The organism is Streptomyces sp. NPDC013457, assembly GCF_043089925.1.
Classification (GTDB): Bacteria; Actinomycetota; Actinomycetes; order Streptomycetales; family Streptomycetaceae; genus Streptomyces.
The window spans coordinates 829399-886519 of sequence record NZ_JBICBL010000001.1 but is presented as its reverse complement, the minus strand read 5'-3'; the positions used below and the strand labels follow the sequence as shown (position 1 = coordinate 886519).

Here is a 57121-nt window from a genome sequence, read left to right as displayed (position 1 = left end):
GGCCTCTACCGGGCGGCCTTCTGCACCCCGCCCCCGGCCTGTGGCGAGGCCTGGGCGCCCCCCGGCCGTCCGGTCGAACCCGAACCCGAGATCCGCGCGTTCGCCCTGCTCACGGACGCCCTGAACGCCCTGGCGGGGGCGGGCAGCGGCCCGCGCCGTGCCCGTCCGGCCGCCGCGCCCGCGGCGTGGTCGGCCGTCCACGGACTGTCACTCCTGCTGCTCGACGGCCCGCTCGGCCGCCTCCCGGAACAGCGCCGTGCCGCGGTCGTCGAGTCCACCCTCGCCCTGGTGGTCTCCGGCGCCCGTGCCGACCGGCGGTCGTCGGAAATCTGAACTGCCGCCTGCTGTCACAGGGTTGACGCGACCTGTGGGGTCTTCCCGGAGCGTCCACCACCCCGACGAGGCACTCGGCGCTGTACAACGTAAGCTGTACCGGTGCTGATTCGTGGCAAGTGGGGCGATAACTCCTGGGCGCCCCCGCCCCTCGGGCGGCGAGCCCCGGCGTGGCCCGGTGGCGTGTCCGAAATAGGATGGATTGGATCGGCAGTGTAGAACAGGAGATATGACGGCCATGACGCGAAATCTCCAGCTCCACGAGGGTGTCGCCGTCCCCGCGTCGGGCAGCGGCCAGTGACGCCGACCCGACAGGCACGCGCCGACGCCTCCTCTCGCGCCACGCTCGACAAGGCCGCGGACGAGAACTTCCCCGTGGCGCCCTTCTTCCTCCCGCGCGCGTGGCGCGACGACCTCATGGCCGTCTACGGCTACGCGCGGCTCGTCGACGACATCGGCGACGGCGACCTCGCCCCCGGCGGAGCCGACGCCCGCCATCTCGGCGTCGCCCCCGAACGGGCCGAGGACCGCCTCGCCCTGCTCGACGCCTTCGAGGCCGACCTCCTGCGGGTCTTCGACGGCACCCCGCACCACCCGCTGCTCCGCGCCCTCCAGCCGACCGTGCGGCGCCGCGCCCTCACCCCCGAGCCCTTCCTCGGCCTGGTCGAGGCCAACCGCCAGGACCAGCTCGTACGCCGCTACGAGACGTACGACGACCTCGTGGCGTACTGCGAACTCTCCGCCAACCCCGTCGGCCGGCTCGTCCTCGGGATCACCGGAACGGCCACCCCCGAGCGCATCCGCCGCTCCGACGCCGTCTGCACCGCCCTGCAGGTCGTCGAGCACCTCCAGGACGTCGCCGAGGACCTCGGCCGGGACCGGATCTATCTGCCCGCCGAGGACATGAAGCGCTTCCACGTCACCGAGGACGATCTCGCCCGCCCGACCGCCAACGCCTCCGTACGCGCCCTGATCGCCTTCGAGGCGGCGCGCGCCCGAGCCCTGCTCGACGACGGAGTTCCCCTGGTGGGGAGCGTGCACGGCAGGCTGCGGCTGCTGCTCGCCGGCTTCACGGCCGGCGGAATCGCGGCGCTCGACGCCGTCGCCGCCGCCGGGGGCGGGTTCGACGTCCTGGCCGGGCCGCCCAGGCCCGCCAAGCGGAGTGTGATGCGGGAAGCGGGATCGATTTTGCTCAGAGCGCGGAGAGAGGGGTGAGCCGGACCGTGGAGGGACAGACGGAGACGTCCGCGCCGGTACAGGCCGCGTACAGCTACTGCGAGGCCGTCACCGGACAGCAGGCCCGCAACTTCGCCTACGGGATCCGGCTTCTGCCGACCGAGAAGCGACAGGCCATGTCCGCGTTGTACGCGTTCTCGCGGCGCGTCGACGACATCGGCGACGGCACGCTCGCCCCCGAGGCCAAGCGGGACCGGCTCGAAGGGACCCGCGCGCTCCTGGACCGGATCCGCCGGGGCGGGGTCGACGAGGACGACACCGACCCCGTCGCCGTCGCCCTGGCCGACGCCTCCCGGCGCTTCCCGATCCCGCTCGACGGGCTCGACGAGCTGATCGACGGCGTCCTGATGGACGTCCGCGGCGAGTCGTACGAGACCTGGGACGACCTCAAGGTCTACTGCCGGTGCGTCGCCGGCGCGATCGGGCGGCTCTCGCTCGGAGTGTTCGGCACCCAGCCGGGCGCGCAGGGCGTCGAACGCGCCCCCGAGTACGCCGACACCCTCGGGCTTGCCCTCCAGCTCACCAACATCCTCCGGGACGTACGCGAGGACGCCGGCAACGGGCGCACCTACCTGCCCGCCGACGACCTCGCCAAGTTCGGCTGCGGCGAGGGCTTCGGGAGTGCGAACCCGCCCGCCGGCTCCGACTTCACCGGCCTCGTCCACTTCGAAGTCCGCCGCGCCCGCGCCCTGTTCGCCGAGGGATACCGGCTCCTGCCCATGCTCGACCGGCGCAGCGGCGCCTGCGTCGCCGCGATGGCAGGGATCTACCGCCGCCTCCTCGACCGGATCGAGCGCGACCCGGAGGCGGTACTGCGCGGCCGGGTCTCGCTCCCGGGGCGCGAGAAGGCGTACGTCGCGGTGCGCGGCCTCTCCGGACTCGACACCCGGAACGTCTCCCGACGGGTTGTCAGGAGGCGTGCCTGATGCGCGCGTACGATCCCGGGCACCGGGCAACCCTCCGCCGCCGGGCGGCGTCCCTGACTGCGACCCTCCGAGGGGAGGCCTCGTGACCACCGACGGCACCACACCGCACCGCGCGGCCGGGGCCGGCGCGACCGCCGTCGTGATCGGCGGCGGACTCGCCGGGATCACCGCAGCGCTCCAACTGGCCGACGCCGGAGTGCGCGTCACGCTCCTCGAAGGCCGGCCGAGGCTCGGCGGACTCGCGTTCTCCTTCCGCCGCGGCGAGCTCACCGTCGACAACGGGCAGCACGTCTACCTGCGCTGCTGCACCGCCTACCGGTGGTTCCTCGACCGCGTCGAAGGTGCCCACCTGGCGCCCGTCCAGGACCGGCTCGACGTGCCCGTGCTCGACGTCGCCCACCCCCGGGGCCCCCGCCTCGGACGGCTGCGGCGCACCGGCCTGCCCGTACCGCTGCACCTCGCCGCGAGCCTGGCGACCTACCCCCACCTCTCCCTCGCCGAGCGCGCGAGCGTCGGCCGGGCCGCGCTCGCCCTGAAGGGGCTCGACCCCGCCGACCCCGCCCTCGACGGCATCGACTTCGCCACCTGGCTCGGCCGCCACGGTCAGTCCCCGCGCGCCGTCGAGGCTCTCTGGGACCTCGTCGGCGTCGCCACCCTCAACGCCACCGCCCCGCACGCCTCCATGGGCCTGGCCGCCATGGTCTTCAAGACCGGCCTGCTCTCCGAACCGGGCGCCGCCGACATCGGCTGGGCCCGCGTCCCCCTCGGCGAGCTCCACGACACCCTCGCCCGCAAGGCCCTCGACTCCCTCGGCGTACGGACCGAACTGCGTACCAAGGCCGAGCGGATCGCCCGTGGCGAAGACGGCCGGTGGAGCGTCGAGGTGCCGGGCGAGACCATCGCGGCCGACGCCGTCGTGCTCGCCGTACCGCAGCGCGAGACCCGCGAGCTGATCCCCGAGGGCGCCCTCGACGATCCCGACCGGCTCCTGGACATCGGCACCGCGCCGATCCTCAACGTGCACGTCGTCTACGACCGCAAGGTGCTGAGGCAGCCCTTCTTCACCGCGCTCGGCTCACCGGTGCAGTGGGTCTTCGACCGTACCGACTCCTCCGGTCTCAAGGGCGCAGGACAGTACCTGGCCGTCTCCCAGTCCGCCGCCCAGGAGGAGATCGACACGCCCGTCTCCGTACTGCGCGAGCGCTACCTCCCGGAGCTGGAGCGCCTGCTGCCCGCCGCACGCGGCGCCGGGATCCGGGACTTCTTCGTCACCCGGGAGCGGACAGCGACGTTCGCCCCCACCCCGGGCGTCGGGCGGCTCCGCCCCGCCGCCCGCACCCACGCCCCCGGCCTGTACCTGGCCGGCGCTTGGACCGCCACCGGCTGGCCCGCGACCATGGAGGGTGCCGTCCGCAGTGGTTTCAGCGCCGCGGGCGCCGCGCTCTCCGCCCTCGGCCGCCGCCATGAACATCCGCTGCAGGAGGCGGCATGAGTGTGAGTACTGGAACAAGAGGAGAGACCGTGCCGACTGTGCCCCCGGTGAACCCGGCCGTCGACACCGCGGACGTCACCGCTCTGCTGGATCGCGGGCGGACCCTGTCCACCCCCGTCCTGCGGGCGGCCGTCGACCGGCTCGCCCCGCCCATGGACACCGTGGCCGCCTACCACTTCGGCTGGATCGACGCCCACGGCAACCCCACCGAGGGGGACAGCGGCAAGGCCGTCAGGCCCGCTCTCGCGCTGCTCTCCGCCGAGGCCGCGGGCGTCGCCCCCGAGGTCGGTGTCCCCGGTGCCGTCGCCGTGGAGCTCGTCCACAACTTCTCGCTGCTGCACGACGACCTGATGGACGGCGACGAGCAGCGGCGCCACCGCGACACCGTCTGGAAGGTGCACGGCCCCGCGCAGGCGATCCTCGTCGGCGACGCGCTCTTCGCGCTCGCCAACGAGCTGCTGCTCGAACTCGGCACCGTCGAGGCCGGCCGCGCCACCCGCCGGCTGACCACCGCCACCCGCAAGCTCATCGACGGGCAGGCCCAGGACATCTCCTACGAGCACCGCGAGCGGGTCACCGTCGAGGAGTGCCTGGAGATGGAGGGCAACAAGACCGGCGCCCTGCTCGCCTGCGCCGTCTCCATCGGCGCCGTCCTCGGCGGGGCCGACGACCGCACGGCCGACAAGCTGGAGGAGTACGGCTACCACCTCGGCCTCGCCTTCCAGGCCGTCGACGACCTCCTCGGCATCTGGGGCGACCCGGAGTCCACCGGAAAGCAGACCTGGAGCGACCTGCGTCAGCGCAAGAAGTCCCTGCCCGTCGTCGCCGCCCTCGCGGCCGGCGGCCCGGCCTCCGAGCGGCTCGGCGAGCTCCTCGCCGCCGACGCCAAGAGCAGCGACTTCGACTCCTTCTCCGAGGAGGAGTTCGCCACCCGCGCGGCCCTCATCGAGGAGGCCGGCGGCCGCGAGTGGACCTCCGAGGAGGCCCGCCGTCAGCACACCGTCGCCATCCGCGCCCTGCACGAGGTGGACATGCCCGAGCGCGTCCGGGCCCAGCTCATCGCGCTCGCCGACTTCGTCGTCGTACGGAAGAGATGATCACCATCACCCTGATATGAGTGCGCAGTCGCCGGCCGGTGCCACCGGGCATCGGCCGACGGCAGACCCGAAGAAGCAGAAGCATTCGACTGCACGAAGGGGAAGCCATGACAGCGACGACCGACGGAAGCGCCGGGGCCGTGGGCCCCCGGGCAGCCGCGGCCAGCGACACCACCGCCACCGCGCCGGCGACCGGCCTCGACGAGGCCGCGAAACGGGCCGCGGAACGCTCCGTCGACCATCTGCTCGGCCTTCAGGACGCCGAAGGCTGGTGGAAGGGCGACCTGGAGACCAACGTCACCATGGACGCCGAGGACCTCCTGCTGCGCCAGTTCCTCGGCATCCTCGACGCGGAGACCACCCGGGCCGCCGCCCTGTTCATCCGCGGCGAGCAGCGTGAGGACGGCGCCTGGGCCACCTTCTACGGCGGACCCGGCGAGCTCTCCGCCACCATCGAGGCCTACGTGGCGCTGCGCCTCGCCGGGGACCTCCCCGAGGCCGCCCACATGGCCCGCGCCGCCGCCTGGGTCCGCGAGCGCGGCGGGATCGCCTCTGCCCGGGTCTTCACCCGGATCTGGCTCGCCCTCTTCGGCTGGTGGAAGTGGGACGACCTGCCCGAGCTGCCGCCCGAGCTGATCTTCCTGCCGAAGTGGTTCCCGCTCAACATCTACGACTTCGGCTGCTGGGCACGGCAGACCATCGTGCCGCTCACCGTGGTCTCCGCCAAGCGGCCGGTGCGCCCCGCGCCCTTCCCGCTGGACGAGCTGCACACCGACCCCGCCCGCCCGAACCCGGTGAAGCCCTCAGCTTCGGTGGCGAGTTGGGACGGCGCCTTCCAGCGGCTCGACAAGGCGCTGCACCTCTACCACAAGGTCGCCCCGCGCAGGCTGCGCAAAGCCGCCATGAACGTGGCCGCCCGCTGGATCGTCGAGCGCCAGGAGAACGACGGCTGCTGGGGCGGGATCCAGCCCCCCGCCGTCTACTCGGTCATCGCCCTGCACCTCCTCGGCTACGACCTGAACCACCCGGTCATGCGGGCCGGGCTGGAGTCCCTCGACCGGTTCGCCGTCTGGCGCGAGGACGGCTCGCGCATGATCGAGGCCTGTCAGTCGCCCGTCTGGGACACCTGTCTGGCCACCATCGCCCTCGCCGACGCGGGCCTAGCCGCCGACCACCCGGCCCTCGTCCGCGCGGCCGACTGGATGCTCGGCGAGGAGATCGTCCGGCCCGGCGACTGGACCGTCCGCAGGCCCGGACTGGCCCCGGGCGGCTGGGCGTTCGAGTTCCACAACGACAACTACCCGGACATCGACGACACCGCCGAGGTCATCCTCGCCCTCCGCCGCGTCCGCCACCCCGACCCCGGCCGGGTCGAGTCGGCCGTCGCCCGCGGCACCCGCTGGACCCTCGGCATGCAGTCGAAGAACGGTGCCTGGGCCGCCTTCGACGCGGACAACACCAGCCCCTTCCCCAACCGGCTGCCGTTCTGCGACTTCGGCGAGGTCGTCGACCCGCCCTCGGCCGACGTCACCGCCCATGTCGTGGAGATGCTCGCCCACGAGGGCCAGGCCCACCACCCCCGTACCCGCAGGGGAATCGAGTGGCTCCTCGCCGAACAGGACCCGAACGGCGCCTGGTTCGGACGCTGGGGCGTCAACTACGTCTACGGGACCGGCTCGGTGGTCCCGGCGCTCACCGCGGCCGGGCTGCCCCGCTCCCACCCCGCGATCCGCCGCGCCGTCGCCTGGCTGGAGTCCGTACAGAACGAGGACGGCGGCTGGGGCGAGGACATGCGCTCGTACTCGGACCGGGCCTGGATCGGGCACGGCGCCTCGACCGCCTCCCAGACCGCCTGGGCGCTCCTCGCCCTGCTCGCGGCCGGCCGGCGTGACTCCAGGGCCGTGGAGCGGGGCATCACCTGGCTCGCCGGGACACAGCGCCCCGACGGCTCCTGGGACGAGCCGTACTTCACCGGGACCGGCTTCCCCTGGGACTTCTCCATCAACTACCACCTCTACCGGCAGGTGTTCCCGCTCACGGCGCTCGGCCGCTACGTGAACGGCGAACCCGCCGTCGCCAGGGAGGGATGATGGGCGAAGAGCCGGAGCCCCCGGCCGGCTCCTCGGCGCCGCTGCTGATCGCCTGCGCGCTCGGCATCGAGCAGCTCGCCCTGCGCAGCGGCGAGCGCGCCGGGGCTCCCGGCGCGTTCACCGTAGTCCGTACGGGCATGGGCCCGGCCCACGCCCGCAGGACCGTCGCCCGTGTCCTCGGCCGGGAGCCCTGGCGGGACGCCGTCGTCGTCGCCGCGGGCTTCTGCGCCGGTCTCGCCCCCGGGATGCACCCCGGGGACCTGATCGTCGCCGACGAGACCCGCGGCGGACCGGACGGCGTCACGTCCTGCACCGGGACGGAGCTCCTGGTGAAGGCCCTGACCCGGGCGCTCCCCGGGCGGACCGTCCACACCGGCCCGCTGGCCGGCTCCGACCACGTCGTGCGCGGCCACGAGCGGGCCGAGCTGCGCGCCACCGGGGCGATCGCGGTGGACATGGAGTCCGCCGCCACGCTCCGTACCGCGCTGGCCGCCGGGCCCCGCCCGGTTGCGGCCGTACGGGTGGTCGTGGACGCTCCAGAACATGAACTGGTCCGGATCGGCACGGTACGCGGTGGAATATCGGCTTTCCGTGTTCTTCGTGCCGTCCTTCCCGCATTCTTCGAATGGCACCGTTCTTTGCTGCTCCCCAGGAGGTGAGCGAGTTATGGCCATGCCGCTCCGTCAGTCCATCCGGGTCGGGACCTATCTCATCGAACAGAAGCTCCGCAAGCGGGACAAGTTCCCGCTCATCGTCGAGCTGGAGCCGTTGTTCGCCTGCAACCTCAAGTGCGAGGGCTGCGGAAAGATCCAGCACCCGGCCGGTGTGCTCAAGCAGCGGATGCCGGTCGCCCAGGCCGTCGGCGCCGTCCTGGAGTCCGGGGCGCCGATGGTCTCCATCGCGGGCGGCGAGCCCCTGATGCATCCTCAGATCGACGAGATCGTGCGCCAGTTGGTGGCGAAGAAGAAGTACGTCTTCCTCTGCACCAACGCGATGCTGTTGCGCAAGAAGCTGGAGGACTTCACCCCCTCCCCGTACTTCGCCTTCGCCGTGCACATCGACGGGCTGCGCGAACGGCACGACGAGTCCGTCGCCAAGGAGGGCGTGTTCGACGAGGCGGTGGCGGCGATCAAGGAGGCCAAGCGGCGCGGCTTCCGCGTCACCACCAACTCGACCTTCTTCAACACCGACACCCCGCAGACCATCATCGAGGTCCTCAACTACCTCAACGACGACCTCCAGGTCGACGAGATGATGATCTCGCCCGCCTACGCCTACGAGAAGGCGCCGGACCAGGAGCACTTCCTCGGTGTCGAGCAGACCCGCGAGCTCTTCAAGAAGGCCTTCGCCGGCGGCAACCGGGGCCGGTGGCGGCTCAACCACTCCCCGCTCTTCCTGGACTTCCTCGAAGGCAAGGCCGACTTCCCCTGCACGGCGTGGGCGATCCCGAACTACTCGCTCTTCGGCTGGCAGCGCCCCTGCTACCTGATGAGCGACGGCTACGTCCCCACCTACCGGGAGCTCATCGAGGAGACGGACTGGGACAAGTACGGCCGTGGCAAGGACCCGCGCTGCGCCAACTGCATGGCCCACTGCGGCTACGAGCCGACCGCCGTCCTCGCCACCATGGGCTCGCTGAAGGAGTCCCTGAGGGCGGCCCGCGAGACCGTCTCCGGGAACCGCGGATGACGTGACGGGTACGGGAGGGCCCGCGACACCACCGGGCGCGGCCCTCCCGCACGGCCGAACGACGAAAGGGGGCCGAGCATGACGATTCTGGAGAACATCCGGGGGCCGCGCGACCTCCGGCCGCTCAGCGGCGCGGAGCTCGACGAACTGGCCGCGGAGATCCGGCAGTTCCTGATCCACGCCGTCGCCAGGACGGGCGGCCACCTGGGGCCCAACCTCGGGGTGGTGGAGCTGACGGTCGCGCTGCACCGGGTCTTCGACTCGCCCGACGACCGCATCCTGTGGGACACCGGGCACCAGAGCTACGTCCACAAACTGCTCACCGGCCGCCAGGACTTCTCCAAGCTGCGCAGCAAGGGCGGACTCTCCGGCTATCCCTCGCGGGAGGAGTCGGAGCACGACGTCATCGAGAACTCGCACGCCTCGACCGTCCTCGGCTGGGCCGACGGACTGGCCAAGGCCAACGAGGTGTCCGGCCGCCTCGACCACGTCGTCGCGGTCATCGGCGACGGCGCCCTGACCGGCGGCATGGCCTGGGAGGCGCTCAACAACATCGCCGCCGCCCGGGACCGGCCCCTGATCATCGTCGTGAACGACAACGAGCGCTCCTACGCCCCGACGATCGGCGGCCTCGCCCAGCACCTGGCCGCCCTGCGTACCACCGACGGGTACGAGCGCGTCCTCGCCTGGGGCAAGGACGTCCTCCAGCACACCCCCGTGATCGGGCAGCCGCTCTACGAGTCGCTGCACGGCGCCAAGAAGGGGTTCAAGGACACGTTCGCTCCGCAGGGACTCTTCGAGGACCTGGGGCTCAAGTACGTCGGTCCCGTCGACGGCCACGACATCGCGGCGGTCGAGTCCGCGCTGCGCCACGCCCAGCGCTTCAACGGGCCCGTCCTCGTGCACTGCCTCACCGAGAAGGGCCGCGGCTACCGGCCCGCCCTGGAGGACGAGGCGGACCGCTTCCACGCCGTCGGCGCCATGGACCCGCTGACCTGCGCACCGCTCGCCCCCTCGGCCGGGCCCTCCTGGACCTCCGTCTTCGGCGAGGCCATCGCCGAGATCGGGGAGGAGCGGCCGGACGTCGTCGCGATCACCGCGGCGATGCTCCACCCCGTCGGCCTGACGACGTTCGCCGAGCGGTTCCCCGACCGGGTCTGGGACGTCGGCATCGCCGAGCAGCACGCCGTCGTCTCGGCCGCGGGCCTGGCCGCCGGGGGACTCCACCCCGTCGTGGCGGTGTACGCGACCTTCCTCAACCGCGCCTTCGACCAGCTGCTCATGGACGTAGCCCTGCACCGGTGCGGGGTCACCTTCGTCCTGGACCGGGCCGGCGTCACCGGCACCGACGGCGCCTCGCACAACGGCATGTGGGACCTCTCCGTCCTCCAGGTCGTGCCGGGCCTCCGGATCGCCGCTCCGCGCGACGCCGAGGAGCTGCGCGCCCAGCTGCGCGAGGCCGTCGACGTCGACGACGCCCCGACCCTGCTGCGCTTCCCCAAGGAGACGGTGGGGGAGCCGGTCCCGGCCGTACGGCGGATCGGCGGGACGGACGTCCTCCTGGAGCCCCCGGAGCCGGACGCGGACGTGCTCCTCGTCTCCGTCGGCGTCATGGCCGAGGTCTGCCTCCAGGCCGCCGATCTGCTCGCCGGACGCGGCATCCGGTGCACCGTCGTCGACCCGCGCTGGGTCAAACCGGTCGACGAGGCCCTCGCCCCGCTCGCCGAGCGGCACCGGCTGGTCGCCGTCGTCGAGGACGGCATCCGCACCGGCGGCGTCGGCGCCGCCGTCGGCCAGACGCTGCGCGACGCCGGCGTCGACGTCCCGCTGCGGACCTTCGGGATCCCCGAACAGTTCCTCGGCCACGCCAAGCGGGGCGAGGTGCTCGCCGACCTCGGCCTGACCCCGGTGGAGATCGCCGGACGGATCAGCGCCGCACTGACCCGGAAGAAGGGGCGATGAGCCAGGAGTTCGACCTCGCGGCACTGCTCGCCGAACGCGGCGCGGAGCGCTACGACCTGCATACCCGGTACCTCAACCACCAGCTCCCGCGCATGCTGCACACCATCGGCTTCGACAAGGTCTACGTACGTGCCGAGGGCGCCCACTTCTGGGACGCCGAGGGCGGCGACCACCTCGACATGCTGGCCGGCTTCGGCGTCATGGGCCTGGGCCGGCACCACCCCGTCGTCCGCAAGGCCCTCCACGACGTCCTGGACGCCTCGCTCGCCGACCTCACCCGTTTCGACTGCCAGCCGCTGCCCGGGCTGCTCGCCGAGAAGCTGCTCGCCCACAGCCCGCACCTCGACCGCGTCTTCTTCGGCAACAGCGGTACGGAGGCGGTGGAGACCGCCCTGAAGTTCGCCCGGTACGCCACCGGCAAGCCCAGGATCGTCTACTGCTCCCACGCCTTCCACGGCCTGACCACCGGCTCCCTCTCGGTCAACGGCGAGAAGGGCTTCCGGGACGGCTTCGCCCCGCTGCTGCCCGACACCGCGATCGGGCTCGGCGACCTGGACGCCCTGGAGCGCGAACTGCGCAAGGGCGACGTCGCCGGGTTCGTCGTCGAGCCCATCCAGGGCAAGGGGGTGCACGAGGCCCCGCCCGGCTTCCTGCGCGCCGCGCAGGAGCTGCTCCACCGGCACGGGGCCGTACTCATCGCCGACGAGGTGCAGACCGGTCTCGGCAGGACCGGGGACTTCTACGCGTACCAGCACGAGGACGGCGTCGAACCTGATCTGCTCTGCGTCGCCAAGGCGCTCTCCGGCGGGTACGTGCCGGTCGGCGCGACGCTCGGCAAGGACTGGATCTTCAAGAAGGTCTACTCGTCCATGGACCGCGTCCTCGTCCACTCCGCCAGTTTCGGATCGAACGCGCAGGCCATGGCCGCCGGGCTCGCCGTGCTCTCGGTCATGGAGAACGAGGGGACGGTGGCGCACGCACGCAGGATCGGCGAGCTGCTCTCCACCCGCCTCAAGGAGCTCGTGCCCCGCTACGAGCTGCTGCACGAGATCCGAGGGCGTGGCCTGATGATCGGGATCGAGTTCGGGCGGCCCTCCTCGCTGGGCCTGCGCAGCCGGTGGACGATGCTGCAGGCCGCCCGGAAGGGTCTCTTCGCGCAGATGGTCGTCGTGCCGCTGCTCCAGCGCCACCGGATCCTGACCCAGGTGTCGGGGGACCATCTGGAGGTGATCAAGCTCATTCCGCCGCTGATCATCGACGAGGCGGACGTGGACCGCTTCGTGACCGCGTTCACGGCCGTGATGGACGACGCCCACGGAGCCGGCGGACTGATGTGGGACTTCGGAAGGACGCTGGTCAAGCAGGCGGTCGCGCAACGCTGACCGTCGGGCCCTCCGGGGGTTTTGCCTCTGAGGCAAGAAACTTGCCTCAGAGGAAAGTTCCTGGCGGAATGGAGGCATGGCACACCTCCACGCGGAGCAGTCCGCGGACCCCGCCGCACCGGACGCGTCCGACTCCCTGCCGGACGCGCCGCATGTCGCGCCGCAGCTCCGCGCCCTGCGCAGACGCCGCGGGCTGACCCTGGAGGTCGCCGCCCAGCGGGCCGGGCTCTCCCCGGCCCATCTCTCCCGGCTCGAGACGGGGCACCGCCAGCCTTCGCTCCCGATGCTCCTCGCCCTCGCCCGTATCTACGGTACGACGGTCTCCGAGCTCCTGGGCGAGGTTCCGCCCGAGCGTGATCCGATCGTCCGGGCGGACCGGTCCGAGCCCGTCGAGGCGGACGGCTGGACCTACCGCCAGGCCGGCGGGCCGGGCCGCGCCCTGCAGGCGCTCCGCGTCCACGTCCCGTACGCCACCAAGGCCGACATCGTGCGCGTCCACCCCGGCGAGGAGTGGCTCCACGTCCTCGACGGGCAGGTGCGTCTCGCCCTCGGTGACGCCGTGTACGTCCTGGATCCCGGGGACAGCGCCCACTTCGACTCGCTCACCCCGCACCGGATCGGCGCCGTCGGCCGCGGCGGGGCCGAGCTGCTCTTCGTCCACACGCTCATGCAGAGCCCCGCCGCCGAGCTGTGCCTCGGCGACGGAGCCCCGCATCTGCGCTGAACTCCGGAAAGGGGTCGATATGTCCGAGAAGTCCGCGCCGGTCACCGGCGAGGAGCGCGAGGCCGGCAAGTTCCCCAAGGGGCTGGTGCTCCGGCTCTTCGCCTATCTGGTGGCCGGGCACCTGTTCGCCGGCTTCCTCTATCTGCTCTTCATGCTCGGCGGGCAGAACCGGTAGCGGGCGGGCCGGGGGTCCGGGTCACACCGCGACGACGAGACGCTCGCGCAGCCGCGCCCGCGTCTCCGGGGCGAGCTTCAGGCCGTCCGTGAGGTAGCCCTCGACCGTCCCCCAGGTCTGCGTCATCGTCTCGAACGCGGCCCGCAGGTACGCGACCCGCGCGTCGAAGAGCGGGCTGAGCAGCTCCATCACTTCGGGTGCCATGGCGTCCGCGGAGGTGGAGCTGCGCTGCACCTTGTAGCGGCGGTGCGGGTCGTTCGACTTCACGTAGTCCGCCTCGATCGCCTCGCGCTCCACGCCCACCGCGAGCAGAGAGATGGCGATGGAGAGGCCGGCGCGGTCCTTGCCTGCCGCGCAGTGCATCAGCGCCGGGACGCTGTCCTCGGCCATGGCGTGCAGGATGCCGCTGTGCTCCGCGGTCCGCTCGACAATCATCTTCCGGTACGAATCGGACATTCGCGCCGCCGCCTTACCGTCGCCGAGGATGCCCCGGAGCTGCTCCAGCCCGCCGCTCCTGACCAGCCTCCAGAACTCCTTGCCGTCGGCCGGGTCGTTGAGCGGTATGTTCACGTTCCGCACGCCGGGCAGTTCGACGTCCGGACCCTCGATCTTGCGGTCGGCCGCATTGCGGAAGTCGAAGATCGTGTGCAGCCCGAGGGTGGAGAGGAACGCGGCGTCCTCCTCGGTGGCGTGCGCCAGGTGGCCGCTGCGGAAGAGGCGGCCGAACCGCACCGAACCGCCGTCCACGGTCGGCAGTCCGCCCACGTCCCTGAAGTTGCGCACCCCGGTGAGCTCGGGTTCGGTCGACGGGGCCTGGGGCAGCTGCTGCGTCACGAGTGCTCCTGAAGTTCGGCGGATCGGGATCGACTGCTGATCGACTCCTGGACCAATCATCCCGGGCGGTCGGGCCTGCGCCTACCCCCGGGGTATGGGAATGGGTGTTCTGTCCGAATTGGGCCCTTAGGTATAACGCGCCCTGGTTGCAGGGGAGATGGGATTCGGTGCGTGAGCAGCGTCATAGAGGTGACGGACCGTGCCTGATCGTCTTGCGCAATCCCCGTACCGGAAAAGGAGATCGAGGTGACGTCCTCCACGGAGGGTGACCGGAATTCGGCGCGAAATTCCCGCCCGTGATTGCGAACGAAAAGAGGCGGCTTGTTCGCCCCGACCCGCTCGTCTAGCGTCACGCTCAATCCGGTCGGACCCGCCGAATCCTGCCACCGCCCGGAATCCGCACCCACCCACGTACGGCAGGAGCGGGGGACCCAGGTAGTACGCCGTTCCGGTCGTTCCGGACGGCTCGGGGTGAAGCCGCGTGAAACGCGGCCGGACATCTCCAGTTCGAACCCGACAGCTCACCTCGCAGGCGACGGAGAGGAATTCGCCATGCCCGCAAAGGGTAAGCACCGCCGTCCCAAGGCCAACCCGCTCACGCGTGGATTCGTCGCCGCCGGTACGGGTGGCGCCGTCGTCGCCCTGCCCCTGCTCGGTGCGACCGGAGCCCACGCCGCCGACAAGGCCGCCCCGTCCGTGACGTCCCACCAGGCCGTCGCCTCCGTCGCCGCGACCCCCGCCAAGGCCCCGGCCGCCGGGAAGACCGCCAAGCCGAAGACGTACTCCGTCGTCCGTGGCGACTACCTGTCGAAGATCGCCGCCGAGCACCACCTCGCGGGCGGCTGGAAGAAGCTCTACGCGGACAACCGCCAGGTCGTCGGCGAGGACCCGTCGCTGATCCTTCCCGGCATGAAGCTCACCCTCGGTGCCAAGTCCACCGCCAAGGCCGCTCCGAAGGCGGCCCCCAAGGCCGCTCCGAAGGCGGAGAAGTCCTCCTCCGACACGCGCGCCTCCCGCTCCGCCGAGCGTGACCCGGCCGGCACCGCCGCCCCGGCGTCCGCCCCCGCGCAGGCCTCGTCCTCCGGCTGGGTCGCCCCCGTCGGCGGCGGCATCTCCACCCCGTACCGCGCCTCCGGCGCCATGTGGTCCTCCGGCTACCACACCGGTGTCGACTTCATCGCCTCGTCCGGCACCTCGGTCAAGGCCGTCGGCGCGGGCACCGTCTACTCCGCGGGCAACAGCGGCTCGTACGGCAACGAGGTCGTCATCCAGCACGCCGACGGCACGTTCTCGCAGTATGCCCACCTGTCCTCCCTGAACGTCTCCGCCGGCCAGACCGTCACCGGCGGCCAGGAGATCGGTCTCTCCGGCTCGACCGGCAACTCCACCGGTCCGCACCTGCACTTCGAGATCCGTACCGGCCCGAGCTACGGCTCGGACATCGACCCGCTGGCCTACCTGCGCTCGCACGGCGTCAGCATCTGACACACCGGCAGCACCCGCGGCGGCCCGGCACTCACCAGTGCCGGGCCCCCGCGTGTATTCCGGCTTGGTGGAATCTTGACCGGTGGCGTATCTCACCCGGCGTCAACCTCTCCTTACGGTCGCGTAGGTCACACCCACAAGGGAAAGATGTGGTCCCGTGGCAGACGATTCGAGATCAAGAGACACGCACGTATTCGGGTCGTACGCGGCGATCGGTGACAGCTTCACCGAGGGCGTGGGGGACCCCGGGCCCGACGGGAGGTACGTCGGCTGGGCGGACCGCTTCGCGGTGCTCCTCGCCGACCGGCTGCCGGTGCACGACGCGTTCCGTTACGCCAACCTGGCCGTACGCGGCCGCCTGCTGGACCAGATCGTGGAGGAGCAGGTCCCCAGGGCGAAGGAACTCGCCCCCGACCTGGTGACCTTCTGCGCGGGCGGAAACGACATCATCCGCCCCGGCAGCGACCCCGACGACGTCGCCGAGCGCTTCGAGCGCGCCGTCGCCGACCTGACGTCCGCCGTCGGCACCGTGATGGTGACGACCGGCTTCGACACTCGCGACGTCCCCGTCCTGAAGCATCTGCGCGGCAAGATCGCCACGTACACGGCCCACGTCCGGTCCATCGCGGACCGCTACGACTGCCCGGTCCTCGACCTCTGGTCGCTGCGGTCGGTGCAGGACAGGCGGGCCTGGGACGGCGACCGGCTGCACCTCTCGCCCGAGGGGCACACCCGGGTCGCGCTCCGCGCCGCCCAGGTGCTCGGCCTGGACGTACCGGCCGACCCGGACCAGCCCTGGCCGCCGCTCCCGCCGCGCGGCACGCTGGAGGTGCGCCGCGACGACATCAACTGGGCCAGGGAGTACCTCGTGCCGTGGATCGGCCGGCGGCTGCGGGGCGAGAGCTCGGGCGACCACGTGGCGGCCAAGCGCCCGGACCTCATGCCGCTCGGAGACCTCATGCCCCTCTGAGTACGGCGGGGGCCGGTATCCGCTCCAGGACACCGCCGGCGAACACGTCGTACAGCGGCAGCGTCTCCAGATGGACGTAGCCGATGTGGCAGTCGCAGACGGAGAGCGGGCAGGCGCGCGGGCGCAGCGCGGCGCGGTACGAACCGTCGTACAGATTGCCCAGCTCGGCCTTGACGAAGTGGCAGCGCCGCACCGTCCCGTCACCGTCCACCGAGATCACCGACTCACCGGTCCGGCAGGGGAGACCGGCTGAGGAGTGCGGTCGGCGGCTGTACGGGAAGAGGGGGTCGAGGGCCGTCCAGGCCCCGGCCTCCTCGTCGGTGTACGTGTGCCCCTCGGCCGCGTTCACCCAGAGATAGACCTCGGACGGGAGAGCGTCCCGCAGCCGCCCGGCGTGCTCCCGGTGCTCGGGCAGACCGACGATCCCGACGCTGAAGCGCGTCCCCCGGGCGGTCAGCTCGTGGCACTTGGCGAGGAAGCGGTCGTACGGCGTCTGCCCGGGGTGGTAAGTGCACCAGAGCGCCAGCGTGCCGGGGTCGGCCTCCGCAAGCCACTCCGTACGGCAGCTCAGGTTGGTCTGGATCGCCACCCGCTCGATGTGCGGCAGGTGTGACAGCTCGACGAGCGTCCGCCGGTACCAGGACCGGACCAGTCCCTCGCCCCACGGGGTGAAGAGGATGCGGAGCCGGTCGCCGGTCTGCGCCGCCGCCCAGGCCGAGAACCGCTCCAGCGCCGCGCGGTCGGCGCGGAGCTGCTCGCGGCTGTCACGACGCTTGGCGAAGGGGCAGTAGGGACAGTCGTAGTCGCAGGAGGAGAGCGGTCCCCGGTAAAGGATCGTCAGGTCCATGCCGTCACCCCGCTACCTCGGCTCGTAGGCGGCCATCGCCGCCCGCACGGCAGGGGAGAACAGCGCCGGTCCGAGCGCGTCCGAGTGGGCGAGCCCCTCGGGGGAGAGCCGCAGCAGACCGGCGGGGGCCGTCGCGTCCAGCCAGCCGAGCGCCTCGAACCGGCGCAGCTCGGCGGGGAAGTCGGCGAACGGCGTGGTGCCGAACCGCTCCTCGTAGCCGACCGTGGCCATGCCCCGGGCCTGGAGGAGTGACTGGAGCAGATGGCGTCGGCGCGCCTCGTCCGCGTCGACCCACCGGCCCACCCGTGCCCGTGTGAAGTCCTCCGTCTCGGTGTACGCGTCCACGATCGAGCGGATCTCCCTCATGTCGACCGCGTAGTCGAAGGAGTGGTGCAGCGACGAGGTGTACGAACGGGCCCCGCAGCCCAGACCGATCATCCCGTCCGTCTGGCAGGCGTAGTCGTCGGCACCCTGCGGCGGGGCGTCGGCGCGCCGGAACATCCGCATCGACTCCTGTGCGTAACCCCGCGCGAGCAGATGGTCCCGGCCGTGGCGGTACAACCGCAGCCGCTGCTCGTCCCACTCCCGGTCGGCGTTCGGGGAGAGCCGGCCGAGGCCGGTGAGCGGACGCACGTAGAGGGGATAGAGGTAGAGCTCCTCGGGCGCCCAGGCGAGCGCCGCGTCGAGGGAGCGCGTCCAGGACTCCATGGTCTGGCCGTCGATGCCGTAGATCAGATCGATGTTGAGGACGGGGACGCCGGTGTCCCGGATGCGGGCGAGCGCGGCCTCGACGTCGGCAGGGCGCTGGGGCCGCACGGCGGCGCGTGCCTCGGCCTCCACGAAGCTCTGCACACCGATGCTGATCCGGGTGGCGCCCCTCTCGGCCAGGACCGCGAGCCGGTCGGCGGTCGCCGTCGAGGGCGAGGTCTCGACGGAGAGCGGAACAGCGCGCAGATCGGCCCCCATCCGCTTCTCGGCGATGTCGCAGAGCCGCTCCAGCTCGCCGGCGGTCAGGAACGTCGGCGTACCCCCGCCGAAGGCGGCAGTGGCGAACCGGACCGGCGCGCTGTCGCCGAGCGCCTCGCGGACGGCGGTCGCCTGGCGGTCGAGCGCGTCGAGATAGCGGGTCGTCAGCTCGTCCGGGGCGCCGATCCGGGTGAAGAGGTTGCAGAAGCCGCAGCGGACCTCGCAGAAGGGGATGTGGGCATAGAGGGAGAGCGCGTCCTTGGGCTCGTCCCGCCAGAGCGCCGCGAGCGAGGGCCCGGGGTCGGGGAGCGGACGGTACGCCGTCTTGTGCGGGTAGGCGTAGACGTAACTCTCGTACGGGCGTGGGGTCTCGAGCGCCTCGGGGGTCGCGGTCGGCTCGGTCATGCGGACGCCTCCCGCTGCGGGCCGTCCACGACGAAGTGGGCGTACGGCACGGTCCAGACGACCTCGTGGCCGAGCCGGTGACCGGTGAAGCCGTCCTCCCCGTACGCGGTGCCATGGTCCGAGCAGACGATCGCGAAGCAGGGGCGACGGCTGCTCATGGCCGTGAGGAGCCGGCCGATGTGCCGGTCGACGTACTCCAGCGCCGCCGCGTGCGAGGCGCGGGTGTCCCCGGACTCCCGCTTCGCGCCCGGGAGGTGGAACCAGTTGGGCTGATGCAGCGCGGAGACGTTGACGAAGAGGAAGAGACGCTGCTCGGGCGGGAGCCCGGCGACGATCTCCTCGGCCCTGGTCACCTGGGACTCGAAGGAGGTCGGGGACGTGACCCCGAAGCCGGGCTCCCAGTGGCTCTCCTGGAAGAGCCCGGGCAGTACGGAGCCGAGCGGGCCCTGCCCGTTGAAGAAGCCGACGCCGCCGACGCACACCGTGCGGTAGCCCTCCTCGGCCAGGCCGGAGACCAGATCGGGGGTGTCGTGGACGAACGTGCCGCCGGCGGTGCTCTCGCTGCCCGCGAACCGCGCCGCGAAGAGGCGGGGGTGCGGGCCCTGGGAGGCGGGGGTCGGCAGGAAGCCCGCGAAGATCGCCTGGTGGGAGGCGTAGGTGAAGCTGCCCGGGGCGTGGCGGCGCTCCCAGCGTCCGCCGGGGAGGTGCCGGGCCAGGTTCGGGATGCGGCCGGCGGCGGCCAGCTCGGCCGCCACGTCGTACCGCAGGGTGTCGAGCGTGACCAGGAGGAGATCGTGGCTGCCCACGATCTCGTTCATGTCGGGTGCGTGCTGCTGGTTCACGTGCGGCTCGATCCTGGTGTGCTTGGTGTGCTTGGTGTGCTTGGTGTGCTTGCGGTGCGGGGGGTGTCTTCTGTGGCGGCGGGCGTACGGGCGGGGCCTCGTGCGGGCCTCCCGCGGAGGAGCGCCGCGACCTGGGCGGCGTAGGTGTCCAGGCCCTCCGCGCCGCTGCCCGGGAGTCCGGTGAGCCCGGGGAGGAGATCCCCGAAGGCGTTGACCTCGCCGACGGCGAACCGTCGCCAGCCGACAGCCGGCAACAGATCGACGCCGACGCACCGCATACCGGGAAACGCGTCGGCGGCGGCCTCGCACACCCCGAGCGCGTCCGACCACCGGCCGCCAGCGGCCGAGACCGCGGCGCGCACGGCGCCCAGATCGCCCCGGACGCCGCCGAGATGGAGGTTGGTCATCGGGGAGCGGCTGGTCCGGACGACCGCGTGCGTGGCCCTCCCGTCGATCACCACCACCCGCAGATCGGCCACCCGGCCGCCCTGCGCCGCCTTGGGCAGCCAGCGCTCGATGTGCAGCCCGTCGGGTGCGAGCGCGTCGACGATCGCGGCGACCTCGCGCTCCGTGGTGTAGCGGCGCACCCGGAGCGAGTTGAAGAGGTGTCCCTCAGGACCGTGCTCCACGGAGGTGGTGGCCTGGACCCGGCCGGCCCCGTTCGTCTCCACGGCCAGGACCCCGGAGGCGGACGAGCCGTGGGCGAGCTTCACGAACGCCCGGCGCAGCCCGGCCGCCGCCATCAGGGAGCGGACGTCCGCCCAGCCCCGCACGGGAGGAGCGGCCGCCCCGGACGTCGGTGAGTCCGGCACCGGTACCGCCGCCCCGAGCAGCCGGGCATGGGCGAGCCGCTTGTCGAACAGCACCGCCGGCTCCGCGGGATCGTCGACGAGGACCGCCCCGGCGTCGCCCACGCTCCGCGCGAGCCGTGCCGTCGCCGCCGTGAACGCCTCGTACCAGCGGCCCGTGCCCTCGACCCGGGTCGGATCCTCCGTACCGCGCAACAGCCGGTCGACGTCAGGGTCCTCGCCGGGCGACTCCAGCCGGACCGTCTCGCCCGGGTGGAACCGTGCCCCGCCCCGCAGCACGTCGAGCCAGGGCTCGACCCGCGCTTCGGGCAGCCCGGCTGCCCGCACCGCGTCGCGGAAGAAGGCGACCCGGCGGTTGGCCGGGTTGCCGACGACGACGAGGCGCGGGTGTGCGAGGGCCGCTTCCCCGGCGGGCGGCTGCCCGAGGGGCGGGGAGTACGTCATTCCGCGACCGCGACGTACCGGAAGACCTCGCCGTCGCCGTCGTCCTCGGGCTCCTGCGCGTCGTCGACGTCGACCGTCACCCCGTACGGCGTGAGGGTGTCGACGATTCGCTCGCTCATCTTCTCCGACAGGTAGTGGTGCGAGAGGTCGAGGTGGGTGAGGTGGGTCAGCGGCTGGCCGACGAGCAGCGCCTCGCCCCCCTCGTCGGTGAGCGTGCCCATCGACAGGTCGAGGCTGTCGAGGCGGGCGACGACGGGGGCGCCGGCGACCGCGGCGGCGATCTCGTCCTGGATCACGCTGTTGCGGAGCCCGAGACGGCGCAGGGCGGGGAACCCGGTGCCCGCGAGCAGCGGTTCGAGGTCGGAGACCGAGGAGTCGCCGCCGTACTCGTCGGTGCCGAGCCACAGCTCCAGCTTCTCCAGGTTGGGCAGGTCGCTGCCCGCGATGCCGCGGACGACCTCGGCGCCGAGCCCGCCCGACTCCACCACGAGCGTGGTCAGCGCGGTGTGCCGGACCGTCGGGAAGACGAGCTCCGTGCCGCCGCGCACACCGAACTCCCGCAGGCGGGGGTAGGCGGCGAGCAGGGGCGAGACGTCGGACTGCTGGATCCACGAGATCTCGCAGTCCTCGAAGGTCATGTCCCCCAGGAACAGCGCCTCCAGGCCGGCGAGCCGGTCGCCCGCCGCCTCGACGAGCCGTGCGACGATCGCGGCCGACGACGTGTCGTAGGCCTCGTCCCAGCCGCCGACGATCAGCGCGCGGACCCGGTTCGTGTCGACGTCCGCGAGGAAGCGGTCGAAGACCCGCTCCCACTGCTCCTCGTCCGAGTCGCAGTACGTCGATCCGGAGACGCGCCAGGCCACGGAGGCCGCGTCGGGCAGCTCGGCGGCGGTGTCACGATCCGGGAAATGGAACACGGGCAGGCCGTGAAACTCCTGAATGTATCCCGAAATGGTCATGAGTGCTCCAGACACCGCGCGGCGTTGATCAGCTGACGCGAGCAGTTGTACCAAGCCGCACCGACAACTCCGCGCAGGGGGCGCCGGAAGGCCGTTGTCAGTGGCTGCCTCTAGCGTCGAGTGCGTGGTCGACACGTGGCGTGCCGACCACGGAGGGGAGAGCCATGTACCGGCAGGGAGACGTACTGATCGTGCCCGTCGCAGAGAGCGCGGTGCCCGACCATGTGAAGGACGCCGAGGGGGAGCCGCGAGACGCGCGGGGCCGGCTGGTCCTGGCGCTCGGCGAGGTCACCGGGCACGCCCATGCGGTCCCGGGGCCCGGCCGACTGGTCGCCGAGCCGGGCCCCTTCGGCCCCCTGGTGCTCGAACTGCCTTCGGGAGGCCGGGTGGTGCACGAGGAGCACGCCCCGATCCCGCTGCCGAAGGGCTGGTACAGGGTGGTGCGCCAGCGGGAGTACACCCCGGGCGCGTACCGGATCGTCGCTGACTGACACGGCAACAACCACAACCACAGCGACAGCAACTGCCACAGCGACAGCCGCGGACCGAGAAGACGTCGCGAGGAAAAGGTCGCGCGGGAACGAGGGGGAGAGATGAACGGGACAACGACGGCGGTGGACAGGTGGCGGGCCGTCGCGGCGGCCACCGGGGCGGCCGACCGAGCGGCGGCCGAGGCCGGGGTACAGCTCGCGTACCGCACGGCCGGCCTGGCCGCCCCGGAACGGATCGTCTGGGCGGACTCGCCCAGGGAGGCCGTCGCGCTGGTGCGCGAACTGGCCGACGCGGGGCGCTCGGTGCGCGACGAGGTCCGGACGCGGCCCTGGGCGGAGGAGCGCCGCCGGATCCATGACGAACTCGGCCCTCGTGGCTGGACCGCGCTGTGGACCAGTACCGGCGCCCGGCTCTGGGACGCGTCGCGGACGCTCGCCGACCGCATACGGTCCGCCGTCGTGGACGATGTCGCCGGTACGCCCGACGAGGCCGCGGCCGTACGCCTGGTCCTGCTCGACGCCGTCCTCGGCCAGCACGATGCGGCCTGGCTCGCCGCCTTCGACGGCCGGGGCGAGCGGCTCGCCGGGCTTGCCGCGGTGGCCGCGCACGCGGGCTGGTGGTGGCCGTACGAGAGGGTTGCCGTGGTGTGCGAGCGGCCCGTGGAGCTGCACCGTGACGAGGCCGGACGCCTGGACCGAGGAGACGGTCCCGCGCTCGCCTTCCGCGACGGTTTCGCGCTCCACGCATGGCGGGGCATGTCGGTGCCCGAGGAGTTCCTGGCCGGACTGGGCGGGCTCACCCCCGAGCGGATACGCGCCGAGGAGAACGCCGAACTGCGGCGCGTCATGCTGGAGTACTACGGCTACGAGCGCTACCTCGAGGAGTCGGGGGCCCGCCCCGTCGGCCGGGACGAGGCGGGTGTCCTCTGGCGCATCGAGCTCGAGGACGACGAGGACGTGGTCATGGTCGAGGTGGTCAACGCGACCCCGGAGCCGGACGGCACGTTCCGTACCTACTGGCTGCGCGTGCCGCCCGGGACGACGTCCGCGCGGGAGGGCGTCGCGTGGACCTTCGGGCTCGACGCGACGGTGTACGAACCGGTGGTGCAGACCTGACGGACGCGACAGACCTGAGCGGGTGACCGGACAGGAGTGGCGCGCGGGCGGGGGCGGGGGAGGGTGCTGGGATGGGCGGCGCCGGGGCTGTCCGGCAACCACCGCCGAAGGGACCGCCCGTGACGACCGGTCATCACCACCGCTTCCGTACTCCTGTCCTCACCCCTGTCCGTGCCCGTCTCCTCCGCCGCGCGACGGCCGCCGGTGTCGTGCTCGGCGCGCTCGCGCTCGCCGGCGTCGCGCCCGCGCTCGCGGCGCCCCCCGTGGCCGGACCGACCGCGGCGGCCGTCGGAGCCCCGGCGTCGGCTCCGGATCGGGCGTCGGCTTCCGCTCCGGCTCCGGCGACCCTCACCGTGACCGGGACCGGGCGGGCCGGTGCGGCGCCCGACATCGCGGTGATCTCGGTGGCGGTCGAGGCGCGGGCCAAGACCGGTGAGGAGGCGATGGCGGCCCAGAGCCGTGCGGCGGAGGCGCTGTTCGCCGCACTGCGCAAGCAGTCCGTCGCGGACCGGGACATCCGCACCGAGAGCATCTCCCTGTTCCCGGTCTACTCCCAGGCCACGAACGGGGAGAGCAAGGTCTCCGGCTACCAGGCCTCGCAGAGTGTCTCCGCGACGGTCCGGGACGTCGACAGGACGGGTCAGGTCGTCGGGGCCGTCACCAAGGCGACCGGTGACGCGGGGCGGGTGGACGGAGTGACCTTCGACGTCGCGGACCCTGCCGCGCTGCGGTCCAGGGCCCGCGAGCTCGCCCACAAGGACGCCCACGACAAGGCCGCCCAGCACGCCCGGCTGAGCGGCCACCGGCTCGGCCGGCTGGTGTCCCTCACCGAGACGGACAGCGGCCGCCCCGGCACCGGATCGGCCCCCGAGGCGTCCGCCGACGCCTCGGGAGTCCCGCTGGCCCCCGGCGAGATCGAGGAGCAGGTGACGGTCACGGCCGTGTACGAGCTGCTCTGACGGGCCGCGGCGCGCCGCCGGTCGGCGACGCCGGAGCTACGCCGACGGCCTGTCGCCCGGACGGCCGAGTGCGGGGGCGCGGTCGCCCGTCTCGTCGAGGGAGGAGAGACCGAGTTCTCTGGCGAGTGCGGCGTCGGCCCACTCCAGCATCGCGGCGCGGGAGAGCGATCCGGCGTACGACGTCATCTGAACGGCGAGCCCGTCCAGGAAGGCGGTCAGTCGCCACGCCGCGGCGGCCGGGTCGGGGCACGGGAACTCTCCGGCCGCCGCGCCCTCGCCGATCACCCGCGTCAGGGCCGCCTTCCACTGCTGGTCGAGCGCCCCGGCGACCTCGCGCAGCGCCGGTTCGCGCAGGCACGCCGCCCAGCCCTCGATCCAGAGCCGCCAGCCTTTGGCCTGCCCGGTCGGGGCGTACCACCGTACGGCCGCCCGAAGCCGGCGCAGGGCGCTGGTCCTCCGCTCAAGGAGCCGGCGCAGATGGGCGAGGTCGCCCTCGGCGGCGTACGCGAACGCCTCGGCGACGAGCTTCTCCTTCGTCGAGAAGTGGTAGAGCACGAGTGCGTTGCTGACCCCGAGAGCCGACGCGACATCGGCGATCCGGACGGCGGCCACGCCGCGCGCCTCGATCTGCTCGACGGCAGCGCGGAGCAGCTCTTCACGCCTCTCCGCCACGCTCAACCGCACTCTCGTCACGCCGGTCAGCCTACACACGCGTGCCCCTCGATCATGATCATCTTCTGGCGCGTCGGGCGGCCGTACGAGGGCTCGCGAGTCGGTAGCGGTCAGTAGCAGCCGTACCGCTCCGCGATCTCCGTCAGCCGCTCCTCGACCAGCGCGTGCGCCGCGGCGCGCGGGGTGGTGCCCTCCGCCTCCGCGCGGTCGAGCATCCGGCCGACCAGGGCGCGCATCGCCGTGCGGATGTGCGCGAACGCTCCGTCCGCGTCGGCGCCGATGTCGCCGAAGAGGGTCCACCACCACCAGGCGTTGGTGGCGGAATTGACGACCACGTCGGGCAGGACGGCGACTCCGCGCCCCGTGAGCAGCACCTCCGCCTCCGGGAGGACGGGCATGTTGGCCGCCTCGACGATCCAGCGGGCCCGGATCCGCTCCACCGCCTCGCTGCCGATCGCGTAGGAGACCGCGGCCGGGACCAGGACCTCTGTGTCGACCGCGAGCCAGGCGTCGCCGGGCAGCTCCGTGTCGCCCGCCCGCAGGACGCTCCGGTCCACGGTGCCGTACGGGTCGCGTGCCGCGAGCAGGGCTTCGACGTCCAGGCCGTCGGGGTTGGCGATCGTGCCCTGCACATCGGCGACCGCCACGACGGCGAGCCCCGATCGGGACAGGAAGCGTGCCGTGGCCCCGCCCATGGTCCCGAAGCCCTGCAAGGCGACCCGCGTGCCCGCGTACGGTCGGCCTGCCCGGTCCAGCGCCACGAGGACGGATTCCGCGACCCCGCAGCCGCCCACCAGCTCGTCGAGGCCGATGCCCTCCACCTCGGCCTCGAAGGCGTCGGCGAGCCTTCGGCGGGCCTGCGCCTCGTCGTCCAGGAGCGGATAGACGGCCTGGATCGAGGAGACCAGTCCGGCCTCGGCAGCGGCCCGGTCGACCAGGTCCTGGGTCAGGCCGAGGTCCTCGCCAGTGGTCCAGAAGCGTTCGATGTAGGGGCGCATCGCCTTCAGGTACCGGACCAGGACGCCGTACGCCTCGGGCGAGCGCGGGTCGCAGTCGATGCCGCCCTTGGCGCCGCCCAGCGGAACGTACCGGCTGCTCGGGTCGTAGTGCAGGGCCTCCTTCATGCTCATGCCCCGCGCCAGTCCGGCCACCTCGTCCAGGGTGCAGCCCGCACGCATCCGCAGGCCCCCGCTGGCCACACCGCGGACCAGCCGGTCGACCACCAGATGCCCGCGCCGCCCGGTGACGTGGTCCGACCAGGTGACGGACAGCAGGGGAGGGGTGCTCATGGGTGTTCTCCGAGGTGAGAGGGGGTGAGCTACTGAACGGCGGTTCAGTATGACGCATTCGGCACGGCCGGGAGCCGCGCGGGCCGCCCATAATGGAACGACCCCGACCATCAGGAGGACCCGTGACCGGCACCGGCTCCGACCATTCGCTGCGGGCCAGGCTGCGCGCCCTGCGGCCCGAGGCCTTCGGCGCCGACCCGGCAGGTGAGCGCCTCGAGCGCATTCGCCGCTCGCCGAACTTCGCGGACGGCGTCTTCCAGAATCCCGTGGCCGCGCGGACCAGGCCCAGCGGGTCGACGATCGAGTTCGCGAAGATCTACTTCGACAAGGAGGCGCGGACGCACCGTGCCCCCTCCGGCACGATCCCCGTCCACGCCACCACGCTGGCCGATCTCGCGAAGCCCCCGGTCTCGGGCCTCCGCATCACCTGGATGGGGCACTCCAGCGTGCTCGCGGAGATCGACGGACGCCGGGTCCTCTTCGACCCCGTCTGGGGCGACCGCTGCTCGCCCTTCGCCTTCGCCGGACCCAAGCGCCTGCACCCCGCGCCGGTCCCGCTCGCCGCGCTGGGCCCGGTCGACGTGGTCGTGATCTCCCACGACCACTACGACCACCTCGACCTGCCCACGATCAAGGCGCTCGCCTCCACGGACACCGTCTTCGCCGTGCCGCTCGGCGTCGGCGCGCACCTGGAACGCTGGGGCGTGCCCGCCTCCCGCCTGCGTGAGCTGGACTGGAACGAGTCCACCGAGGTCGGCGACCTCCTGCTGACCGCGACGCCCGCCCGCCACTTCTGCGGCCGAGGCCTCCGCAACACCCAGCACACCCTCTGGGCGTCCTGGGTCGTCGCCGGCCCCGAGCACCGGGTCTACCACAGCGGCGACACCGGATACTTCCCCGGTTTCGCGGAGATCGGGGCCACGCACGGCCCCTTCGACGCGACGATGATCCAGATCGGCGCGTACAGCGAGTACTGGCCGGACATCCACATGACCCCGGCCGAGGGTGTCCAGGCCCACCTCGACCTCCAGGGCGGCCGCCCGCACGGCGTGCTCCTGCCGATCCACTGGGGCACCTTCAACCTGGCCCCGCACCCGTGGGCGGAACCGGGGGAGTGGACGGGCGACGCCGGCGAGGAGCTCGGCCAGGCGGTCGCGTCCCCGCGCCCGGGCGAACCGTTCGAGCCGTCCGGAACGCTCCCCGTGGATCCCTGGTGGCGCGCGGTGTCGCAGCCGCTCGCCCGCCCTTGGCGCCGCGCGGACCGCATGGAGCCGGCCCCGGTCGAGAAGCGAGGAAACGACCTCGACCTCGCAGGCGACCGCTGACGCCACAGGCCCGCCCGCGCCCCGGTTCCGGTCCGGCTCGACCGGCCGGCCGGGGCGGGGTCCTGTGTCGGTGCTCTGCGGCGTCCTGGCCGCCGTGAACACGGAGATGCCGATAGCCGTCTGACGGCGGCTTCTCGCCGACCCCCGCAAGTCATGGGTCCTGTTCGAGCACGGCACGTGTGCCCTCCATGTCGAGGACCGGCGCGACCCTGCGGTCCCGCGTAAGGCAGCGGCTGTCCGGAGCCGTCGGAAAGGCCGTCGGCCAGACCCGCAGCCCGGGCACTCGGCACTCGCCGCGCGGGACGGTACGACCTCCGCCCGTGGCGCCGGCAGCACCGTGTTCTCCCTCGGGGTACCGCCCACTTCCAGCCCTTCTCCGCGACCAGGTCGACAGCTCCCGCGCGAACGGCGTCGATGCGAACGCGAATGCGGGAATCGGCCGATCGCTCCTCGGGGCCAGCGTGCGGGGCACTTCGTGTGGGGCGGTGGTGGAGGTGGTCGAGCGTGCGTGCGAGACCGGGCAGGCGGATTCCGGTCACGGGCCTGTTTCGCCAAGGGCGGCGGCGTGTATACGCCTCCGCCCGCCCCCGCCTCTCTCCGTTCATCCGACCTCACGCACCCTCGTCGAGATCCGGCCACCCGTTCTCGGCCTGTCGTGCGAAGGGTGATAGCAGAGTGGGTCCCCTCTCCGGGGAACTTTGCCAACTGCGCGCCGCGAATGAACGGTTGACGTCTAGAGTGGGTGGTTGGTGATCATCGGTAGGCTCATCCGACCCACGTAGTACACCCCCGTAGTACGCCGACTCCTGGGCACGTACCAAGGACACTCATGTCTCAACTTCGCGCACCCGCCGCGCGGTCCGAACGCCGCGAAGGCGGACGGCACGGCCGGTCAGGCGCTCGTTCCGCTTCCGGTGCGGGGGCTCCCAACCCCGCGCAGCAATCCGCGCCGCTCCCGACGGAAGCCCGCATACGCTCCCAACTCCTGCGCACCTCGGTGCTTCCCGCCGTCGCGGTCGCACTCGGCGGCGCCGCCGCCGTCATCTTCACCGTCCGCTCCACCGGAGCCGGTCCGACCCCCGGTCTCTGGGCCGCGCTGACCGGCGCGGCCGCCCTCACGGTCGCCTCCGTGACCGCGGCCGCGCTCGGCGCCGACCGGGCGGCCAAGTCAGTGCTCGACCGCTGCAACGCCCTGCGCCGATCCAGCGCCCGCGGTCAGAGCGAACTGCGGACGATCGTCGAGCAGTTACGACGCGGCGAAGGTGCCCCGGCCCGCCCGGTCACCCCGCCCGCCGCCTCGTCCGGCGACGAGTTCGACCTGCTCGCCCAAGAGCTCTCCCGCTCCCACGAGGCCGCCGTGGCCGCCGTGGTGCAGGCCTCCCGGCTCTCCAGCAGCGTCGGCAACGAGCAGAAGGTCGAGGTCTTCGTCAACCTCGCCCGGCGCCTGCAGTCCCTCGTGCACCGCGAGATCCAGCTCCTGGACGAGCTGGAGAACGAGGTCGAGGACCCGGAGCTGCTCAAGGGCCTGTTCCACGTCGACCACCTGGCCACCCGCATCCGACGCCACGCGGAGAACCTCGCCGTGCTCGGTGGCGCCATCTCCCGCCGCCAGTGGTCGAACCCGGTCACGATGACCGAGGTGCTGCGCTCCTCGATCGCCGAGGTCGAGCAGTACCCGCGCGTGAAGCTGGTCCCGCCGATCGACGGCACGCTCCGGGGCCATGCCGTGGCCGACGTCATCCACCTCCTGGCCGAACTCGTCGAGAACGCGACGCTGTTCTCCGCACCGCACACCACCGTGCTGCTGCGGGCCCAGTACGTCACCGCGGGCCTCGCGATCGAGGTCGAGGACCGCGGCCTCGGCATGCCGGTCACCGAGCAGAACAAGATGAACGCGCTGCTCGCCGACCCCGACCAGGTGAACGTGGCCCACCTGCTCCAGGACGGCCGCATCGGACTCTTCGTCGTCTCCGCGCTCGCACGGCGCCACGGCATCGCGGTACGCCTCCAGTCCAACATCTACGGCGGCATCCAGGCCGTCCTCGTGCTCCCGCAGGGTCTTCTCGGCTCCGACCCCGAGGGGCTCGCGCGCACCGAGGGCCAGGCGCCCGCCGTGGCCGCCGGCCCGGCGCCCGTACCGCCTCCCCGGATGCAGCAGGCCCCCCAGCAGACCCAGCAGCCCCCCCGGCACGCCCAGCAGGCCCCTCAGCCGCTCCCGCAGCCCGTGCCGGTCCACCAGCAGATCCCTCAGCCCGGCCCACAGCACGCTCCGCAGCCGCCCGCCCGCCCCGCCCACCCGGCGCCCGCAGCCGCACCCGCGCCCGGTCCCGTACCGGCGTCACCGGCGGCTCCGCCCTCCGCCCCCGTACCGCCTCCCGTGCGTACGCCCGGACAGTCACTCCCGCACGTGCCGGTACGCACCCCGGCGCACGCTCCGGAACCCCCGGTCGCCGAACCGACGTACCGGCCCCTGACCTACACCAGTCCCGCCCCAGCCGTGCCGTTCCAGCAGACGGAGGCCGCCGAGCGCGCCCAGTCGGCGGGCCGCCCCCTGCTCCCCAAGCGGCGCGCCCAGGAGCACCTGGTCCCGCAGCTGCGGGACGAGCCCGTGGCCCGCCCGCCCGAGGAACACGCCCTGCACGACCCCGGTCTGATGGCCGCCTTCCAGCGCGGCATCGGACTCGCCGAATCCCAGCCCGCACCCCACCAAGAAGCGCTGCGTCCCGATGACGCGCACAAGGAGTAGATCACCATGGCGAGCAATGTGCCGAACGGCCATTCCTCGGATCTCGACTGGCTGCTGAGCGGCCTGGTCCAGCGGGTCCCGTACACCCGGAACGCGGTACTGCTCTCCTCCGACGGCCTCGTCAAGTCGGTCCACGGCCTCGACACCGACGCCGCCGACCACATGGCCGCGCTCGCCTCCGGGCTGTACTCGCTCGGCCGCAGCGCCGGCGCGCGGTTCGGCGACGGCGGCGAGGTCCGGCAGGTGGTCGTCGAGCTCGACTCCACCCTGCTGTTCGTCTCCACCGCCGGCTCCGGCACGTGTCTGGCGGTCCTGGCCGGGCGCGAGGCGGACGCCGCCGTCCTCGGCTACGAGATGGCGATGCTGGTCAAGAGCGTGCGGCCGTATCTCGTCACTCCCGCCAGACAGGCCGCGGGCGCGGCGGGCATCACAAGGCAGTGAGCGTGGCTTCCTCGCAGGAGGGCCCCTGGCTCGACGACGCGGCGGGCCGGCTGATCCGTCCGTACACCGTGAGCGGAGGCCGGACCCGACCGACGACCGCGCTGGACCTCCTCTCCATGGTGATGGCGACCGGCTCCTCCCCCCAACCGCATATGGGTCCCGAACACAGCCTGGCTCTCGGACTGTGCGCCGGACCCACCTCGGTGGCGGAGATCGCGGCGCACTTACGGTTACCGGCCGTCGTCACCAAGGTCCTGCTCTCCGATCTCGTGGACTGCGGGGCGCTCACCGCCCGCGCGCCCCGCTTCCACGCCAACCCAACCGACCGTTCCCTGCTGGAGGCAGTGCTCGATGGCCTACGACAACGGCTCTGAGCGCCACGAGAGTGGCGCGGCCGACCCGTTCCCCACCGCGCTCAAGATCCTGGTGGCGGGCGGCTTCGGCGTGGGCAAGACGACCTTCGTGGGCGCGGTCAGCGAGATCGAACCGCTGAGCACCGAAGAGCTGCTGACCCAGGTCAGCGCCGCGACGGACAGCCTGGAGGGCGTGGAGTCCAAGACCACGACCACGGTCGCGATGGACTTCGGGCGCATCACCCTCGACGACAGGAACGTGCTGTACCTCTTCGGCACCCCCGGCCAGGAACGTTTCTGGTTCATGTGGGACGAGCTCTCCGAGGGCGCCCTCGGAGCGGTCGTCCTCGCGGACACCCGCCGGCTGCAGGACTGCTTCTCCGCCGTCGACTTCTTCGAGCGGCGGGGGATCGGGTTCGTCGTGGCGGTCAACGAGTTCGACGGTGCGTTCCGCTACGAGCCGGACGAGGTGCGGGCGGCGCTCGACCTGAACCCCGAGGTGCCGGTCGTGCTCTGCGACGCCCGGATCTCCAGCGCCGGCATCCGCACCCTCCTCACTCTCGTCCAGCATCTGCTCACCACCATCCCGGCCCCCGTGCCGAGCTACGGAGCACCGTCATGACCTACGACCCGACCGGTCATCTGCTGCTGACCCCCGTCGACCAGGATGCGCCCGCCCGTGTGCGCCGACTGCGCGAGCTGGGCATCGGGGAGCGTCCGGAGCAGGCGTTCGACGACTTCGCCCGCCGGCTGGCGGAGGTGACCGGCGCCCCGTTCTCGATGGTCAACTTCATCGACGAGAACCGGCAGTTCTTCGCCGGGCTGCACACTCCGGCCGGCACCCACACGGGCAGCGACCTGGGAGCGGCGGCGGCCGGTGGCGGCGTCGGCCGGTACATGGCGCGGGACCACGGCTACTGCCCGCACGTGGTGGTGCGCCGCAAGGCGCTCGTCCTGGAGGACGTCTGCGACTACCCGCGGTTCGCCGGGAACCCGGTGGTGGACGAGATCGGCATCCGCTCGTACATGGGCGCGCCGCTGATCGATCGTACGGGGATAGCGCTGGGCACGATCTGCGTGGTCGACACGGACGTACGGCCGTGGGGACGCGCCGGTCTGGAGAAGATCAAGTCGCTCGCGGCGGAGCTGGTGGAGCAGATCCACCGCCGTGAGGAAGGGCTGATCTGACCTGCCTTCGAACGGCCGGCCTTCCATGGGCGCGCCCCGGGACGACTCAGTGGTCGTGCCGGGGCGCTGCTGTGTGTGCGCGTTCAGGCATGCACGGACTCCAGCCTGAGGAGGTCCGAGAGCTTCTCGGACCAACTGCCCTTGTCCTGGCCGAGGGCGACCTCGGCGAGCCGCAGCAGCTGGATGTCGGAGGTGCCGGCGGGGGCGAAGATGTGGTGCGCGTCGCGGAGGTAGCGCTCGATCGGACGGTTGGTGAAGAGACCCGCCGCCGCGTGGATCTCCATCGCGTTGCGGCCCGAGTCGATCGCCGACTCGACGTTGACCAGCTTCGCGTTCATCAACTCGGCGTCGCAGGAGAGGCCTTGGTCGAGGAGATGCACGGCGTGGTACGCGGCGAGCCGGGCCGTCATCAGCCGGGACTGCATCTGACCGAGCTTCAGCTTGACCGTGGGAAGCTGGTGCAGGGGGTTGCCGTAACGGTGGCGCTCCGCGCAGAACCGGGTCGTCTCCTCCAGGATCGCCTGGTGGATGCCGAGCGAGACGGCGGTGAGGTTGGCCCTGCCGTACAGGACGCTGGAGGAGTACGCGACGGCCAGGCCGTCGCCCTCGTCGCCGAGGCGGTTGGCCGCCGGTACCCGGCAGTTCTCGAAGATGAGCTCGCCGAAGCTGAAGCCGTGCAGCCCCATGGTCTGCTGCTGGGGTCCGAGCCGGAAGCCGGGGCGATCCGATTCGACCAGGAAGGCCGTGAGGCCTTTCGATCCGGGACCGGTCCTGACCACGACGCCGTGCAGATCGCCGACATGGCTGTTGCCGACGAACACCTTGCTGCCGTTCAGGATGTAGTCGTCGCCGTCACGGACCGCATCTGCCGTCATGCCGAGGACGTGACCGCCCGACTCGGGTTCGGTGACCGCGATGGTCGGGAGGCACTCGCCGGCGGAGATGGCGGGAAGCCAGGTCTTGCGCTGGTCGTCGCTGCCGAAGTGGACGATCTTCGCCGTGCCGAGCTGTGAGGCCTGGACCATGGCGCCCATTGCGCCGCTGACCCGGGAGAGTTCCTCGATGATAATGGTTTTGGCCAGATGTCCCGCGCCCATTCCGCCGTATTCCTGGCTGATTGTGGCGCCCAGCCAGCCTTGATCGCAGATGAGCCTCGAGAGTTCATGGTGCACCGAGCGTGATGATTCCATTTCCGCTATTCGCGGCCGGACCTCTCGCTCGGCGAAGTCCCGGACGGTTTCCCTGAGCTGATGATGGAGCCGGCTGCTGAAGTAGCTGTCCATACGAGTACCTCCCCTGCGAAGCCTGCTCGTTCGGTTGTTCGAGCAGGTGGTGCATCGGCAGTGGCCCCGTCCCGAACAGGCCGACACTCCATGGTGTTGATCTTTCTCGGGCGGATCAATATCGCCACCGAGTTTGTCCGAAACCGGAGTGGTTGACGTTTGAAACTGGCTGTGTTTCCGGGGAGTTGGCCAGTTCGAGCGGGTCGCCAGGGCATTCCCCGTGGGCATCTTTCTGCCACATGCCAAAGGCAAAAAAATGCCGGTCATATGGCGGTGAGGCCGGTCGGATCACCTCATGTGCCACCTGTTCACCATGGGGGCGGCCTCGCGGAGGAAGCACCGGTTCCGGGTGGTACCGGAATGTGGGGTCCGCGTGCCGGTGGACCCCTCCCGGCGGCAGGCGGAGGCGGCGTACGGCCCTGCCGGGCGGCGCCGGGGCGCGTCACGGGGAGTGACAGGCGCACGCACCGGCGCGTGCGCCGCGAGGGCGCGCCAGGGGAGGAGCGCCTCGCGTCCCTGTCCGGGTGTCGGTGTCAGTGGCGGGTCGTACGGTCGTCGTATGGCCACTGCCGACGATGTACGCCGGATCGCGCTCTCCCTGCCCGGGGCGGTCGAGAAGCTCGCCTGGGGCATGCCCACCTTCCGCGCGGGCCCGAGCGGAAAGATCTTCGCCTCGCTGGACGACGACGATCAGGCGATAGGGGTGAAATGCCCCAAGGAGGAGCGTGCGGAACTCCTCGCTTCCGAGCCCGCCAAGTTCTTCATCCGCCAGGGCCACGACGACAACTACGCCTGGGTACGTGTCCGGATCGGGGCCCTCGACGACGAGGACGAGCTCCGCGCCATCCTGGCTGATTCCTGGCGCCAGGCGGCGCCGCGCCGCCTTCGGGACCAGTACCCGGAGGTCGGCGCGCCCCCGCAGCAGGGCTGAGCGGAAGGGCTGGATCAGCGGCCGAGAAAGCCCGTGACGCGCTCGCGCAATCCGGCCGGGTCGAGACCGTGGCCCGCCAGATGCTCGTCGATCGTCCCGTACTTCCGCAGCTCGCGGCGGGCGACACCCAGCCCGAGGACGCGATGGGGGAGCGTGGCGAGGGCGTCGTTGGCGGCGGCGGTCGACGTGCCGGCGAGGTACGGCTCGACCAGGACGACGTCCGGGCTTGCCGCGCCGGCCGCGCGGCGCAGGCTCTCGGCGTCGAAGGGTCGTACGGTGGCGGCGTAGAGGACGGTCACGTCCAGGCCCTCGGTCGCGGCCAGGACGTTGTCCAGCATGGGCCCTACGGCGACGACGACGCCGTCGCGCCCCTCCCGGACGGTGCTGAAGCCGGCGGTGACCGGGCGGGGCGTGGTGTTGGACTGCAGCGAGAGCCGTACGTAGACGAGGTCGTCGCCCTCGACGGCCTGGCGCAGCAGTGCTTCCGCCTCGTCCGGATGCCCGGGGACGTGGATCGTCCAGCCGTCGAGGGTGTCGAGCAGGGCCACGTCGCCCGGCGCCATATGCGTCAGGCCACCGGCCGGCCAGTCGTACGACCCGCCGGCGCTCACCAGGACGCCGCCCACTCCCTGGTGCCCGAAGTCCAGCTTGAGCTGCTCGAAGGGCCGCTCGACCAGGAAGCTCGCGAAGGTGTGCATGACCGGTCGCATGCCGGTCAGCGCCAGCCCGCCGCCCGCGCCGATCAGCAGCTGCTCCCGGATGCCGACGTTGATCACGCGGTGCGGATGGCGCCGCTGCGCCTGCCGCAATCCGTCCATGCTGATCTCGGCGAGGACGAGGGCGAGGCGCGGGTCCTCGTCGAGCAGTCGGCCGGTGGTCGAGATGAAGCGTTCGCGCATCGTGTCCATGGTGGGGTTCTCCTCGGAGGGGGTCAGGCGTTCTTGGACTCGACGCGGGCGACGACGGCGCGCGGACGTCCGGGGTGGGGCGCGGTGAAGGCGGCGTACAGCGCCTCGTGATCGCGGCCGTCGACGGTCTCGGCGGACCATCCGGCGGCCTCGAACCGCGAGGCGATCCCGCCGGGCCAGCCGTAGGTGGCGGAGCTGTTGTCGATCACCAGCGTGTGCAGCTGCTCCAGGCCGGCGGGCCCCGCGTAGGCGATGGCCTCGTGGTTGCTGCCCTCGTCCAGCTCGGCGTCGCCGATGAGCACCCACACGTGGGGTTCGGTGAGCCCCTGCGCCCGCAGTCCGAGCACGCTCCCGACGGCCAGCGGCAGCCCGTGCCCCAGCGACCCGCTGCCGATCTCGGCACCCGGCACGAGGGTCCGGTCGGGATGGTGCCCGAGGGGTGAGTCGTACGAGCCGAAGCCGGTGAGCAGCTCCTCGGGGAGGAAGCCCTTGGCGGCGAGGACGGCGTAGTACGCCATCGGCCCGTGCCCCTTGGAGAGCAGGAACCGGTCCCGGTCGGGGCGCCCGACGCTCTCGGGCGAGACGCGGAGCACCCGGTCGTAGAGGACCCAGAGCGCGTCGAGGGTGGAGGTGGCGGCGGGCGAGTGCTTCTCGTCGCCGGTCATCAGGCCCATGAGGCCGTGCAGCCGGTCGACGTCCGTGTTCGTCATGGCACCCACGGTGCAACCTCAAGCTTGGTCGAGGTCAACTCCGTAAAGCGGTTCGTGACCACCCGGGGAAGTGCGGTATTGTTCTCATGCGCGTTCGGCCGGGGGAAACCCCAGGTCAGACGGGCATCGGGACGTGGCGCAGCTTGGTAGCGCACTTGACTGGGGGTCAAGGGGTCGCAGGTTCAAATCCTGTCGTCCCGACTCGAAAGAGTCGCAGATCAAGGGGCCGTTTCAGATCACTCTGAAACGGCCCCTTGATCGTTTTCGGGGGCCGGTGCGGCCCGCCCCAGCGGAACGCGCTCAGGGCAGCTGCTTGTCGAGGATCGTCATGACGGCCAGCCCGATCGGGGCAGCGGTCGTGGCGAGTCCCGCGAGGAGGAAACAGGACCCCAGCGTGATGTCGATGAGCCGCGTGGACGGGTCCTGGAGGACGAGCACCTTCGCGGCGTTCCGCGCGTCGTAGGCGGCCGGGACGGATGGGGTGGTGGCCGGGTGGGAGAAGAGGCGCGTGACGCCGGTGCCGTCCGTGTACCGGTACGTCCCCGGCTCGTCCGCCTGAACCGCGTCCACCGTCACGCCGTGCCTGCGCAGGCGCAGTTGGCGGAACCACGGCACCACGCACACCACGCCGATCCACAGGAACGCCGCGGCGAGGAGACCCAGCGGCACGATGAACACGGCGCCGGCCACGGCCGTACGCTCGGGCCCCGCGATGGCGGTGGTGACGGCCAGGGCGAGGAGTGCGCCCAGGTATCCGAGCATGACCCGCCGCAGTCCGTGCCGGAACGTCTGGAGCCAGGTCTCGGTGAAGGTGCGCACACCGACGACGGCGCCGCCGTCGATGTCCTCGACCGGCTGCGGCAGCAGGGCGTTCACGGCGTCGGCGAAGGCGGCGGCCGCGGCCGCACTCACATCCTCGACCCGGTGGGCAGTGGGTACGGCCCCGGCAAGGGCCCTCAGCTCGACGGTGACGGTCCTGGCCTCGGCATGGACACGAGCGACTGCTCTCAGGGGGATCGTCAGCTTCTCTGCCGGGCGCTCCAGGACCAACTCCTCCTGCTCGGAGCACCGGACGGTGGCGTCGCGGCCCCGCAGGACGGGTATGGAAGACATGATCGACATGGGCGCCATCGTAGGTCGGAGGTCGCCCGTGCAGGCGCCGGCATGGCGCAGCGGTCACGGCCACCGCAGGATCACGTAGCCGCGGTGGGGTACGTCGGCCTCGACGTGGACGTGCGCACCCACCCGCCTCACCGGGACCGGCACCGGGGCCCGGAGGGGTTCCAGGAGGAGGGCCGTCGGATCGGCGTCGGTCGCCACCACGGGGCGTGCCGGGTCGGCGGAGCCGTTGGCGATCGCCAGCCGCCGGCCTCCGTCGACCTCGCCGTACTGCGGGATGAGGTGGGGGCCGCCGGTGACCAGGGGGAGATCGGCGCCGAGGAAGCGGATCATGCGCTGCGCCAGGCGCTGTCCGTCGTCGCAGCGGCCCAGCGACTCGGGCGCGCACGCGGCCATGGTCACGACCCGACCGCCGAGGCTGTTGGTGTACGCGACACGGCCGTCGCCCCAGTGGGTGCGCCGTGGTGTGAGGACGCGCGTCCAGACCTCGGCCCCGGGCGCGGCGCTGATCCTGGCCAGCGCGGGCTGGACGTTCACGCTGAGCAGCGCGTCCGCGTCGAGGACGTGCTCCATGCTGTACGGGTCCGGCTGCGGAGTGTCCCGCTCGACGATCCCGGCCACCTGGACGCCGAGGAACGCGCCGTAGCCACGCTCCTCGAGGATCGCCGCGGCCGCTCCGTCCAGGAGCAGGCCCCCGGCGAGCAGGCGAGGCAGCTCGTCGTCGGGAACGCCCCAGGCGGTGCTGCCGAAGAGCGCCGCGACGGGAGCGGGGCCGGCCTGGACGGGTATGCCGTACGAGAGGAGGAAGCGTGCCGTGCGTACGGGATCGGCCTCCAGGCCGTGGAGCGTTCCGTCGCCCGGGATCGACGCCGCCGTGTCGGGCCACCAGGGGACTCCCACGCCTATGGTCGTGAGGCTGTCGGTGACGGTCGCGTCGAGTGCGGCGCGTGAGGCGTCGAGCATGCGGCCGATGCGGGGATGGCGCGCGGGGTCACCGGTGACGAACGGGAACAGGTCCAGAAGGAGGGCGTCGGCGCCGGAGAGCTGGGCGGTGACCATCTCGGACCATGTCTGTGTGTCGGACTTGCTCCACTCCGTGTGCGTCCAGTTCTCGATCTCCGGTGCGACCTCGATCGTGTCGGGCCGCAGGGGCCTCTGCAGTTCGAGCATGGCGACGGAGTACGACAGGAACGCGGCGGGCTGGTCGCTGTACGGCGCGAAGTGCGGGCGGTGCACGTCGCAGCGGGTGAACACGGCGTTCCAGTCGCGTCCTTCCAGGGACGCCGCCCCCAGGCCGGAGCTCATGATGCCGAGCCGGGCGCGGCCCGCGACGGCGTCCCGTACCGCGTCGAGCGCTTCCAGCTGCGCCGTCCGCCAGGTGCGGCGGAGGATCTCACGCCACGGGTGCACGCCCGCGCCGGTGACGGCCTCGACGAGCTCCTCCCTGGAGGGGCGTTCGCCGGCCAGCTCGGCGAACCGGTCGAGCATGAGGGGCTCGAAGCCGCCGCCCCAGGTGAGGGGAGCGTGGTTGTGGAAGCGGAAGTCGTCCTCGATCCAGAGCACACGGAAGCCGAGGCCGGCGAAGCGCCCGTAGTGCGCCGCGAGCCATGCGCGCCAGAGCGGACACGCGAAGGAGGCGGCGGCGGTGGAGACCTCGCCCCGGGGCGAGACCAGAGGGGCGAATCCCAGGTCCTGCACGCGGCCCCGGTCGGCATGGCCCGCCGTCACCCAGGGGTTGAGACCGAGTGAGATGCCGTGCTCCGTGAGCACCTTGTGCGCGTGGGCGACGTGCTCGAACCAGAAATCCTCGTCGGCACCCGCCGGATGGCCGGTGTGCAGTTCCTCGGAGCCGTAGATCAGCACCACTTCGTCGATCGCGTGTGCGACGCAGAACTCGCCCAGTTCGCGCGGGTCCTGCCCGGGAAGAAGCTGATAGCGCAGGTGGTAGCGCGACGTGCCGGCCATGACTCGGTGTCCCCTGTCCACGCGGGTGCGGTGATGACGCAGGGATCCGCGGACCTGTCTCGCCTCGGGCGCGACCTCGCGCACCCCCTCCCTGCGGCAGGAGGAGAGTAGCGCACATTATTAAAATCGCTAGGCTTATTGCTCCTCGTCCTCCACCGCCGGCCTCGCACGCCACGAGGAAGCCGCTAGACGGTCGCGGTGTCCGACTTGTTGGCCAGAGCGATGTCGGACTCCATGTGCTCCAGAGCCAGCCTCGCCGCTCCGATGGCGACCGAGTCGCTGCCGAGGCCGGATGCCACGACCTCGGGCGGATAGAGGCAGGTCCGGTTCAGGTGCTCCTGGATGGGCTCCACCAGCAGGGCGCCGCCGCTCGACAGCGAGCCTCCGATGATGACCATCTCCGGGTCGAAGGGCCCCACCACGGTCACCAGGCTCTCCGCCAGCCCGACCGCGAGCGCGGTCACGGCCTCCGCCGCCCGCGGGTCGCCCGCGGCGGCCTTGTCGAAGGCGAACTCGGCGGCCTGCGCCGGTGAGCGCAGCTCTCCCGGTTCGACCGCCGTCGCGAAGTCCATGGCGGGGCCGAACACCTGCCAGAGCCCGGTGGCGTGCTCGGCGATCTCGCCCGAGGCCGAGTGGGCCCCGCGGTACGGCTTGCCTCCGATCAGCATGCCCAGTGACATCCGGTTGCCCGCGAAGAGGTAGAGCACGTCCATGCGCGCGACGGCGGCGCCCCGCCACTGCTCGGCCAGGACGGCGAGCCGGACGTCGTTCTCGACCACCACGGGCGCCGAGATCCTGCCCGCCAGCTCCTCCTGCAGCGCGAGGCCCGACCACCCGGGCAGTACGGAGCTCTTCACGACCCGCCCGGCGCCGTCGACCACTCCGGTGGTGCCCACCCCTACCGCCATGGGGCGCTGGCCCAGCTCCTCCGCGCAGTCGGCGACGAATCGCTCGATCGCGTCCAGGCGTTCGTCCGCGGTCATGTCGGGGAAGATCGCCGCCTTGCGGGACTGCGTGACCTGCCCGCTCAGATCGACCCCCACGGCCTGCAGCCGGTAGGCGCCCACGCTCAGCCCGAGGACGCGTCCGGCCGACGCGCGGAAGCGGTATCGCTTGGCGGGCCGGCCGCGCTGACCGCGCTCCTGGCCGCACTCCTCGGCCCATCCCTGCTCCAGCAGTTCGTCCATGATCGTCTCGACCGTCGGCCTCGAGACCTGCACCTGCTGGGCCAGCTCGGTCAGGGTCGCGGCCGCGGAGCGGTTCCGCAGGACGCGCAGAACGGCGGCGGAGTTCAACCGCCGCAACAGGGAGGCGTCACCGCCGTGCTGGTTCATGGCCGACATCCTACTTACGAAAGTTCGCAGGGAAACGATGGTGCTGCGGATTTCGCCGTAGCCCGTCTCCGGTCTCTGATGTCAAGGCTCCGGTTGCCGTGACATGCAGGGATGCCGGGAACGGCAAGGGGCGCGGTGGTCTCGGCCCGGGAGGCGGCTCGGGGGGAGCTTCAGAGCTACTTACCAAAATCATTTTAATATAAGTCTTGACCCGTCACGCCCCGCGCTGTTGACTCCTGCCTCATCCGAGTCCCCGGACCGACTGAGGCGCAACACCTGTGATGAGTACGACGACCGCGTCGACGACCCGGCTCCGCCCGGGCACCCGACGGACCCTCCCGCTCGAACGGCCGGGCCCCACGCCGGCCCCGGCGTCTGCCGACGTCCTTCCCGCCCTCACGCGTCGCAGGAGGTGAACGTGTCGGCCCCCGCATCGGCTTCTCCCCGTCCCGGCACGCCCGATTCCGCTCCGCCGCCCGACCGACGCACACGGTCGCGTACCGACGCCGCGAAGACGGGCAGCGAGGTCGCCGTCCGACGGCGATTCCGTCACCGTCTCAAGCGTGACCGGATGCTGCTGCTCCTCTGCGTACCCGGCATCCTGTACTTCGCGGTGTTCTTCTACCTGCCGCTGGCGGGCAACGTCATCGCCTTCCAGGACTACCAGACGTATCTGGGCTTCCAGCAGAGCCCGTTCGTCGGCTGGGCGAACTTCACCGCGCTGCTGGAGCAGCCCGAGTTCTGGTCCGCGGTGTGGAACACCCTGGAGATCAGCGTCGTCCAGCTGTTCCTCTACTTCCCGGCGCCGATCGCCCTCGCCCTCTTCCTCAACTCTCTGATCAGCGGCAGGACCCGCCGGCTGATGCAGACCGTCGTCTACCTGCCGCACTTCCTGTCCTGGGTCGTGGTCGTGGGCATGTTCCAGCAGGTCTTCGGCGGTGCGGGCACGGTGACGAGCCTGCTCAACGACAACGGGATCCCCGTCGGGAACATCATGAACAACCCCGACACGTTCATCCTGCTCCTCACCTCCCAGGCCGTCTGGAAGGACGCCGGCTGGGGCGCGATCATCTTCCTCGCCGCCATGGCGTCGATAGACAACTCGCTCTACGAGTCGGCGGCCATGGACGGCGCCGGGTGGCTGCGCCGCATGTGGCACATCACCCTGCCCGGCATCCGCCCCGTCATGATCATGCTGCTGATCCTGCGGCTCGGGGACATCCTCTCCGTCGGCTTCGAGCAGATGCTGCTCCAGCGTGACGCCGTCGGCGCGGAGGCGGCGGAGGTGCTCGACACCTACGTCTACTTCCACGGCGTCGTCGACGGGGACTGGGGCATGTCCACCGCCGCCGGCCTGATGAAGGGCGTCATCGGATTCGTCCTGATCGTCCTCGCGAACAAGCTGGCTCACCGCCTCGGCGAACAGGGGGTCTACCGATGACCATGGTGTCGCTGTCGACGCTTCTCGACAGGAGCCGGCGCGGCCGGCGCCACGCCGAGCGTCCCGTGTGGATGGAGCAGCCCACCCGGGCGGGCCAGGGACTCAAACTGCTGGTCATCGTCGCGATGATCGTCGCGGTCGGCTATCCCTTCCTGCTCGCCATCGGTACCAGCCTGTCCACCAAGGCCGAACTGGCCGCGAACGGCGGCTACGTGCTCATTCCGACGGATCCGACCCTGGAGGCCTACCGGGTGGTGCTCTCCGGCGGCGTGGTCACCCGCGCCGCGCTGGTCAGCGTCGGCGTCACACTCGTCGGCACCGCGCTGAGCCTCCTCTGCACGATCTGCCTCGCCTACGGCCTCTCGCGGCCCGGGACCCTCGCCGGGAAACCGTTGCTCCTCATCGTGGTGGGCACCTTCCTGTTCACGCCGGGCATCATCCCCAACTACCTGGTGGCGCAGTCCCTGGGACTGCTCGACACCTATGGCGCGATGGTCGTACCCATCATGCTCAACGCCTTCAACGTCATCGTCGTGCGGGCCTTCTTCCAGGGCATCCCGGAAGAACTGCACGAGGCGGCCCGCCTCGACGGGGCGAGCGATCTCAAGGTGCTGCTGAGGATCGTGCTCCCGCTGTCCAAAGCGGTGATCGCCGTGGTCGGCATGTTCTACGCGGTCACGTACTGGAACAGCTTCTTCAACGCGATGCTCTACATCAACGACCCGGAGAAGCTGCCGCTGCAGGTCGTTCTGCGCTCGTACGTCCTCCAGGGCGACACCTTCAACGCCAAGGCGATGGGCGTCAGCGTGCTCCCGGCCAGCACCTCGCTCTCGATGGCCGTGCTCATCCTCGCCGTCCTGCCGATCGTCGCGGTCTACCCGTTCCTCCAGAAGTACTTCACCAAGGGTGTGCTCACCGGCGCGATCAAGGCCTGAGCCCTCCTCCTCCGGCCGCCGCTCGTCCCTCGTGTCTCGTCCTTCGCCCTCCCTCCCCCTGTTCATCGTTGCTAGGAGAGTCATGTCCTCCAGAAACCTCAACCGTCGTGGATTCCTCGGCGCCGCCGGTGCCGCCGGCATCACCGTGGCGGGAGGCGGCGCACTCGCCGCCTGCAGTACCGGACCGGGCATGGCCAAGGGCGGCGGCGCGGAGGCCTCCGCCAGGCTGAAGCTGCCCGCCTACGTGCCGGCGAAGACCGCCGCGCCGGACCTGCCCGGCAACGGCCGGGGCCTGGACCCGGCGTACCTGCGCTACCCCGCCAACCCCACCCGCAGCGTCTCGGGGGTGCCCGGCGACGGAAAGCCGGTCACCGTCCTCACGGAGACGTTCACCACCGCGGCCCCTGCGATGAACCGCAACGCCTACTGGCAGGAGCTCAACAAGCGGCTCGGCTCGGAGCTGAGCATGACGATCGTGAACGGGCTCGGCGCCGAGGACGTCTACCGCGCCAAGTTCAACGCGACCGTGGCCGGCGGCGACCTGCACGACCTCATGTGGTTCCCCCCGAACCAGGGCCTGAAGAACGTACCCGCGCTCCTCGCGGCGAAGTTCCACGACCTGACGCCCTACCTCGGGGGCGACGCCGTCAGGAAGTACCCCAACCTGGCCAACATCCCCGACTTCGCGTGGCGGACCGCCGTCTTCAACGGGAAGCTCTGGGGGGTCGCGGTACCTTACGGCCGCATGGGTCAGGTCTACGTCGCCAACGAGGACTTCTGGAAGCCGGTGGGCGGCGCGCGGTTCGACTCCGCGCAGGACTTCCTCGACAAGGGGAAGGAACTCCTGGACACCAAGCGCAAGAAGTACGTGCTGGAGCCCGCCTACGTCAACCACATCAACCAGTTCGCCCTGTGGTACGGGGCGCCCAACGGCTGGCGGCTGGACGGCGACAAGCTCACCCACACGTTCGAGACGGACGAGTTCCTCGCCGGACTCGAGTTCGCCCTCAAGTGCCAGCAGGCGCAGCTCTTCTGGCCGGACCCCAATCTCGCCACGACCCTGGAGAAGCTGGAGGGCGGCTTCCTCGGCGCCCACGTCCAGTCCTTCCCCGGCTTCCTCAACGACAGCGCCATGTACGACTGGCCGGCCAAGGTCATCGTCCCCTTCGCCGCGGAACCGGGCGCCGAGCCGAGCTTCAACTTCGGCTACGGCTCGGTCGGGTTCACCGCCATCAACAACAAGGTTCCCAAGGACCGCATCGACACCCTGCTTCAGGTCATGAACTACCTCTGCGCGCCTTTCGGAACGACGGAGCGCCTGTTCCTCGACTATGGAACGGAAGGCACCCATCACACCCGCTCCAAGGACGGCGACGTCATGCTCAACGCCAAGGGGAACGCCGAGGTGCTCACCACCCGGCAGGCCATCACCTTCTTCGGCAACTCCCCGCAGGCGCTCTACCTGCCCGGAAAGCCGCAGATCACCAGTGCCATCCACCAGACGGAGGTCGAGCTGATGAAGCTCGCCCGGATCAATCCGACGACAGGCCTCTTCTCCGACACCAGCTCCAACAAGGGCGCGTCCGCGTCGGGTGACTTCTACAGCGCCCTCACGGATCTCGTGGCCGGCCGCAAGCCGCTCTCCTCCTTCAAGAAGGAGATCCTGCCCGCGTGGCAGCGGGCCGCGGGCGACGCCATGCGCCGCGAGTTCGAGAAGGCCATCGCCCAGGGCGGTGGCAAGTGACCGACGACCTTCGCATCGGCGTCATCGGCCTGGGCCTCCGGGGCAACCTCGCCGTCTCCGCCCACCGTCCGGGGCAGGGCTCGGTCGTCGCCGCGGTCGCCGACCTCGACCCTGCGGTCCGGGCCCGGGTGCCCGAGCGATTCCCCGGCGCGACGGCCGTCGCCGACCACCGGACGCTCCTCGCCGACGACACCATCGACGCCGTCATCGTCGCCAGCCCCGACGACACCCACGAGGCCATCGCCTGCGACGTCCTCGAAGCGGGCAGGGCGGCGTACGTGGAGAAGCCGCTGGGCATCACGGTCGAGGAGTGCGACAGCATCCTGCGCACCGCGCACGAGACCGGCAGCCGCCTCTACGTCGGGCACAACATGCGGCACATGGGCGTCGTCCGGCTGATGCGCGACATCATCGCCCGCGGCGACATCGGCGAGCCGAAGACCGTGTGGGTACGGCACTTCGTCTCGTACGGCGGTGACTACTACTTCAAGGACTGGCACGCCGACCGCCGCCGCACCACCGGGCTGCTCCTGCAGAAGGCGGCTCACGACATCGACGTGATCCACTGGCTGGCCGGCGGATACACACAGCGCGTCAACGCCCTCGGAGACCTGATGGTCTACGGCGACCTGCCGCGCCGCGAGCCCGGTACGCCGCGGCCGGAGGGCTGGCTGCGTCAGTTCGAGTGGCCGCCGGGGGAGCGCCGGAACCTGCACCACATCGTGGATGTCGAGGACGTGTCCGTCATGAACATGCGACTGGACAACGGCGTCATCGCCGCCTACCAGCAGTGCCACTTCAGCCCCGACTACTGGCGCAACTACACGGTGATCGGCACCGAAGGCCGGCTGGAGAACTTCGGCGACAGCCCGGGCGACGAGGTGCGCGTCTGGAACACCGGCCCGAGCGGCTACCGCGCCGACGCCGACGCGGTGCACAAGGTGCCCGAGGCGGAGGGCGGTCACGGCGGCTCCGACCGGCGGATCATCGAGGAGTTCTGCCGCTTCGTCCGCGACGGCGGCACCACGGACACCTCGCCGGTGGCCGCCCGGATGAGCGTGGCCGCCGGATTCATGGCGACGCGCTCGCTGCGCGAGGGCGGCGCGGCGTACGACGTGCCCCCGCTGGACCCCGCCCTGGTCGCCTACTTCGCGAACGGCCAGCGACGCTAGGTGCGGAGCCGGCGGACGACGGGCCCGGCGGGGCCGGCGGATGACCGGCCTGGTCATCCGCCAGCCGCGCGTCCTCACAGGGAGCCGAAGTCCGAGATGGTCAGGGACCCGTCGTCGGCCAGGGGGAAGCCCGGGTTGTGGGCGATCTCCCACAGGTGCCCGTCGGGGTCGGCGAAGCAGCCCGCGTAGCCGCCGTACGACGTCGTCGCGGCCGGCTTGGTGACGGTGCCGCCGGCCCGGCGGGCCGCTTCGAGGAGCGCGTCGACGTCCTGCGGCGCGGTCGTGTTGTGCGCCAGGACGATGCCGCCGAAGCCCGTACCGGCGGCGTGTCGTCGTCGACGACCAGGCGGGCATGTTCGCGGCCGTCCCCGGCGACGTCCTCATCGCCGGGGCCGGTGCCCGCAGGGCGACCACCCGTTACCGCGACTGGCTGAGCACACGCCTCGGCGGCTGACGGGCTCCCGCCGCAGTCCCCCGTCCGCCTCGCCGGGCTACGCGGAGGCCCTGCCCCCGTGGTCCGGGGAACCGCCGTTCGTCGGCGGGTACGCGGGCCGCTCCGGTATCGACGGAGAGGTCCGGGGTGAGGGCAGAGGAGGGAGGGCCGGCTCGTGCAGCCAGGCCTTCAGCAGATCGTCCACCGGCCCGTCCGCGTAGCGGGCGGCATGGGCGGTGAAACCCGCGGTCGTCACCACGCCGTTGCGGTGCACGGTCGCCCAGTCGCGCAGCATCCGGAAGAAGGCGCTGTCGCCGAGGGCGCAGCGGACGGCGTGCACGGTGAGACCCCCGCGCTCGTACAGGCGGTCGTCGAACATCAGCTTGCGTCCGGGATCGGACAGCTTCAGGTCCTGGGGCAGCCCGGACAGCATCCGGTGGGCGATCCCCGCCAGTTCGTGGGCCGAACGGCCGCCGGAGCGCTCCGACCAGAGCCACTCCGCGTACTTCGCCAGCCCCTCGTTCAGCCAGATGTGCCGCCAGTCGGCGATGGTGACGCTGTTGCCGAACCACTGGTGCGCCAGCTCGTGGGCGACCAGGCGCTCCGAGCCGCGCGCGCCGTCGACGTGGTTGGCGCCGAAGAGGGAGAGACCCTGGGCCTCGACCGGGACGTCCAGCTCCTCGTCGGCGACGACCACCGCGTACTCGCCGAACGGATAGGGCCCGAAGAGCTCCTCGAACAGCCGCATCATGGCGGGCTGCCGGGCGAAGTCCCGGGAGAAGCGCGGCAGGAGATGCGCCGGCACATGGGCGCTCTGCGGCACGCCACCGAGCCCGGGGTCGCCGAGCAGCACCGTCTGGTACATGCCGATCGAGAGACCGACCAGATAGCTGGAGGTGGGCGCGGACTGCTCGTACACCCAGGTGGTCGTGCTGGCCCTGGTCGTACGGGTGAGCAGCCGGCCGCCCGCCACGACGGTGTACGCGGAGGGCGTGTTGACCGAGATCTGGTACGAGGCCTTGTCGGCGGGCCGGTCGTTGCAGGGGTACCAGGAGGGTGCGCCGACGGGCTGGCTCGCGACAAGCGCGCCGTCCGTCAGCTCCTCCCAGCCGAGCCCGCCCCAGGGACTGCGCACCGGCTTGGGATTGCCCGCGTAGTGCACCTCCACCGTGAAGGCGGCGCCGGCGGGCAGCGGCTTCGCCGGCCGGACCCGGAGCCTGCCGCCCCGGTGCGTGTAGTGCGGCGCCCGCCCGTTCACGAGGATCCGGCCGACCTTGAAGTCGGCCAGGTTCAGCTGGAACTCGGTGAGCGCGGCCCGCCCCACTATGGCGCTGAGCCGGGCCGTCCCGGCCAGCCGGTTGGGGCCGGGACGGTATTCCAGGGCGAGTTCGTACCGATGCACGCGGTAGCGGGAGTCGCCGTGGTCAGGAAAGTACGGGTCCGATGCCGTCGTCCGCTCGCCGCTCACTGCCGCTCCCGCTCCCTGCCCTGTGCTGTGCCGTGCTCGTACTGCCCGTTCAGGCCCGCCACGCCTCGATCGGATTGCCCAGCCAGCGGGTGTCGGCGGGGACGGACTCCCCGGCCATCACGAGAGAGGCGGGCCCCAGCGTGCTGCGGGCCCCGACCGAGCTGCCGGGCAGGACGATTCCACCCGGACCCAGCGTGGCGCCCTCGCGGAGGACCACAGTATCCGTCCTCAAGATCCGGTCGTGGAAGAGGTGTGTCTGCAACACACAGCCGCGATTCACGCTGACCGCGTCGCCCAGCACGACCAGGTCCGTCTCGGGCAGCCAGTAGCTCTCGCACCACACCCCGCGGCCGATCCGCGCCCCGAGGCCGCGCAGCCAGAGGACCGTCAGCGGGGTCCCCGGTACCGACCCGATCAGCCACGGCACGGCCAGCACCTCGACGAAGGTGTCGGCCAGTTCGTTGCGCCACACGAAGCCGCACCAGAGCGGGTGCTCGCCCGTCCGGTGCCTGCCGACGAGCAGCCACTTGGCCGCCACCGAGACCAGACACGCGGCCGCACCGGCGGCGAGGAGGACCGCCCCGGACAGCAGCGCCGTGCCCCAGCCCCCGAGAGCCGTGGTGGCCAGAGCACAGAGCGCCGCCACGGTCAGCACGGCCAGGGCGGCCGAGCAGAACACCGGAACGAGCCGGCACAGCTCCACGAGCCCGCGCGCCCACAGCAGGCGCGTCGGCGGTTCGTACGTCCTGCTCCGGTCGGAGTCGGCGGCGGCCCGCGGCAGCCTGACCGGGGGCAGACCCAGGTAAGAGCTGCCCTTCTTGGCCTTCTTCGGCGTCGCCGACAACACCCCGACCAGGCCGTCGTCGGGCACCGTGCGGCCCGGCGCGGTCATGCCGGAGTTGCCGAGGAACGCCCGGCGCCCGATCTCGGAGTGACCGATCCGCACCCAGCCGCCGCCCAGCTCGTACGGCGCGGTCAGGGTGTCGTCGGCGAGGAACGCGCCCTCGCCGACGGTGGTGAGGCTCGGCAGCGCGAGCACCGTCGACACCTCCGCGCCCCGGCCGATCTTCATCCCGAGCAGCCTCAGCCAGACCGGGGTGATGAGCCCGGCGTAGAGGGGGAAGAGCGTCTCCCGCGCCATGTCCATCAGCTGGGTGACGGTCCACGCCTGCCAGGCGACCCGGCTGTGCGTCGGATGGCTTCCGGTCCGCAGGCCCAGGCTGAGCAGCCGGACCGAGACCAGCACCAGCGACGCGTACGCGAACCCGTATGCGAGCGCCCCGGGCACCACGGCGAGCAGTGCCCCCGGCAGGGCCTCGGCGAGCCCGGCGCCGGCCGGGACGAAGCGGCTCACGACGAGCAGCGCCGGCAGTGCGGCGAGCACGGGCAGAGCCGTGAGGAGGAAGCCGGTCACGCCGTACGTGGCACGCCAGCGCAGCGCGCGCGGCGGCCGCTCCTTGGGCCAGTTCCGCTTCGCCTTGCCGAGCTTGCCCGCGGGCGCCCCGGCCCAGCGCTGCCCCGTCGGGATCTGTCCGGCCACGGCCGACCCGGGGGCCACCTCGGCGCGCTTGCCGACCCGCGCACCGGGGAACAGCATGCTGCGGGTACCGACCACCGCGCCCGCGCCGACCTTGACCGGGCCGATCTCCAGCCGGTCGCCGTCCAGCCAGTAGCCGGAGAGGTCCACCTCGGACTCCACGGCGCAGCCGCGGCCGAGCTTGAGCATGCCCGTGACGGGCGGCAGCGAGTGGAGGTCGACGTCCGGGCCGACCTTGGCGCCGAGCGCCCGTGCGTAGCGCTCCAGCCAGGATCCGGTGAGCGAGGTCGCGCCGACGCACTCGGCGAGGCGCTCGGCCGTCCACAGCCGCAGATGGACGCTGCCGCCGCGCGGGTGGTGTCCCGCCTTCACCCCGCGCAACAGCAGCCGCGCGCCGCCCGCGGCGATCGCGAGCCTGCCGGGAGGGCTGAAGAGCAGCGCCGCGCCGGCGGCGACGAGCCACCACGAGGCGGTCGGGGCCCACGGGTAGGGCCCGAACCGGCGCAGGACGTTGCCGAGGGCGAGGAGCGCCACCGACCAGCGGAGCCCGACCACCGTGAAGAGCGGGAGCAGCAGGACGGTCTGCACGATCCCGGACCGGAGCGGTACCGGCTCGACGGTCCGGGCGGCGCCGTCGTCCTGGACGGACTTCTCCAGACGGCGGGCCAGCTTGCGCAGGGTCGGCTGCTGGTAGATGTCGACGACCGCCGCGCTCGGATAGCGGGTGCGCAGCCGCGTGGTGAGCTGGGCGGCGGCGAGACTGTTGCCGCCGATCGCGAAGAAGTCGTCGGCCGCGCCGGTGACGGCCACCCCGAGCGTCTCGCTCCACTGCTCGGCGAGCCAGGCCTCTGTGCCGTACAACTGCTCGGCGGGGCCGGTGGTCTCCAGTTCGGGCAGGGGCCAGGGCAGCGCGTCCCGGTCCACCTTGCCCGACGTTCGGGTGGGCAGCTCGGGGACGGGTGCCAGCAGCGGTACGAGCGCGGCGGGGAGCTCGGCGCGCAGCCGCTCGACCGCCGCCGCGCGGTCCCAGCCTTCCTGGGTGACCAGGTAGCCGACGAGCAGCTGGTTGCCGCTGCGTGCGGTGCGGACGGCGGCGGCCGCGCCTGCGACGCCGGGCAGGGCCTGCAGTGCGGAGTCCACCTCGCCGAGCTCGATGCGGCGGCCGCCGAGCTTGATCTGCTCGTCGCCGCGGCCCAGGAAGACCAGGCCCTCCGGCTCGGCGCGAACCAGGTCGCCGCTGCGGTACGCGCGTTCCCAGCCCAGGGAGTCCAGCGGGGCGTACTTCTCGGCGTCCTTCTCGGGGTCGAGATAGCGGGCGAGTCCGACGCCGCCGATCACCAGCTGACCGCTGCCGCCCATCGGCACCGGCTCGCCGGACTCGTCGACCACGGCCAGCTCCCAGCCGTTCAGCGGCAGACCGATCCGGATGGGCTCCTCGCCGGTCAGGAGGGAGGCGCAGGCGACGACGGTGGCCTCGGTGGGCCCGTACGTGTTCCAGACCTCGCGGCCCTCGGTGACCAGGCGCTGGGTCAGCTCGGGCGGGCAGGCCTCCCCGCCGAAGATCAGCAGCCGGACCTCGTCGAGGGTCTCCGGCTCCCAGAGCGCGGCCAGGGTCGGCACGGTGGAGACCACGGTGATCTCCTGCTCCACCAGCCAGGGGCCGAGGTCGGCGCCGCTGCGGACCTGGGAGCGGGGGACGGGCACGAGGCAGGCGCCGTAGCGCCAGGCCAGCCACATCTCCTCGCAGGAGGCGTCGAAGGCGACCGAGAGCCCCGCCATGACCCGGTCGCCGGGGCCGATCGGCTCCTCGACGAGGAAGAGCGCCGCCTCGGCGTCCACGAACGCGGCGGCACTGCGGTGGCTGACGGCGACGCCCTTGGGCCGGCCCGTGGAGCCCGAGGTGAAGATGATCCAGGCGTCGTGCTCGGGGCTGGGGCGGGTGGCGCCGGGGCTACGGGCTCCTGCGGGGCCGGTCGTGTCCTGTGCGACGACCTCGATGCGCTGCCCGGCGCCGACGACGGCGCGTACCCCGGCCTCGCCGAAGACCAGCTCGGCCCGCTCGTCCGGGTCCTCGGCGTCGACCGGCACATAGGCGGCGCCCGCGGCGAGGACGGCGAGGACGGCCACGTACAGCTCGTTGGTCCCGGAGGGCACGCGGACACCGACCCGGTCGCCGAGCCCCACACCGGCGGCGACCAGGGCGCGCCGCCGGCGCTCGACCTCGGCGGCGAGCGCACGGTAGGTCAGCCGGGCACGGCCGTCGTCGAGGGCGAGCTCGTCCGGGTAGGCCCGTGCGGATGCCTCGAAGATGTCGACGAGGGTGCGCACCGGGGCCGCGGGCCCGGCGGAGAACCGGGCGAACTTGCCGGTCTCCTCCTCCCATGCGTCCTCGTCGTGGAGCAGAGTGGATTCACCGTGCTCAGGTGTGGCTGCCATCGGACCTCGTGTCTCGTTCCCGGCAACGTCCGGGTAGCCGGTGGAGCCCGGGTCTGCCCAGGTTGTTCCCTTCCGGCGCCAAACAGCCCGCCAGTCTAATGCGTCGGCAAGGATTTACCGGTCGATGTCTTGCGCGTGGCCGGTACGGGACGGTAATGGAACGGTCGCCGCGAGCCGCTCCGCCCTTCCATCTCCGATCTGTGTCGTTCCGGCCGGGCACCTGCCGACCGTCGGCGAGGCGCTGGAGCGGCTGGCCGACCTGCGGGCGAACGGGCCGTTCCCGCGCGCCTTCACCTTCGCCTCGGCGTACGGCGCGGCCGAGGCCGCCCAGGAGCTGCGGGCCGCGCCGCGGGTGGCGGCCGGGGACGCGGCGGGGGCCTGAGCGCGCCTACGCGCGGCCGTCAGTGGGGGTCGCCGTGCCGGCCGAGCGTCTCCACGGGCGTCGCGCCGGGCCGGGTCCACTGCGGTACGGGCCGGCCGGTCGGCCCCCATGTGGCGACACCGTCGGCGTCCGTACGCCAGTACCAGCAGATCGGCGCACCGTGCCCACCGACCGGCGACCCGGCGTCGGGGGCGTCGGGCCAGCCCTCGGGGTTCTCCTCCCACCCCTCGCGGCGGCCGTAGGGCGTCATGTCGAGCAGACCGAGCGACCCGTTGACGGGTTCGTTGCCCCGTCCGGTCGTGGAGTACGTGAGGTACGTGCGGTCGCCGTCGCGCAGGAAGCAGGCGACGTACCCCATCTCCCCGCCGACGGGTTCCGCCGCGTCGCGTACCGAGTACCAGGGCTGGGTGTAGCCCATGAACGCGACGTAGTCGGCCACCTCGTCCCACGGGCCCGTCGTCAGCACCGCGAACGAGACGCCGCGCGCGTGGAGATAGACGGCGTCCTTCATGTGCCAGGCCGTGGTCGTGCAGCCCTCGCACTGGCCCTGGTGAGGAGCGCCGTCGTACCACATGTGCTTGTAGACCACGAGCTCGTCGCGCCCCTGGAAGAGGTCCAGGAACGGGACCGGGCCGTCCGGCCCGACGACCTCGACCGTCCCGTCGAACTCCACCATCGGCAGCCGGCGGCGGGCCGCGGCGATGGCGTCGCCCTCGCGGGTGTGAGCCTTCTCGCGGACCAGGAGCTCGTCACGGGCGGCCTGCCAGGTGGCCAGGTCGACCACGGGCGGGCGCCCGGGCAGCGCGCCGGTGGAACGGTCCGACGTGGGCGGCATGGTGTCCTCCGCGTGCTCTCGTGCCGGGTGCGGCGTGGTGGGGCGTCCTTATGACCATTAGACGCGCGGCGAGGGCGGAACTCATCGCGGGGCCCTGGATGACGGACGGGCGCTCGACGGGCGAGGGCCGGAGTCCGGTGGAAGGCTGAAGGGCGTATCGGAACTGCGAAAGGTCACTGCCATGATCACCACCGACTTCGTACCCGGCTCCCCCTGTTGGCTCGACCTCGGCGCCCCCGACGTCCAGGCCGCCGCCCGCTTCTACAGCGCCGTGCTCGGGTGGGAGTACGAGTCCATGGAGGCGGGGGAGGACATGGAGGGCGGGATGTTCCGCAGGGACGGAAAGATCGTCGGCGGGCTCGGCAAACTCACCGAGGAGGGTGCGCGCTCGGCCTGGATGATCTACTACTCCGTCGCCGACGCGGACGCCACGCGGCAGGCGGTGGAGCGGGCGGGCGGAACGGTCCGGGTTCCGCCGACGGACCTCGACGAGTGGGGCCGGATGGCCCAGTTCAGCGACCCGCACGGAGGACAGTTCGCGGTCTGGCAGCCGGGCACGAACAAGGGCGTCGAGCTCGTCGACGAGCCGGGTTCGCTCTCGTGGACCGAGCTGTACACGACCGACGACGCCGCCGCGAAGGAGTTCTACGGCGGTGTCTTCGGCTGGCAGTACAGCGACATGGCGATGCCCGGCGGCGGGGGTACGTACACCCTCATCACCCCGGCGGGGCTCCCGGAGGAGCGCATGCAGGGCGGCCTCATGAAGCTGTCCGCGGAGGATCTGGCCCTCACGGGCGGAAAGCCGTACTGGCACCCGGTCTTCGCCGTCGACGACTGCGACGCCGCGGTCGCCAAGGTCGTCGAGAACGGCGGCAAGGTGCAGATGGGACCGGACGACGCGGAAGGCGTCGGCCGTCTCGCCGTCTGCGTCGACCCGTCGAACGCCGACTTCGTGATCCTCGCACCCGAGTCGAGTTGAGCGGTACCGGTCGTGACGAGGCGGTGCGAGCCGTGACGCGGCGGCGCGAGCCGTCGCGTCACTCCGTGGGGACGGGCGGCGGGAAGTCCTGTTCCGCCCAGATGGTCTTGCCGCTTCGGCTGTAGCGGCTGCCCCAGCGGGTGGCGAGCTGCGCGACCAGATAGAGACCGCGACCGCCCTCGTCGGTCAACCGTGCCCGGCGCATGCGCGGGTGGGTGGCGCTGGGGTCCGAGACCTCGCAGATGAGCCGGCCGGCCCGGACGATCCGTACCTCGATCGGCCCCCCGGCGTACCGGATCGCGTTGGTGACCAGCTCGCTCAGCACCAACTCGGTGGTGAAGACGAGCTCTTCGAGTCCCCACGCCCGCAACTGCGCCGTGGCGGCCTCCCGTACGGTGCCGACCGCCGCCGGATCGGCTTCGATCGGCCAGGAGACCGCGTCCTCGGCGGGCACGGCACGCGTGCGGGCGAGCAGCAGGGTGACGTCGTCACCGAGTCCCGGGGTCTGGGGCTGGTTCTGGCTCTGACCCTGACCCTGACCCTGGCCCTGGCCCTGGCTCCGGCCGAGTCCTTGGCCGGGGCTCGCGCCCCGGGGCTTACCGCCTTCGTCGCGGCGGGCCGTGGCGATCTCCCGGCCGAGTTCGCGCAACGGCCGGGCGAGGGCCCCGGGTCGGCCAAGTCGCGCGGCGAGGTCGGCCATGCCCGCGTCCAGGTCGCCGTCCTGCCCCTCGATCAGCCCGTCGCTGTACAGCGCGAGGACGCTCCCGGGGGCCAGCTCGATCTCCGTCGTCTCGAAGGGCAGCCCGCCGATACCCAGCGGGGGACCGGGATCTACGGGCAGGTACGACACATGGCCCTCCGGGTCCGCCACGGCGGGCGGCGGATGGCCGGCGGAGGCCACCGAGCACCGCAGAGAGACCGGGTCGTAGATCGCGAACACGCAGGTCGCGCCGGTGGGGGAGGAGGGGTGGCCGATGTGCCAGCCCTCGTCGCGGTCGTCGCCGGTGCCCTCGTCCTCGTTGCCGTCACCGTCGTCGCCACCGTCCCCGTACGCGTCCGCATCCTCGTCCCTGCGGTCCCGTTCGTCGGTCTCGGACTCGCTGTCCGACTCGTCCGGCTCGGCGAACAGCTGGGTGACCAGGTCATCAAGGTGGGCGAGCAGCTCGTCCGGTTCGAGGTCGAGATCCGCGAGGGTACGGACCGCCGTCCGCAGCCTGCCCATGGTGGCCGTGGCCGCCAGGCCGTGACCCACGACGTCGCCGACGACGAGGGCGACCCGCGCGGAGGAGAGCGGGATCACGTCGAACCAGTCACCGCCGACCCCGGTCGTGGTGTCGGCGGGGAGGTACACACCCGACGTGGACGCCGCGGTGGTCTCGCTCTGCGTGGGCGGCAGCATGCTGCGCTGCAGGCCGAGCGCCGCCCGGCGCTCGCGGGTGAAGCGGCGGGCGTTGTCGAGCGCGAGCGCCGCTCGGTCGGCGATCTCGCGCAGCAGGTCCCGGTCGGCGCCTTCGTACGCGCCACGGTCCGGGTGCCGGCCGAGGGACACCCGGCCGAGGACCATCCCCCGGGCGCGCAGCGGCGCCGTCATGAACGCCGAGTACCCGCCGACACCACCGACACGGCCGACACCGCCTGTGCCCGCACCAGCGCCCGCGCGGTCGACGGTTTCCACGCCGTCGACGGCGACGAGGGCGGCGCGCGCCCGGGTGGCGTCGGCTCCTGCCGCCGGCTGCCCCGCCACCGCCGTACGGCGCAGACGCAGCCGCCCTCCGGGGCCGGGCACCGGCTCCTCGCCCAGCATCACCGCGTCCGCGATCTCCACGACGGCGAGATCGCCGAGGCCCGGCACCAGTGCGTCGGCCAGTTCCCTGCCCGTGTCCCGGACCGAGAGCGAACCGCCGACGTTCGCCGTCGCGCGGTGCAGCAGCGCGAGGCGCTCGCCCGACCGGCGCAGTTCGGTGACGTCGGTGAACAGGGCCGTGACGCCCAGGACGTGCCCGTCGGGTGCCTGCAGGCGGAAGGCCGAGATCGAGATGACCACCCCTCCGGCCGGGTCCTCGACGGTCCGCAGGATCTCCTCAGTACCGATCGACGGCCGGCCCGTGCGCAGCACCTCGCGCAGCTTCTTCTCGACCGCCGCCGCGTCTCCGGGCCAGAGGAACTCGCTCAGCCGCCGGCCCCGGAGGTCGCGCGGCACACCCGTGTACGGAAGGAGATGGGTGTTCGTCCGCAGAAGCCGAAGCTCCGCGTCGAAGACGGCGAGCCCCACGCGGTCCTGGAGGAACAGCTCCCTGACGAACGCACGGTCCTGGTGCCAGCGGGCGGCCAGCGGAGCGGGGGCGGCCAGGACGAGACATCCCCCGCCCGCCTCGCCGGCACTCTCGCCGTCGCCTGCACTCTCGCCGTCGTCGCCGTCGTCGCCGTCCTCGCCGTCGTCGCCACCGCCGTCCTGCGCGTCGGCGGCGAGAGCGAAGGCCTGGTAGACGACGGGGACGTCCTCACCCCCGCCCCCGCGCAGCACGGTCTCGCCGCCCGCCTCGCCCCGCGTGTACGCCGCCACGAGCGCCGGCCAGGCCGAGGGGTCCGCGAGGAGGTCGTGCGCCGGGCGGCCGACGGCATCGGCGGCTCCCCGGCCGAGCAGCGCCCCGGCCTCCGGCGACCAGCCGCTGATCCGCCCCCGGCCGTCGAGCAGCGCCCCGGCCGTGCCCTCGGGGAAGGGCAGGAGGCTGTCACCCGGGAAGGGCGTCTCGTTCACGGGGCCTCCCCCTCTCGGCTCTGCCCGGTCTCGTACGGCGGCTGGGCCCGGGCGATCAGCAGCGCCACGTCGTCGTGGTCGTCGGGGCCGCGCAGCGCGCCCAGGAGCAGGTCGCAGGTCTCCTCCAGGGGGAGGGACGACTGACCGAGCAGGTCGGTGAGGGCCGTGAGCCGTACGTCGATGTCCTGGTCACGGGTCTCCACCAGGCCGTCGGTGTAAAGCACCAGCTCGTCGCCCGCGGCGAACTCGATCTCCTCGGTCTCGAAGGGGACGCCGCCGACGCCCAGCGGCGCACCCGTCGAGAGGTCGAGCAAGCGGGGTGGCAGGCCCATCGGGACGTGCACGGGCGGCGGATGGCCGGCGTTGGAGAGGCGGCAGGTTCCCCGCTCGGGGTCGTACACGGCGTACAGGCAGGTGGCCATCTCGTCCAGGTCGACGACCGTCCGGTCCAGCTGGGTCAGGACCACGGAGGGCGCCAGTCCGAGCCCGGCGAGCGTGCGGGCC

50 protein-coding genes, 1 tRNA gene and 1 riboswitch (2 of these 52 running past the window's edge) are annotated in these 57121 nt (G+C 72.1%); of the genes, 31 read left to right on the top strand and 20 right to left on the bottom strand.

All coding sequences use genetic code 11. The features are described 5' to 3' along the window. The 12 genes from ACF1G2_RS03940 to ACF1G2_RS03885 all read left to right on the top strand — a co-directional run. Positions 1-333, top strand: partial view of a TetR/AcrR family transcriptional regulator gene (locus ACF1G2_RS03940; RefSeq protein WP_391796702.1) — the 3' end only. Its footprint begins 339 nt before the window's first position; the window shows 333 of its 672 coding nt (coding positions 340-672); its start codon lies beyond the left edge, outside the window; it ends in the stop codon at positions 331-333. 297 nt (positions 334-630) lie between these two features. Continuing rightward, the gene (gene hpnC / locus ACF1G2_RS03935) at positions 631-1548 is read left to right on the top strand and encodes a squalene synthase HpnC (RefSeq protein ID WP_391796701.1); all 918 of its coding nucleotides are present in this window, start codon (positions 631-633) and stop codon (positions 1546-1548) included. Continuing rightward, positions 1545-2495, top strand: coding sequence for a presqualene diphosphate synthase HpnD (gene hpnD, locus ACF1G2_RS03930; protein WP_391796700.1), 951 nt, complete (start codon positions 1545-1547; stop codon positions 2493-2495). Before hpnC ends, hpnD begins: the two co-directional genes overlap by 4 nt. Positions 2496-2577: 82 nt before the next feature. Then, positions 2578-3987 (top strand): hydroxysqualene dehydroxylase HpnE, encoded by a 1410-nt coding sequence (gene hpnE / locus ACF1G2_RS03925; RefSeq protein ID WP_391796699.1) that lies wholly within the window; start codon positions 2578-2580, stop codon positions 3985-3987. Further along, positions 3984-5084: a polyprenyl synthetase family protein gene (locus ACF1G2_RS03920; RefSeq protein WP_391796698.1), complete on the top strand. Its 1101-nt coding sequence runs from the start codon at positions 3984-3986 to the stop codon at positions 5082-5084. Before hpnE ends, ACF1G2_RS03920 begins: the two co-directional genes overlap by 4 nt. A 107-nt stretch (positions 5085-5191) precedes the next feature. Then, a complete protein-coding gene (gene shc, locus ACF1G2_RS03915) occupies positions 5192-7174 on the top strand; it encodes a squalene--hopene cyclase (protein WP_391796697.1) in 1983 nt (660 codons plus the stop codon). Beyond that, complete coding sequence (locus ACF1G2_RS03910; protein ID WP_391797030.1) at positions 7174-7833, top strand: 1-hydroxy-2-methyl-2-butenyl 4-diphosphate reductase; 660 nt, start codon at positions 7174-7176, stop codon at positions 7831-7833. The genes shc and ACF1G2_RS03910 overlap by 1 nt, the downstream gene beginning before the upstream one ends. Before the next feature lie 7 nt (positions 7834-7840). After that, a complete protein-coding gene (gene hpnH, locus ACF1G2_RS03905; protein ID WP_391796696.1) occupies positions 7841-8863 on the top strand; it encodes an adenosyl-hopene transferase HpnH in 1023 nt (340 codons plus the stop codon). Positions 8864-8941: 78 nt separating this feature from the next. Then, complete coding sequence (gene dxs, locus ACF1G2_RS03900) at positions 8942-10825, top strand: 1-deoxy-D-xylulose-5-phosphate synthase (protein WP_391796695.1); 1884 nt, start codon at positions 8942-8944, stop codon at positions 10823-10825. After that, a complete protein-coding gene (locus tag ACF1G2_RS03895; RefSeq protein WP_391796694.1) occupies positions 10822-12207 on the top strand; it encodes an aspartate aminotransferase family protein in 1386 nt (461 codons plus the stop codon). The genes dxs and ACF1G2_RS03895 overlap by 4 nt, the downstream gene beginning before the upstream one ends. Positions 12208-12283: 76 nt before the next feature. Further along, entirely contained in the window at positions 12284-12931 is a 648-nt protein-coding gene (locus ACF1G2_RS03890; RefSeq protein WP_391796693.1) for a helix-turn-helix domain-containing protein, read from the top strand. A 19-nt stretch (positions 12932-12950) separates the two neighbouring features. After that, a complete protein-coding gene (locus ACF1G2_RS03885; RefSeq protein ID WP_391796692.1) occupies positions 12951-13106 on the top strand; it encodes a DUF6126 family protein in 156 nt (51 codons plus the stop codon). A 21-nt stretch (positions 13107-13127) separates the two neighbouring features. Here ACF1G2_RS03885 and ACF1G2_RS03880 read toward each other — a convergent pair whose 3' ends face one another. Then, positions 13128-13940, bottom strand: coding sequence for a tyrosine-protein phosphatase (locus ACF1G2_RS03880; protein ID WP_391796691.1), 813 nt, complete (start codon positions 13938-13940; stop codon positions 13128-13130). Between the two features lie 361 nt (positions 13941-14301). Further along, a riboswitch (cyclic di-AMP (ydaO/yuaA leader) is annotated at positions 14302-14488 on the top strand. Between the two features lie 4 nt (positions 14489-14492). On the opposite strand from ACF1G2_RS03880, the gene ACF1G2_RS03875 reads away from it, so the two are divergent. Both ACF1G2_RS03875 and ACF1G2_RS03870 read left to right on the top strand, forming a co-directional pair. Further along, a complete protein-coding gene (locus ACF1G2_RS03875) occupies positions 14493-15425 on the top strand; it encodes a peptidoglycan DD-metalloendopeptidase family protein (RefSeq protein ID WP_391796690.1) in 933 nt (310 codons plus the stop codon). A gap of 157 nt (positions 15426-15582) precedes the next feature. Further along, positions 15583-16395 (top strand): SGNH/GDSL hydrolase family protein, encoded by an 813-nt coding sequence (locus tag ACF1G2_RS03870; protein ID WP_391796689.1) that lies wholly within the window; start codon positions 15583-15585, stop codon positions 16393-16395. Here the strand turns inward: ACF1G2_RS03870 and ACF1G2_RS03865 are convergent. The 5 genes from ACF1G2_RS03865 to ACF1G2_RS03845 are packed head-to-tail and all read right to left on the bottom strand — an operon-like array spanning position 16382 to position 21667. Beyond that, positions 16382-17242: an STM4011 family radical SAM protein gene (locus ACF1G2_RS03865; RefSeq protein WP_391796688.1), complete on the bottom strand. Its 861-nt coding sequence runs from the start codon at positions 17240-17242 to the stop codon at positions 16382-16384. The genes ACF1G2_RS03870 and ACF1G2_RS03865 overlap by 14 nt on opposite strands. Positions 17243-17254: 12 nt before the next feature. Then, positions 17255-18613: an STM4012 family radical SAM protein gene (locus tag ACF1G2_RS03860; protein ID WP_391796687.1), complete on the bottom strand. Its 1359-nt coding sequence runs from the start codon at positions 18611-18613 to the stop codon at positions 17255-17257. Further along, positions 18610-19431 (bottom strand): STM4013/SEN3800 family hydrolase, encoded by an 822-nt coding sequence (locus ACF1G2_RS03855; protein WP_391797029.1) that lies wholly within the window; start codon positions 19429-19431, stop codon positions 18610-18612. The genes ACF1G2_RS03860 and ACF1G2_RS03855 overlap by 4 nt, the downstream gene beginning before the upstream one ends. Positions 19432-19451: 20 nt before the next feature. Then, complete coding sequence (locus ACF1G2_RS03850) at positions 19452-20708, bottom strand: STM4014 family protein (RefSeq protein ID WP_391796686.1); 1257 nt, start codon at positions 20706-20708, stop codon at positions 19452-19454. Then, positions 20705-21667, bottom strand: coding sequence for an STM4015 family protein (locus ACF1G2_RS03845; protein WP_391796685.1), 963 nt, complete (start codon positions 21665-21667; stop codon positions 20705-20707). Before ACF1G2_RS03845 ends, ACF1G2_RS03850 begins: the two co-directional genes overlap by 4 nt. Before the next feature lie 164 nt (positions 21668-21831). Between ACF1G2_RS03845 and ACF1G2_RS03840 the strand changes: the two genes are divergently transcribed. From ACF1G2_RS03840 to ACF1G2_RS03830, 3 genes are all read left to right on the top strand, one after another. Further along, positions 21832-22158: a hypothetical protein gene (locus ACF1G2_RS03840; RefSeq protein WP_391796684.1), complete on the top strand. Its 327-nt coding sequence runs from the start codon at positions 21832-21834 to the stop codon at positions 22156-22158. A gap of 102 nt (positions 22159-22260) precedes the next feature. After that, the gene (locus ACF1G2_RS03835; protein WP_391796683.1) at positions 22261-23274 is read left to right on the top strand and encodes a DUF6745 domain-containing protein; all 1014 of its coding nucleotides are present in this window, start codon (positions 22261-22263) and stop codon (positions 23272-23274) included. Positions 23275-23393: 119 nt separating this feature from the next. Beyond that, positions 23394-24233 (top strand): SIMPL domain-containing protein, encoded by an 840-nt coding sequence (locus ACF1G2_RS03830; protein ID WP_391796682.1) that lies wholly within the window; start codon positions 23394-23396, stop codon positions 24231-24233. A gap of 36 nt (positions 24234-24269) precedes the next feature. On the opposite strand, the gene ACF1G2_RS03825 is transcribed toward ACF1G2_RS03830, so the two are convergent. Further along, complete coding sequence (locus ACF1G2_RS03825; protein ID WP_391796681.1) at positions 24270-24926, bottom strand: TetR/AcrR family transcriptional regulator; 657 nt, start codon at positions 24924-24926, stop codon at positions 24270-24272. A gap of 89 nt (positions 24927-25015) precedes the next feature. Further along, complete coding sequence (locus tag ACF1G2_RS03820) at positions 25016-26194, bottom strand: Glu/Leu/Phe/Val dehydrogenase dimerization domain-containing protein (RefSeq protein WP_391796680.1); 1179 nt, start codon at positions 26192-26194, stop codon at positions 25016-25018. A gap of 122 nt (positions 26195-26316) precedes the next feature. Here ACF1G2_RS03820 and ACF1G2_RS03815 point away from each other — a divergent pair, with 122 nt between their 5' ends. The 6 genes from ACF1G2_RS03815 (at position 26317) to ACF1G2_RS03790 (ending at position 32247) form a co-directional block, all read left to right on the top strand. Continuing rightward, positions 26317-27519, top strand: a complete 1203-nt coding sequence (locus tag ACF1G2_RS03815) for an MBL fold metallo-hydrolase (protein ID WP_391796679.1) — start codon at positions 26317-26319, stop codon at positions 27517-27519. Positions 27520-28348: 829 nt separating this feature from the next. After that, positions 28349-30265 (top strand): sensor histidine kinase, encoded by a 1917-nt coding sequence (locus tag ACF1G2_RS03810; RefSeq protein WP_391796678.1) that lies wholly within the window; start codon positions 28349-28351, stop codon positions 30263-30265. A 6-nt stretch (positions 30266-30271) separates the two neighbouring features. Next, complete coding sequence (locus tag ACF1G2_RS03805; protein WP_383774637.1) at positions 30272-30706, top strand: roadblock/LC7 domain-containing protein; 435 nt, start codon at positions 30272-30274, stop codon at positions 30704-30706. 2 nt (positions 30707-30708) lie between these two features. Next, positions 30709-31080, top strand: a complete 372-nt coding sequence (locus ACF1G2_RS03800) for a DUF742 domain-containing protein (protein WP_352186157.1) — start codon at positions 30709-30711, stop codon at positions 31078-31080. Continuing rightward, positions 31058-31681, top strand: coding sequence for an ATP/GTP-binding protein (locus tag ACF1G2_RS03795; protein WP_391796677.1), 624 nt, complete (start codon positions 31058-31060; stop codon positions 31679-31681). The genes ACF1G2_RS03800 and ACF1G2_RS03795 overlap by 23 nt, the downstream gene beginning before the upstream one ends. Continuing rightward, positions 31678-32247 (top strand): GAF domain-containing protein, encoded by a 570-nt coding sequence (locus tag ACF1G2_RS03790; RefSeq protein ID WP_391796676.1) that lies wholly within the window; start codon positions 31678-31680, stop codon positions 32245-32247. Before ACF1G2_RS03795 ends, ACF1G2_RS03790 begins: the two co-directional genes overlap by 4 nt. An 83-nt stretch (positions 32248-32330) precedes the next feature. Here the strand turns inward: ACF1G2_RS03790 and ACF1G2_RS03785 are convergent, their stop codons facing one another. Next, complete coding sequence (locus tag ACF1G2_RS03785) at positions 32331-33530, bottom strand: acyl-CoA dehydrogenase family protein (protein WP_391796675.1); 1200 nt, start codon at positions 33528-33530, stop codon at positions 32331-32333. A 559-nt stretch (positions 33531-34089) separates the two neighbouring features. On the opposite strand from ACF1G2_RS03785, the gene ACF1G2_RS03780 reads away from it, so the two are divergent. Continuing rightward, positions 34090-34461 (top strand): MmcQ/YjbR family DNA-binding protein, encoded by a 372-nt coding sequence (locus ACF1G2_RS03780; protein ID WP_391796674.1) that lies wholly within the window; start codon positions 34090-34092, stop codon positions 34459-34461. A gap of 14 nt (positions 34462-34475) precedes the next feature. On the opposite strand, the gene ACF1G2_RS03775 is transcribed toward ACF1G2_RS03780, so the two are convergent. Continuing rightward, entirely contained in the window at positions 34476-35369 is an 894-nt protein-coding gene (locus tag ACF1G2_RS03775; RefSeq protein ID WP_391796673.1) for a transketolase family protein, read from the bottom strand. A gap of 23 nt (positions 35370-35392) precedes the next feature. After that, positions 35393-36079, bottom strand: coding sequence for a transketolase (locus tag ACF1G2_RS03770; RefSeq protein WP_391796672.1), 687 nt, complete (start codon positions 36077-36079; stop codon positions 35393-35395). 127 nt (positions 36080-36206) lie between these two features. On the opposite strand from ACF1G2_RS03770, the gene ACF1G2_RS03765 reads away from it, so the two are divergent. After that, a tRNA-Pro gene (locus ACF1G2_RS03765) sits at positions 36207-36280 on the top strand. 99 nt (positions 36281-36379) lie between these two features. On the opposite strand, the gene ACF1G2_RS03760 is transcribed toward ACF1G2_RS03765, so the two are convergent. The 3 genes from ACF1G2_RS03760 to ACF1G2_RS03750 all read right to left on the bottom strand — a co-directional run bounded on the left by ACF1G2_RS03760 (position 36380) and on the right by ACF1G2_RS03750 (position 40497). Beyond that, complete coding sequence (locus ACF1G2_RS03760; protein ID WP_391796671.1) at positions 36380-37201, bottom strand: hypothetical protein; 822 nt, start codon at positions 37199-37201, stop codon at positions 36380-36382. Between the two features lie 54 nt (positions 37202-37255). Further along, positions 37256-39163 (bottom strand): hypothetical protein, encoded by a 1908-nt coding sequence (locus tag ACF1G2_RS03755; protein ID WP_391796670.1) that lies wholly within the window; start codon positions 39161-39163, stop codon positions 37256-37258. A gap of 185 nt (positions 39164-39348) precedes the next feature. Beyond that, on the bottom strand, positions 39349-40497 hold the full coding sequence (locus ACF1G2_RS03750; protein ID WP_391796669.1) for an ROK family protein: 1149 nt from the start codon (positions 40495-40497) through the stop codon (positions 39349-39351). Between the two features lie 574 nt (positions 40498-41071). Between ACF1G2_RS03750 and ACF1G2_RS03745 the strand changes: the two genes are divergently transcribed. The 4 genes from ACF1G2_RS03745 (at position 41072) to ACF1G2_RS03730 (ending at position 45789) form a co-directional block, all read left to right on the top strand. Continuing rightward, positions 41072-41938 carry an ABC transporter permease gene (locus ACF1G2_RS03745; protein WP_391797028.1) on the top strand — a complete coding sequence of 289 codons (867 nt, stop codon included), beginning with the start codon at positions 41072-41074 and terminating at the stop codon, positions 41936-41938. Positions 41939-41940: 2 nt separating this feature from the next. Next, positions 41941-42873 carry a carbohydrate ABC transporter permease gene (locus ACF1G2_RS03740; RefSeq protein ID WP_391797027.1) on the top strand — a complete coding sequence of 311 codons (933 nt, stop codon included), beginning with the start codon at positions 41941-41943 and terminating at the stop codon, positions 42871-42873. 82 nt (positions 42874-42955) lie between these two features. Then, positions 42956-44617, top strand: coding sequence for a hypothetical protein (locus tag ACF1G2_RS03735; protein WP_391796668.1), 1662 nt, complete (start codon positions 42956-42958; stop codon positions 44615-44617). After that, the gene (locus ACF1G2_RS03730; protein ID WP_391796667.1) at positions 44614-45789 is read left to right on the top strand and encodes a Gfo/Idh/MocA family protein; all 1176 of its coding nucleotides are present in this window, start codon (positions 44614-44616) and stop codon (positions 45787-45789) included. Before ACF1G2_RS03735 ends, ACF1G2_RS03730 begins: the two co-directional genes overlap by 4 nt. Positions 45790-45863: 74 nt before the next feature. Here ACF1G2_RS03730 and ACF1G2_RS03725 read toward each other — a convergent pair whose 3' ends face one another. The 3 genes from ACF1G2_RS03725 to ACF1G2_RS03715 all read right to left on the bottom strand — a co-directional run bounded on the left by ACF1G2_RS03725 (position 45864) and on the right by ACF1G2_RS03715 (position 51663). Beyond that, positions 45864-46085, bottom strand: coding sequence for a VOC family protein (locus ACF1G2_RS03725; protein ID WP_391797026.1), 222 nt, complete (start codon positions 46083-46085; stop codon positions 45864-45866). A 195-nt stretch (positions 46086-46280) separates the two neighbouring features. Beyond that, positions 46281-47690: a M1 family metallopeptidase gene (locus ACF1G2_RS03720; RefSeq protein ID WP_391796666.1), complete on the bottom strand. Its 1410-nt coding sequence runs from the start codon at positions 47688-47690 to the stop codon at positions 46281-46283. A 49-nt stretch (positions 47691-47739) separates the two neighbouring features. Then, positions 47740-51663 (bottom strand): Pls/PosA family non-ribosomal peptide synthetase, encoded by a 3924-nt coding sequence (locus ACF1G2_RS03715; RefSeq protein ID WP_391796665.1) that lies wholly within the window; start codon positions 51661-51663, stop codon positions 47740-47742. A gap of 124 nt (positions 51664-51787) precedes the next feature. Between ACF1G2_RS03715 and ACF1G2_RS03710 the strand changes: the two genes are divergently transcribed. Then, on the top strand, positions 51788-52045 hold the full coding sequence (locus ACF1G2_RS03710; protein ID WP_391796664.1) for a DUF3291 domain-containing protein: 258 nt from the start codon (positions 51788-51790) through the stop codon (positions 52043-52045). A 19-nt stretch (positions 52046-52064) separates the two neighbouring features. Here the strand turns inward: ACF1G2_RS03710 and ACF1G2_RS03705 are convergent, their stop codons facing one another. Next, entirely contained in the window at positions 52065-52880 is an 816-nt protein-coding gene (locus ACF1G2_RS03705; RefSeq protein WP_391796663.1) for a DUF899 domain-containing protein, read from the bottom strand. Positions 52881-53061: 181 nt separating this feature from the next. On the opposite strand from ACF1G2_RS03705, the gene ACF1G2_RS03700 reads away from it, so the two are divergent. Then, a complete protein-coding gene (locus ACF1G2_RS03700) occupies positions 53062-53859 on the top strand; it encodes a VOC family protein (protein WP_391796662.1) in 798 nt (265 codons plus the stop codon). Positions 53860-53917: 58 nt separating this feature from the next. Here the strand turns inward: ACF1G2_RS03700 and ACF1G2_RS03695 are convergent, their stop codons facing one another. Beyond that, positions 53918-56617, bottom strand: coding sequence for a SpoIIE family protein phosphatase (locus ACF1G2_RS03695; protein WP_391796661.1), 2700 nt, complete (start codon positions 56615-56617; stop codon positions 53918-53920). Beyond that, a protein-coding gene (locus ACF1G2_RS03690) for a SpoIIE family protein phosphatase (RefSeq protein WP_391796660.1) crosses the window boundary here: on the bottom strand, positions 56614-57121 show its final stretch. Its footprint extends 1619 nt past the window's final position; 508 of the gene's 2127 nt are visible here — the last part of the coding sequence; its start codon lies off the right edge, out of view; the stop codon is at positions 56614-56616. Before ACF1G2_RS03690 ends, ACF1G2_RS03695 begins: the two co-directional genes overlap by 4 nt.

Coding starts and splice junctions, on each gene's coding strand:
- ACF1G2_RS03920 (WP_391796698.1), top strand. CDS start 3,984: ATGAGTGTGAGTACTGGAACAAGAGGAGAGACCGTGCCGACTGTGCCC.
- shc (WP_391796697.1), top strand. CDS start 5,192: ATGACAGCGACGACCGACGGAAGCGCCGGGGCCGTGGGCCCCCGGGCA.
- ACF1G2_RS03910 (WP_391797030.1), top strand. CDS start 7,174: ATGGGCGAAGAGCCGGAGCCCCCGGCCGGCTCCTCGGCGCCGCTGCTG.
- hpnH (WP_391796696.1), top strand. CDS start 7,841: ATGGCCATGCCGCTCCGTCAGTCCATCCGGGTCGGGACCTATCTCATC.
- dxs (WP_391796695.1), top strand. CDS start 8,942: ATGACGATTCTGGAGAACATCCGGGGGCCGCGCGACCTCCGGCCGCTC.
- ACF1G2_RS03895 (WP_391796694.1), top strand. CDS start 10,822: ATGAGCCAGGAGTTCGACCTCGCGGCACTGCTCGCCGAACGCGGCGCG.
- ACF1G2_RS03890 (WP_391796693.1), top strand. CDS start 12,284: ATGGCACACCTCCACGCGGAGCAGTCCGCGGACCCCGCCGCACCGGAC.
- ACF1G2_RS03885 (WP_391796692.1), top strand. CDS start 12,951: ATGTCCGAGAAGTCCGCGCCGGTCACCGGCGAGGAGCGCGAGGCCGGC.
- ACF1G2_RS03875 (WP_391796690.1), top strand. CDS start 14,493: ATGCCCGCAAAGGGTAAGCACCGCCGTCCCAAGGCCAACCCGCTCACG.
- ACF1G2_RS03865 (WP_391796688.1), bottom strand. CDS start 17,242: ATGGACCTGACGATCCTTTACCGGGGACCGCTCTCCTCCTGCGACTAC.
- ACF1G2_RS03860 (WP_391796687.1), bottom strand. CDS start 18,613: ATGACCGAGCCGACCGCGACCCCCGAGGCGCTCGAGACCCCACGCCCG.
- ACF1G2_RS03855 (WP_391797029.1), bottom strand. CDS start 19,431: ATGAACGAGATCGTGGGCAGCCACGATCTCCTCCTGGTCACGCTCGAC.
- ACF1G2_RS03850 (WP_391796686.1), bottom strand. CDS start 20,708: ATGACGTACTCCCCGCCCCTCGGGCAGCCGCCCGCCGGGGAAGCGGCC.
- ACF1G2_RS03845 (WP_391796685.1), bottom strand. CDS start 21,667: ATGACCATTTCGGGATACATTCAGGAGTTTCACGGCCTGCCCGTGTTC.
- ACF1G2_RS03840 (WP_391796684.1), top strand. CDS start 21,832: ATGTACCGGCAGGGAGACGTACTGATCGTGCCCGTCGCAGAGAGCGCG.
- ACF1G2_RS03835 (WP_391796683.1), top strand. CDS start 22,261: ATGAACGGGACAACGACGGCGGTGGACAGGTGGCGGGCCGTCGCGGCG.
- ACF1G2_RS03820 (WP_391796680.1), bottom strand. CDS start 26,194: ATGAGCACCCCTCCCCTGCTGTCCGTCACCTGGTCGGACCACGTCACC.
- ACF1G2_RS03810 (WP_391796678.1), top strand. CDS start 28,349: ATGTCTCAACTTCGCGCACCCGCCGCGCGGTCCGAACGCCGCGAAGGC.
- ACF1G2_RS03805 (WP_383774637.1), top strand. CDS start 30,272: ATGGCGAGCAATGTGCCGAACGGCCATTCCTCGGATCTCGACTGGCTG.
- ACF1G2_RS03795 (WP_391796677.1), top strand. CDS start 31,058: ATGGCCTACGACAACGGCTCTGAGCGCCACGAGAGTGGCGCGGCCGAC.
- ACF1G2_RS03790 (WP_391796676.1), top strand. CDS start 31,678: ATGACCTACGACCCGACCGGTCATCTGCTGCTGACCCCCGTCGACCAG.
- ACF1G2_RS03785 (WP_391796675.1), bottom strand. CDS start 33,530: ATGGACAGCTACTTCAGCAGCCGGCTCCATCATCAGCTCAGGGAAACC.
- ACF1G2_RS03780 (WP_391796674.1), top strand. CDS start 34,090: ATGGCCACTGCCGACGATGTACGCCGGATCGCGCTCTCCCTGCCCGGG.
- ACF1G2_RS03775 (WP_391796673.1), bottom strand. CDS start 35,369: ATGGACACGATGCGCGAACGCTTCATCTCGACCACCGGCCGACTGCTC.
- ACF1G2_RS03770 (WP_391796672.1), bottom strand. CDS start 36,079: ATGACGAACACGGACGTCGACCGGCTGCACGGCCTCATGGGCCTGATG.
- ACF1G2_RS03760 (WP_391796671.1), bottom strand. CDS start 37,201: ATGTCGATCATGTCTTCCATACCCGTCCTGCGGGGCCGCGACGCCACC.
- ACF1G2_RS03755 (WP_391796670.1), bottom strand. CDS start 39,163: ATGGCCGGCACGTCGCGCTACCACCTGCGCTATCAGCTTCTTCCCGGG.
- ACF1G2_RS03750 (WP_391796669.1), bottom strand. CDS start 40,497: ATGAACCAGCACGGCGGTGACGCCTCCCTGTTGCGGCGGTTGAACTCC.
- ACF1G2_RS03740 (WP_391797027.1), top strand. CDS start 41,941: ATGGTGTCGCTGTCGACGCTTCTCGACAGGAGCCGGCGCGGCCGGCGC.
- ACF1G2_RS03735 (WP_391796668.1), top strand. CDS start 42,956: ATGTCCTCCAGAAACCTCAACCGTCGTGGATTCCTCGGCGCCGCCGGT.
- ACF1G2_RS03715 (WP_391796665.1), bottom strand. CDS start 51,663: ATGGCAGCCACACCTGAGCACGGTGAATCCACTCTGCTCCACGACGAG.
- ACF1G2_RS03710 (WP_391796664.1), top strand. CDS start 51,788: ATGTCTTGCGCGTGGCCGGTACGGGACGGTAATGGAACGGTCGCCGCG.
- ACF1G2_RS03705 (WP_391796663.1), bottom strand. CDS start 52,880: ATGCCGCCCACGTCGGACCGTTCCACCGGCGCGCTGCCCGGGCGCCCG.
- ACF1G2_RS03700 (WP_391796662.1), top strand. CDS start 53,062: ATGATCACCACCGACTTCGTACCCGGCTCCCCCTGTTGGCTCGACCTC.